The organism is Kitasatospora sp. NPDC057965 (assembly GCF_042887135.1).
In the GTDB taxonomy this organism is placed as follows: Bacteria; Actinomycetota; Actinomycetes; order Streptomycetales; family Streptomycetaceae; genus Kitasatospora.
The window spans coordinates 144,836-193,946 of the sequence record NZ_JBHVPZ010000019.1 but is presented as its reverse complement, the minus strand read 5'-3'; the positions used below and the strand labels follow the sequence as shown (position 1 = coordinate 193,946).

Genomic DNA, 49,111 nt, shown 5'->3' with positions numbered 1-49,111 from the left:
GACACCCCCGTCATCACCCTCGACGCCCGACGCCGCGACAGCGCCAAGAGCGCCCTCATCACCCTCGTCGAACACGCCCTCCTCGCCCGCCTGCGGTGAACCGGGGGCCGTGCCCGACGACGTACGGCCGCACGGCGCGGCCCGCGGACCCTCCGGTCCACGGGCCGCGCCGTCCTGCCTCCGCCCACCGCCAGGGTGGCCTCAGCCGGCCTCAGGCGGCGTCCGGCTCCAGGCCGGCCCGCAGCAGGCCGTGGGTGTAGGCGTCCTCCAGCGCCAGCCAGGAGGCGGCCACCACGTTGTCGGCCACCCCGACCGTGGACCAGGTGGAGGTGCCGTCGGCGGTGTCGATGAGCACCCGGGTCTTGGAACCGGTGCCGTGCTGGCCCTCCAGGATGCGGACCTTGTAGTCCACCAGCTCCAGCGCGGCCAGCTGCGGGTAGATCCGCTCCAGGGCGGTGCGCAGCGCCCGGTCCAGCGCGTCGACCGGGCCGTTGCCCTCGCCGGTGGCGATCATCCGCTCGCCCTTGGCCCAGAGCTTGACGGTCGCCTCGTTGCCCGTGGTGCCGCCCGGGCCCTGCTCGCTGATCGTCCGCCAGGACTCCAGCGTGAAGAAGCGCTCCCGGCGGCCGCGCACCTCGTCGCGGAGCAGCAGCTCGAAGGAGGCGTCGGCGGACTCGTAGGTGTAGCCGAGGCTCTCCTGCTGCTTGACCTTGGCGACCACCCGGCCGGCGAGGTCCCGGTCGGTGGAGAGGTCGTAGCCGAGCTCCTTGCCCTTGAGCTCGACGGAGGCGCGGCCGGCCATGTCGGAGACCAGCATCCGCATGGTGTTGCCGACCGTCTCCGGGTCGATGTGCTGGTAGAGGTCCGGGTCGACCTTGATCGCCGAGGCGTGCAGACCCGCCTTGTGGGCGAAGGCGGAGAAGCCGACGTAGGGCTGGTGGGTGGAGGGGGTCAGATTGACCAGCTCGGCGATCGCGTGCGAGATCCGGGTCATCTCGGCGAGGCTGCCGGGCGGCAGCACCCGGCGGTCGTACTTGAGCTCCAGCGCGCCGACCACCGGGAAGAGGTTGGCGTTGCCGACCCGCTCGCCGTAGCCGTTGGCGGTGCACTGGACGTGGATGGCGCCGGCGTCGACCGCGGCCAGGGTGTTGGCGACGGCGCAGCCGGTGTCGTCCTGGGCGTGGATGCCGAGCCGGGCGCCGGTCTGCGCCAGGACGTCGGCGACGATCTCGCGCACGCCGGAGGGCAGCATCCCCCCGTTGGTGTCGCAGAGCACCACCACGTCGGCGCCGGCCTCGTGGGCGGTGCGGACCACGGAGAGCGCGTACTCCCGGTTGGCCCGGTAGCCGTCGAAGAAGTGCTCGCAGTCGATGAAGACCCGGCGGCCCTGGGCGCGCAGATGGGCGACGCTGTCCCGGACCATCTCCAGGTTCTCGTCGAGGGTGGTGCGCAGCGCCAGTTCGACGTGCCGGTCGTGCGACTTGGCGACCAGGGTGATCACGGGCGCGCCGGAGTTCACCAGCGCGGCCAGCTGCGGGTCGTCGGCGGCGCGGCCGCCGGCCCGGCGGGTGGCGCCGAAGGCGACCAGCTGGGCGTGCCGGAGGTCCAGCTCCTGGGCGGCGCGGGCGAAGAACTCGGTGTCCCGGGGGTTGGCACCGGGCCAGCCGCCCTCGATGAAGCCCACGCCGAACTCGTCCAGGTGCCGGGCGATGGCCAGCTTGTCGGCCACCGTGAGGTTGATGCCCTCGCGCTGGGCGCCGTCGCGCAGGGTGGTGTCGAAGACGTGGAACGCGTCGTCGAGGAGGTTGCTCGCCTGGGTCATGACCCTGGGTTCTCCGTTCCGGGAGGTCGGTTACTGCTCTGCCGGTTCTTGTCCGGCTCCACTGTCCAGCATCCCGCGCGCACCCGGTGTCCCTCGGCCCCTTGTGGGGGCTCCGGCCGGTCCGGGGGAAACAAAAAGACCCCTCGCGGGTGCGAGAGGTCTGCGCGCGGGTCTGGACGCTGGTGGTCGCCCCGCATCGGGTGGTGCGGTGGCGGTCACTGCGGACCGGCGCGCCTGCTGCTAATAATCAGCGAAAGCGAGGACACGCCCGCAGTCTAGGCACATCCTCCGGACCGCGGCCCATCCGTCTCGCCATCCGGAACACCTACTCGACGAGCTCGGCGGTGTCGAGGGTGAAGTCGAACGGCTCCGGCAGATCGAGCGGATCGCCGAGGGGGACGGTGGTCACGGTGGTGTAGTCGCCGCGTGAGGGCTCGCTGTGCAGCACGACCACGTTCCGGTCACGGTCGACCAGCAGGTAGAGCGGGATGCCCGCAGCCGCGTATCCCTTGCGCTTGTCGTGCCGGTCCGCGTCGGGCCTGCTCGACGTCACCTCGGAAACCATGAGAACGCCCTCGGGCTCGGACCAGGATCCGTGGCCCAGCATCGCGCCGCGGACCGTGAACGTGCCGTCCGGAATGAACCTCCCGGTCGGGACGATCAGCCCCTTCCCACCGCCGAAGTCCATGTCTTTGGCACTCCGGCGGGCCACTTGCCAGCTGAGCCTGCCAACCACCGTCTCGTGTTCGCCGTCCTGCGGTGGGGTCACGACGATCTTCCCCTCGATGAGCTCGGCCTTGAACCCCTTGGGGGTGTCGAGGGCCAGAAAGGCTTCGAGGAGGTCATGGTCCGGAGCGCACGACGTCTCGGCGTATCCGTGCGGCAGAGCGGTCACGGTCCCTCCCTCTGCTTCGCCGGGCTCAACGACCTGAGCAGTTCGAGGTTACGGCTCCGGGTGCCCCGGTGTCCCGGGGCACCCGGGGATCGTCAGACGATCTTGTGCAGCCAGCCGTGGGTGTCGGGGGTCTGGCCGCCCTGGATGGCGAGGAGGGCGCGGCGCAGCTCCATGGTGACCGGGCCGGGCTCGCCGGCGCCGACGGTCCAGTCGCCACCGCGGGACTTCACCGAGCCGACCGGGGTGATGACGGCGGCGGTGCCGCAGGCGAAGACCTCGGTGAGGGTGCCGTCGGCGTTGCCCTGCTTCCACTCGTCGGTGGAGATCCGGCGCTCCTCGACCGCGTAGCCGAGGTCGGAGGCGAGCTGCAGCAGCGAGTCGCGGGTGATGCCGGGCAGCAGGGCGCCGGACAGCTCGGGGGTGACGATCCGGGCGTTCTCGCCCTCGCCGAAGACGAAGTAGAGGTTCATGCCGCCCATCTCCTCGATCCACCGGTGCTCGGCGGCGTCGAGCCAGACCACCTGGTCGCAGCCCTTGGCGGCGGCCTCGGCCTGGGCGACCAGCGAGGCGGCGTAGTTGCCGGCGCACTTGGCGGCACCGGTGCCGCCCGGGGCGGCGCGGACGTAGTCCTCGGAGAGCCAGACCGAGACCGGCTTGACGCCGCCGGGGAAGTAGGCGCCGGCCGGCGAGGCGATGATCATGAAGAGGTAGGAGTTGGCCGGGCGCACGCCCAGGCCGACCTCGGTGGCGAACATGAACGGGCGCAGGTAGAGGCTCTGCTCCGGCTCGTTCGGGACCCAGGCCTGCTCCTGCTGGACGAGCAGCTCGACCGCCTCGACGAAGGCCTCGACCGGCAGCTCGGGCATCGCCAGCCGACGGGCGGAGGCCTGGAAGCGGGCGGCGTTGGCCTCCGGGCGGAAGGTCGCGATCGAGCCGTCGGCCTGGCGGTAGGCCTTGAGTCCCTCGAAGATCGCCTGGCCGTAGTGGAGGGTCATGTTGGCCGGGTCCATCTCGATCGGCGCGTAGGGCGCCAGCTGGGCGTCGTGCCAGCCCACGCCCTCCGTCCAGCGGATGGTGACCATGTGGTCGGTGAACACGCGCCCGAAGCCCGGGTTGGTCAGCCGGGCCTCGCGCTCCGCCGGGGAGAGCGGGTGCGCGGAGGGCTTGAGGTCGAACGTGATGGGCGCCTGGGTGGGCGTGCTCATGACTGTGTGTCCTTCACCGTGGGGTTGGTCCGGGCCGCCCGCCGGTGGCGTCCCGCCCTTGCCGGGCAGAACGGACGCACGACGACACGGCCCACTGTCGATACTCGCATCCAGAGGGCCGTGCCGAACAGTCGCGGACTCCTTGGATGTCCGCAAGCTGCCGTTATGGGGTCCGGCCCGGTGGGGGCCGGAACACCGTCTGTCGGGTTCCGGCCTCCTAGGCGGATACTCGGGCGGCGAGCGCGTCGCCGACCTGGGCGGTGGTACGGGTCCCGGTGCGCTCGGTGAGGTCCGCGGCGACCGCGTCCTCGATCCGGGCGGCCTCGGCGGGGTACCCGAGGTGGTCGAGCAGCATGGCGACCGACAGCACGGTGGCGGTCGGGTCGGCCTTGCCCTGGCCGGCGATGTCCGGCGCCGAGCCGTGCACGGGCTCGAACATCGACGGGAAGGCGCCGCTCGGGTTGATGTTGCCGCTGGCGGCCAGGCCGATGCCACCGGTGACGGCGGCGGCCAGGTCGGTCAGGATGTCGCCGAACAGGTTGTCGGTCACGATGACGTCGAACCGCTCGGGCTGGGTGACGAAGAAGATGGTCGCCGCGTCGACGTGCAGGTAGTCGGTGGTGACCTCGGGGAACTCCCGGCCGACCTGCTCGAAGATCCGGGTCCACAGGTGGCCGGCGTGCACCAGCACGTTGTTCTTGTGCACCAGGGTCAGCTTCTTGCGCGGACGCGCCTGGGCCCGGCGGTAGGCGTCGCGCACCACGCGCTCGATGCCGAAGGCGGTGTTGAGGCTGACCTCGGTGGCCACCTCGTGCTCGGTCCCGGTGCGCAGCGTGCCGCCGTTGCCGACGTACGGGCCCTCGGTGCCCTCGCGGACGACCACGAAGTCGATCTCCGGGTCGCCGGCCAGCGGGGACTTCACCCCGGGGAAGAGCCGGCCCGGACGGAGGTTGATGTGGTGGTCGAAGGCGAACCGCAGCTTGAGCAGCAGCCCGCGCTCCAGCACGCCGGAAGGCACGCTCGGGTCGCCGATGGCGCCGAGCAGGATCGCGTCGTGGGCCTTCAGTTCGGCGAGGACGCTGTCCGGAAGGGTCTCACCGGTGCGGTGGTAGCGCCGGGCCCCGAGGTCGAACTCGGTGGTCTCCAGCTTCACATCGGCGGGAAGCACCGCACCCAGCACCTTGAGGCCCTCGGCCACCACTTCCTGGCCGATACCGTCACCGGGGACGACTGCGAGACGAATCGTGCGAGACATGTTCGGAGGCTACTCCGGTGTCCCACAGCCTGACATCCGGCGTCCACCATCCGGACAATCCACCGCCCGGGAAGGCTCAGGTCAGATCGATGTCGACCGGGAACGGACGGTCCAGCTTCAGCTGCTTGTGGTGGATGCCGGTCAGCCCGTAGAGCCGGGTCGCCGGGTCGAGCTCGTGGGTGTGGACCACCGCTTGCTCGTGCTCCCCCATCTCCACGCGCCAGAAGTGCGCGATTCCGGCGGTGGCGTACTTGCGCGGCTTGACCTCGCGGTCGCGCTCCCGGGACTCCTCCGACACGATCCCGATGGCGAGCAGGACGTCCTTCGCATCGCAGTACGTCGGACCGATCCCCCCGGGGCTTCATCCTTTCGAGGGGCGTGCACGGATCCGTGCACGCCCCTCGGCCGTTCCTAGGGCAGGGTCAGGATCTGGCTGCGGTGGGCCTCCGGGTCGAGGTGGTGGAGGAGGAGGATCCGGGACCGGTCGCCGGGGGTGCGGCGGATGTCGAGGACGGTGGCGGGGCGGACGGGGGCCGCGATCGCGGCGGCGGCGCCGGGGGCGGTGCGGATGTCGACGGCGGGCTGCAGGACGTCGACGGCGAGGGTGGGCCGGGCGCCCTCCAGGCCGATCGCGGAGAAGGCCTCGGCCGGGTCCGGGGTGCCGGAGCCGGTGAGGCCGGACCACAGGGCGTAGTGGACGGTGCTGTGGCCGGCCCCGATGCCCGGCAGGGCGGCCAGGCGGACCGGCAGGACCACCGCGTCGGAGTCCAGCAGGGCGGTGTCGGTGTCGCCCCAGCGGGCGTTCAGCGGCTGGACGTCCAGTTCGGCGCCGGTCCGGGCGTCCAGCGAACGGGCCACCAGGACGTCGCTGCCGCGCAGCCGGTCGGCCTTGACGATCACGTCGGTGACGCCGTCCCCGTCGGTGTCCAGCGAGGCCCGGACGGCGAACAGCCCGACCGGGGTGGCGGCCGGCGCCCACACCCGGGCGCCGAGGTAGAGCCGGCCCTCGGTGAGCGGGTCCCCGGCGACGGCGGGCGCGTCGGTGGCGGCACCGACCGCGCGCAGGTTGGCCGCCCGATCGCCGGGGCGCTCGACGCAGAGGTCCTGGAGGTGCCCGGCCTGCCCGGTGCCGTCCTCCTCCGGGACGAAGCCCGCGCCGGGGCCGACCGCCGCCCCGCTGTCCGGCGGGCAGTCGGGCCAGCGCCCGCCCTCCCCGCCGAGCGCGAAGGCGCTGACCAGGCCGGGTCCGCCGCCGGGGGCGCCGGTGCCGGTGAGCGGGACCAGCACGCCGCCGTGGGCGGCCCGGAGGGGGGTGGTGGCGACCAGGTCGGAGGCGGCCCGCGGGGCGGCGAACAGCGGCACCCGCAGCCCCGGGGCGGCCGGGTCCTCCGGGGTGAGCAGCAGCCGGCCGGAGAGCTCGCCGCGGTAGCTGCGGGCCCGGCCGCCCTGGAGGGTGGCGGTCGTCGGGTCGGGGGCGCGGCCGAGCGCGCCGGGCACCCGGAGGGTGACCCGCACCCGCGCGGTACCACCGGACGGGACCTCGACCCGGGCGGGCGCGAGCTCGAAGCGGGCACCGGGAGCGTCGGTGGCGGCCGCGTAGCCGGTCCGGTAGGCGACCGGGGCGGCGGAGAGGTTGCGCACCTCGACCTCGCGGACCGGGGCGAGCGGCCCGGTGGTCTCGACCGGGCCGAAGGAGACGCCGACGGCGCCCTCGACCGCCCCCTCCCCCGCCGCGTAGGCGACGGCCGGGGTGCGCACGGCGCGGTCCACGGCGGCCCGGCCGGCGCCGGTGCGCTCGGGCCCGTAGACCGGGCCGGTGCCGCCGTCGCCGAGCCAGGTGTCCCCGGCGGTGTTCATCAGCGCGGCCTTGACCTGCTCGGCGGTCCAGTCCGGATGGACGGCGCGGACCAGCGCGGCCAGCCCGGCGACATGCGGGGTGGCCATCGAGGTGCCGTCCTCGCGCTGGCCGCCGGTACCGCTGCCGACCAGGGCGGACCAGATGGTCTCGCCGGGTGCGGCGAGGTCGGGTTTGACGACGCCGGGCACGCCGATGCCGCGCGAGGTGAAGTCGGTGAGGGTGTCGAGCCGCTGCGGTTGGTCCTGGGCGACGGCGCCGTGCAGCGGGTCGCCGGGCGCGGCGAGGCGGACCCGGACCGTCCCGGCGGCGGCGCCCGCGCGCAGCCGTTCGCCGTCGGCGCGGCCGAGCAGGGCGAGCGGCGCCCGGTCGTTGCCGGAGATCTCGGCGAGGTGGTCGTCGTCGGCGGCCAGCAGGGCGCCGATCGCGCCCGCGTCGGCGACGTGGTCGGCGCGCGGGCCGGAGCCGCAGGCGCGCTCGGACTCGCGGGTGCTCCAGGCGAGCACCGCGATCCGCCCGGCGAGCCGCTGCCGGTCGGCCTCGGAGAAGGCCGCGCAGCCGTCCGTCTGCTCGGCGGGCAGGGCGAGTTCGCCGGTCACGTCGGCGGTGGACCAGTCCCGGTAGCGGGCGCTCCAGTGGGCCGGGACGACACCGGCGAGCGACGGCGGGTCGAGCACGGTGATGCCGTCGGCGTCGCCGTGCGGGTCGACGGAGGCGGCCACGGCGACGGCCCGGGCGGCGGTGCCGGGGCTGCCGCCGATGCCGTAGACGTCGCCCTCGTTGCCGGCGGCGGCGACCACCACGGTGCCGAGGGCGACGAGCCGGTCGACGGCGAGGGCGTCGGCGTCGTCGGTGGAGCCGAAGCGGCTGCCGAGCGAGAGGTTGAGGACGTCGAGGCGGTCGCTCGGGTCGCCGTCGCCGTCCGGGTCGGCGGCCAGGTCGAGGGCCTGGCCGAGCTGGTCGGTGGAGCCGTCGCAGCCGAAGACCCGGATCGCGTACAGCTGGGCGCCGGGGGCGGCGCCGGGGCCGACCTTGAAGCCGGCCGGGTCCAGGCCGGGCCGGTAGGGGCCGCGGTAGGTCCGTCCGTCGGCGGTGACGCCGAGGCCGGCGGCGGTGCCGGCCACATGGGTGCCGTGCCCGTTGCGGTCGCAGTCGATCGGGTTGTCGTCGGGGTGCGGGTCGGGCTGGTAGTGCGGGGCGCCCGGGTCGGGCTGGTAGTCGTCGCCGACCAGGTCGCGGCCGCCGATCACCTTGGCGTTGGGGAACAGCCCGGCGGGCGCGGGCCCGGCGCCGTCGACGGACCGGAACGCCTCCTCGGTGCCGGGGCCGCCGAAGTCGGCGTGGGTGTAGTCGATGCCGCTGTCGGCGACGCCGATCCGCACGCCCTGCCCGGTACTGCCGGACGCCCCTTCCTCGGGCGCCCCGCCCGCGACCGGGCCGCCCGCCCAGACCTCGGGCGCGCCGGTGACCGGCACCGAGTGGGCGTTGTCGCGCCCCTTGCGGACGATCGGGTGCACGGCCGTGACCCCGGGCAGGGTGCGCAGCGCGGGCAGCCGGCCGGCCGGCGCGCTCACCGCGAGGCCGGCGACCAGGGTGCGGGTGCGGTAGAGCTCCCGGGCGGCGGGCACCGCCCCGTGGACGGCCCCGGCCAGCCGGTCGAGCGCGGTGGAGACGCGGGCCCGCTGCTCGGCGCCGGCCCGGGCCGCCTCCCGGCGGACGGCGTCCGGGGAGCGCCGCCGGCTCCGGGCCTCGTCACCGGCCCGCCGCCAGGCGGGGGCGACTGGCTCGGTGGCGAGTTCCAGCAGGACGGACACGGGCCGGTCGGCGGTCCGGGCGGGCGGGGCCGTCGGCGGACTGCCGGCGGCCGGGGCGGCGCCGGTGAGCAGTGCCGGTCCGGCCAGCAGGGCCAGGGCGAGGCCGATCCGGGCGAGCGGTCGGCGGACGGTGGGACGACGCATGGGGTCCTCTCCCCCGGCCGGGGGAACTGATCCGCGTCCCGTACCGCTGACGCCCGCCCGCGCGGCCGTCGATCACCCTTCCGGGGGCCCCAAATTAGGAATATCGCGCCGGTCAGGGCGAGCAACCTCCCCCGAACGGTGGCAAGTTGAACCCCTTGGAGTGACATTCCGTCAGCCCGTTCGGCCCATTCGGCGGATGAACGCCACTCGGGCGCCCCCGGCGCGAAGGGCCGGCCGCAGATCGGCCGACGATCGGCGGCGGGTCAGTGGTGGCCGGTCACGCCGCCGTTGTCGCGGCGGTCCAGCGCGCGCTGGAGCGCGGCGGCGGCGAAGGGGTTCGGCTCGGCGGCCCGGCGGCGGCGCGGAGCGCGGGTCTGCGGGGCGGCGGGGGCGGAAGCGGCGTGACGGTCGGCGGTCGGGGGCATACCGGGCTCCTTGGTTCGATACGCGCCGTGGGGACGGACGCGGCGGTGGGGAGGAGGGGGGTACACCGGGCGGGGATCACCTGCCCATGGGGCGTACGCGCACGCACGGGCCGCACACCCTGGCTGCAGGGGCGGCGCACCGTACGGCTTCCACCACGGTAAGGCCCGGGACCTGCGGTGTCTGCACGAATACTTGGATTTCCTACTATCTGAGACGACCGTCACCCGGAGGAACGCGCCAGGGCCCGGACCGCCGTGCGTACGGCGGTCCGGGCCCTGGCGCGAGGTGCGGCGCGGGGCGGTCCGGGGCTCAGGCGCCCAGGTCGACCGAGCGCGCGAAGCGGGCGCCGATCTCGGCGGCGATGGCCGAGAGCACCTCCTGCGGGATCTCGCTGTCCACGGTGAGGGAGGCCAGCGCGCCGCTGCCGTCGCGGGCGACCTGCATGCCCGCGATGTTGATGCCGGCGTCGCCGAGGTGGCGGCCGAGCACGCCGACCACGCCCGGGCGGTCCTCGTACTTGAAGAAGGCCATGTGGTCGGTGAGCGCCACGTCCACGTCGAAGGCGTCCACGCCGACGATCTTCTGGATCTGCTTGGGACCGGCCAGCGTGCCGGAGATGGCGATCTCCTCGCCGTTCGCGAGGGTGCCGCGCACGGTGATGACGTTGCGGTGCTCGGGGCTCTCGCTGGAGGTGGTCAGCCGGACCTCGACGCCGCGCTCCTGGGCGAACAGCGGGGCGTTGACGTAGGACACCGTCTCCGCCACGACGTCCTCGAACACGCCCTTGAGGGCCGACAGTTCGAGCACCTTGACGTCGTGCTGGGTGATCTCGCCGCGCACCTCCACGTCGAGCCGCACCGCCACCTCGCCGGCCAGCGCGGTGAAGATCCGGCCGAGCTTCTCGGCCAGCGGCAGACCCGGGCGGACGTCCTCGGCGATCACGCCGCCCTGGACGTTGACCGCGTCCGGCACCAGCTCGCCGGCCAGCGCCAGGCGCACCGACCTGGCGACGGCGATGCCGGCCTTCTCCTGGGCCTCGTCGGTCGAGGCGCCCAGGTGCGGGGTGGCCACCACGTTGTCGAGGGCGAACAGCGGGGAGTCGGTGCACGGCTCCTTGGCGTAGACGTCCAGGCCGGCGCCGGCCACCCGGCCGTCGCGCAGGGCGCTGAGCAGCGCCTCCTCGTCGACGATGCCGCCGCGGGCGGCGTTGACGATCCGGACCGACGGCTTGACCTTGTGCAGCGCCTCGTCGCCGATCAGGCCGATGGTCTCCGGGGTCTTGGGGAGGTGGACGGTGATGAAGTCCGAGACCTCCAGCAGTTCCTCCAGCGAGACCAGCTTGACGCCCATCTGCGCGGCGCGGGCGGCCTGGATGTAGGGGTCGTACGCGACGATCTTCATGCCGAACGCGGACATCCGCTGGGCGACCAGAACGCCGATCCGGCCGAGGCCGACGACGCCGAGGGTCTTCTCGCTCAGCTCCACGCCGGTGTACTTGTTGCGCTTCCACTCGCCGCCCTTGAGCGCGGCGTTGGCCGGCGCGATGTTGCGGGCGACCGAGATCAGCAGGCCGCAGGCGAGCTCGGCGGCGGTGACGATGTTGGAGGTCGGGGCGTTCACGACCATGACGCCGGCCTTGGTGGCGGCGGAGACGTCCACGTTGTCGAGACCGACGCCGGCCCGGGCGACGACCTTGAGCTTGCGGGCGGCGGCCAGCGCCTCGGCGTCGACCTTGGTGGCGGAGCGGATCAGGACGGCGTCGACGTCCGCGATGGCGGTCAGCAGCTCGGTGCGGTCCGCGCCGTTGCAGTGACGGATCTCGAAGTCGGGGCCAAGGGCGTCGACCGTGGCGGGCGAGAGCTCTTCGGCGATCAGAACTACGGATTTGCTCACGACAGTGTGTCCTTAACTGTCCGGTTCCCCCGAGCACGAAGGTGGCGTGGAGGGCGGGGGAAGGTGGCATGCCGCGTAGGTAGACGCACGACGCTGTGGGCCTGACGCGCACTCGGAGTGTATCGGCGGGCTGGGTAGCGGGCTGCTCCCGTCCGGCGAAATCACCCGGACGGGAGCAGCCTAGTTGTACAAGGGCGTTACAAAATCGAGAGGGTCCGATTCAGTGCGCCCCCGGCGTCGCTCAGGCCTCTTCCTTGACCCAGCTCATCAGCTTGCGCAGCTTCTTGCCGGTGGTCTCCAGCAGGTGGTCCTCGTCGGCCTTCTTGTACTCGTTGTACTTGGGCAGACCGGCCTTGTACTCGGCGATCCAGGTGTTGGCGAAGGTGCCGTCCTGGATCTCGGCGAGGACCTTCTTCATCTCGGCCTTGGTGGCGTCGGTGATGATGCGCGGGCCGGTGACGTAGTCGCCCCACTCGGCGGTCTCGGAGACCGACCAGCGCATCTTCTCCAGGCCGCCCTCGTACATCAGGTCGACGATGAGCTTGAGCTCGTGCAGGCACTCGAAGTAGGCGATCTCCGGCTGGTAGCCGGCCTCGACCAGGGTCTCGAAACCGGCCTTGACCAGGGCGGCGGTGCCACCGCAGAGAACGGCCTGCTCGCCGAACAGGTCGGTCTCGGTCTCCTCGGTGAAGGTGGTCTTGATGACGCCGGCCTTGGTGGCGCCCAGGCCCTTGGCGTAGGACAGCGCCAGGTCGAAGGCCTTGCCGGAGGCGTCCTGCTCGACGGCGACGATCGCGGGGACGCCGCGGCCCTCCTCGTACTGGCGGCGGACCAGGTGGCCCGGGCCCTTCGGGGCGACCATGCAGACGTCGACGTCGGCCGGCGGCTTGATGAAGCCGAAGCGGATGTTCAGGCCGTGGCCGAAGAACAGGGCGTCGCCGGCCTTCAGGTGCGGGGCGATGTCCGCCTCGTAGACGTCGGCCTGGATCGGGTCCGGCACCAGGATCATGATGACGTCGGCCTCGGCCGCGGCCTCGGCGGGGGTGACCACGCGCAGGCCGGCCTCCTCGGCCTTCTGGCGGGACTTCGACTCCGGCTTCAGGCCGACGCGGACGTCCGCGCCCGAGTCGCGCAGGGACAGCGCGTGGGCGTGGCCCTGGCTGCCGTAGCCGATCACCGCGACCTTGCGGCCCTGGATGATGGACAGGTCGGCGTCGTCTTCGTAGAACAGCTCGGCCACGGGGGCACATCTCCTTGCGAGTGGTTTGCCTGGGTCTGCTTCGGTTCCTACCGTATGCGGACCCGGTGAAGGGGTGGGGCAGTAGTCAGGGTTTGAGATGGGGCGCGGGTCAGGCGCTGCGGTCGAGGGCACGCAGCGAGCGGTCCGTGATCGAACGGGCGCCGCGTCCGATGGCGACCAGGCCGGACTGGACCAACTCCTTGATGCCGTAAGGCTCCAGCATCCGGAGCATGGCCTCCAGCTTGTCCGAGCTGCCGGTGGCCTCGATGGTCACCGCGTCCGGGGACACGTCGACCGTCTTGGCGCGGAACAGCTGGACGATCTCGACGATCTGCGACCGGGTCTCGTTGTCGGCGCGGACCTTCACCAGGACCAGTTCCCGCTGGATCGCAGCGGACTGGTCGAGTTCGACGATCTTGATCACGTTGACGAGCTTGTTGAGCTGCTTGGTGACCTGCTCCAGCGGGAGGTCCTCGACGTTGACCACGATGGTCATCCGGGACACGTCCGGATGCTCGGTGGGGCCGACGGCGAGGGAGTCGATGTTGAAGCCCCGACGGGAGAACAGCGCGGCGATCCGGGCGAGCACGCCGGGCTTGTTCTCGACCAGGACGGAGAGGGTGTGCTTGGACATGGGTCGTGGGTTCCCTTGGTCGTTCCGGAAGGGGCTCAGTCGAGGTCGTCGCCGAAGTCGGGGCGCACCCCGCGGGCGAACTGGATCTCGTCGTTGCTGGTGCCGGCCGCGACCATCGGCCAGACCATGGCGTCCTGGTGGACGATGAAGTCGATGACCACCGGGCGGTCGTTGATCGCCATCGCCTGCTCGATGACCGCGTCGAGGTCCTCGGGGCGCTCGCAGCGCAGGCCGACGCAGCCCATCGCCTCGGAGAGCAGGACGAAGTCGGGGATCCGGGTGCCCTGGGCCGGCGGCTCGATGCCGTCGTGGCCGGGGCCGGAGTGCAGCACGGTGTTGGAGTAGCGCTGGTTGTAGAACAGCGTCTGCCACTGCCGGACCATGCCCAGGGAGCCGTTGTTGATGACCGCGACCTTGATCGGGATGTCGTTCAGGGCGCAGGTGACCAGCTCCTGGTTGGTCATCTGGAAGCAGCCGTCGCCGTCGATCGCCCAGACCGCGCTCTCCGGGCGGCCCGCCTTGGCGCCCATCGCGGCCGGCACGGCGTAGCCCATGGTCCCCGCGCCGCCGGAGTTGAGCCAGGTGCCCGGCTTCTCGAAGCGGATGAACTGCGAGCTCCACATCTGGTGCTGGCCGACGCCCGCGGCGTAGATGGCGTCCGGGCCGACCAGCCGGCCGATCCGCTCGATGACCTGCTGCGGGGAGAGCTGGCCGCCCGCCGCGGGCTCGTAGCCCAGCGGGTAGGTCCGCTTCCACTCGTCGAGCCGCTCCCACCATTCGCTGTAGTCGCCCTTGTGGCCGGCGTCGAACTCGGCCTGGACGGCGACGATCAGGTCGGCCAGCACCTCACGGGCGTCGCCGACGATCGGCACGTCGGCCGGGCGGTTCTTGCCGATCTCCGCCGGGTCGATGTCGGCGTGGACGACCTTGGCGTACGGCGCGAAGCTGTCCAGCTTGCCGGTGACCCGGTCGTCGAAGCGGGCGCCGAGGGTGAAGAGCAGGTCCGCCTTCTGCAGCGCGGTGACGGCCGGGACCGAGCCGTGCATGCCGGGCATGCCCAGGTGCTGCGGGTGGCTGTCCGGGAAGGCGCCGAGCGCCATCAGGGTGGTGACCACCGGGGCGCCGGTCAGCTCGGCGAGGATCCGCAGCTCGGCGGTGGCGCCGGCCTTGATGACGCCGCCGCCGACGTACAGGACCGGGCGCTTGGCGGTGACCAGCAGCTTCGCGGCCTCGCGGATCTGCTTGGCGTGCGGCTTGGTCACCGGGCGGTAGCCGGGCAGCGAGGTCTCGACCGGCCAGCGGAAGGTGGTGGTGGCCTGCAGGGCGTCCTTGGCGATGTCGACCAGGACCGGGCCGGGGCGGCCGGTGGCGGCGATGTGGAACGCCTCGGCGATCACCCGGGGGATCTCGGCCGGGTCGGTGACCAGGTAGTTGTGCTTGGTGATCGGCATGGTGATGCCGCAGATGTCCGCCTCCTGGAAGGCGTCCGTGCCGATCGCCTGGGAGGCCACCTGGCCGGTGATCGCGACGATCGGCACCGAGTCCATGTACGCGTCGGCGATCGGGGTGACCAGGTTGGTGGCACCCGGGCCGGAGGTCGCCATGCAGACGCCGACCCGGCCGGTGGCCTGCGCGTACCCGGTGGCGGCGTGACCGGCGCCCTGCTCGTGGCGGACGAGGATGTGACGCACCTTGGTGGAGTCCATCAGCGGGTCGTACGCGGGAAGGATGGCCCCGCCGGGGATGCCGAAGACGGTGTCCGCACCGACGGCCTCCAGCGAGCGGATGAGCGACTGGGCGCCGGTCATGGTCTCGACGACGTGCTGCGGAGCGGGAGCGTGGGCGGCCGGGGTGTCCCCGCGGCGGGGGGCTGCGGCGTGCTCAGTCATCTGCCTGTCTCTTCTCGGTTCTGGCCGGCCCGGTGGTTGCGGGCCCCGGGGGGTCGAGGGGTGGGGTCCCGCTTGCGGGCCGATCGCCGGCTCTGCCCCAATCGTCCCTTTCGCGGGGCCACGGGGCCAGGGGTCTTGCAGTGGTGGAACGGCGTCGGTGCAACAAAAAACCCCTCGTGCCCAAGGGCATGCGAGGGGTGGCGCGTCGGTCTGTCACGAGCGGGGCATGGCCCGCTCAGCCGACGCGCCCGCCAAGTACGAGAATTCGGGTGCGCATGGCAACGACCTTCCTCCCGTCAAGGCCCGACTGTCAAGCAGGTGGGATGACAGTCTCGCCATGCGGACCCGTTCCCGGGCCCGCCACGGCCGGATGTTCGGGCAGGTCGGAGGGGCTGCGGTGAGCTGCGACACGTCCCCTTCCGCCCTCCGCGCGCCCACTCGTCCGAGTGTCCGCGGTCAGGTACACCCGCCGGACCGGCGGCGGGCCGGGCGGCCTCGGCACCGGGTAGACGCGGCGGGCCAGCGCGCGCCGCAGCCGGGCCTCCTCCAGCGGTGCGGAGAAGGCCGAGCCCTGCACCTGGCGGCAGCCCAACTCCTGCAGCACCGCCACCTGGCGGGGCAGGTCGACGCCCTCGGCTCCGGTGACCAGTCCGAGGTCCCGGCCGAGCCGCAGGGCGTGCCCGGCGAGCGTGCGGGCGAGCACGGAGTCGCCCAGGTCGTGGACCAGCGAGCGGTCCAGCTTGAGGCCGTCGAAGGGCAGCCGGGCGAGCGCGCCGAGCGAGCCGCCGCCGGCCCCGAAGCCGGCCAGCGCGGTGGAGACGCCGAGCCGACGCAGCGCGGCGAGCCGGCGGCCGAGTTCGTCGGCCAGCTCGTCCGGGCCCATCCGGGCCACCTCGACGATCAGTTGGCCGCCCGGCAGCCCGCTGTCGCGCAGCGCGGCGGCCACCGTCTCGTACAGGCCGGGCGCGCAGAGCCGCTCGGCGGAGAGCCGGACCGAGACCGGGACCGGCGGCGGGTCCGGACGGCCGCGGGCGGGCAGGGCGCGGCGCAGCGCGGCGGCGGTGACCGCCTCGCGGACCAGCCAGCGGGAGAACCGGGCGGCGGCGTCGCGGTGTTCGGTGGAGCGCAGGAACTCGGCGGGGGTGAGCAGCAGCCCCTCGGCGGAGCGCCAGCGGGCCTGCGCCTCGACGGCGGTGACCGCTCCGCTCGCGAGGTCCACCACCGGCTGGTGGAGCAGGGCGAAGCCGCCCTCCCGGACGGCCGCCCGCAGCCGCTCGTCCAGTTCGGTGCGGCGCTCCAGGTCGGCGCGCATGGCCGGGCTGTAGAGCATCACCCGGCCCTTGCCCTCGGACTTGGCGCGGTACATCGCGAGGTCGGCGTTGCGCATCAGCTCGTCGGCGGCGGCGCGCGGATCGGCGGCCGGGCCGCGTTCGGGGCTGCCGAAGGCGATGCCGATGCTGGCGGCGACGCTGAGTTCGCTGCCGCCGATCCAGTACGGCTCGGAGAGCGCGGTGCGCAGCCGGTCGGCGAGTTCCTGGACCTGGAGACGGCCGAGCGGGCCGCAGACCAGCGCGGCGAACTCGTCGCCGCCGAACCGGGCGACGGTGTCGCCGCAGCGCACGGCGCCCTGGAGCCGGCGGGCGGCCTGGACGAGCAGTTCGTCGCCGACCTGGTGGCCGGCGGTGTCGTTGACCGCCTTGAAGCCGTCCAGGTCGAGGAAGAGCACGGCGACCCCGGCACCGGCCTCGTCCTGCGGACCGCGGATGGCCAGCGCGGTGCGCAGCCGCTGGGTGAACAGCGCCCGGTTGGGCAGGTCGGTGAGCGGGTCGTGGAACGCGTTGTGCTGCAACTGGGCCTGGAGCATGACGCGTTCGGTGACGTCGCGGCTGTTCAGGATGAGGCCGTCGCGGTACCGGTCGACGGTCGACTCGACGTGCAGCCACTCGCCGGCGCCGGAGCCGATCCGGCACTCCACCCGGGCTGCGGGCAGCGGCTCGCCGCCCGGGTCGCGATGGGCGGCGAGCCGGCCGCGGGCCAGGAAGCGGCGGACCTCCAGCAGCACCCGGTCGACGTCCTCGGGGTGGATGAGGTCGAGCAGGTTGCCGCCGACCAGCTCCTCCGGATCGCGCCCGTAGACGCCGAGCGCGGCCGGCGAGACGTAGGAGAGCACGCCGTTGGCACCGGCGATCATGATGACGTCGCTGGAGCCCTGCACCAGGGAGCGGAAGTGCGCCTCCTTGTGGGCGAGTTCCTGGGCCAGCGAGAGGTTGTCGAGCAGCATGATGCCCTGCCGCAGGATCAGCGCGAGGCCGACGGTGCAGGCGGCCGAGGCCACCACCCGGTCGAGCGAGCGCCCGCCGAGGGCGTTGTAGAGGATCCCGGCGGTGCAGACGGCGGCGGCCGCGTACGGGGTGAGCGCGCTGAAGGTGGTGGCCACCCGGCGGCGCGGCAGCCCGCCGACCGCGGGGTGCTCGCGCAGCGGGCGGCGCCAGCGCGGGGACCACGGCGCCCAGGCGAGCAGCAGACTGCCCGCGAACCAGCCGGCGTCCAGCAGTTCGCCGGAGTGGTAGCTGCTGCGCAGCTCGGGCGAGGTGAACAGGGCGTCGCAGAGCACCGTGACGGCGAGGCCGACCATGGCGGTGTGGACGGCGGCCCGGTTGCCGTCCCGGCCGCCGAAGCGCAGGCCGACGACCAGCGAGACGAGCAGGATGTCCAGCACCGGGTAGGCCAGGTTGAGCGCGAGCCGCAGCGGGGAGCCGGCCTCGCCGGCGGCGGTGCGGCCGAGCGCGAGGCTCCAGCTGAGGGTGAACAGCGAGCCGGCCACCAGCCAGCCGTCGAGCAGCAGGCAGAGCCAGCCCGCGGCGCTGCGCGGGCGCTGGGCGAGTACCAGGACGCCGGTGATGGCGAGCGGGGCGAAGAGCAGGAAGGCGTACTCGGCGAGCGAGTTCGGCGGCAGCGGGGTGCGTTCGACCAGCTCGTACCAGCCCCAGGTGCCGTTGCCGAACGCGACCATGAGCGAGGAGAGGCCGAACAGCAGCCAGGCCGGGCGGGCGTGGCCGCCGACCGTGCAGCCGTAGGCGAGGCAGGAGAGCGCGGCGGCGAGGGCGGCGGCGGCCAGGCCGAAGTCGCCCATGAAGACGGCGATCCGGCGCGATCCCCAGCCGAAGGCCGCGCCGAGCGTGTAGGCGAGGCAGAGCACGCCCAGCACGGCCCCGGGCAGCTTGCGGCTGTAGAGCGCCCGGCGCAGCGCCCCGGGTCTGCCGCGCCGGGCCGCCGGTGGGGCCGGTGCGTGGACGGCGTGCCGGGACGCGCCGCGCGGGGGCGGGCCCGACGGGAGCGGGACGCCGACGGGCGCACCGGTCACCGGCGGACCGCTCACGGGCGGCGGTCCGCCCACGAGCAGGTCGGTGTCCGGCGCCTCCGGCCGTCCGGCTCCGGGCAGCACCGCGTCGGTGGAGCTCACTCGGCCTCTCCCCCTCCGGCCCGGGACCTCGCGCCCCGGTCACGGACCACCGGCCGCGCGCCTGGTGGCCGTGCGCGGTGACCTGGCGCCCCGTCAGGGCGGTGGCCCAGGGGGCGGGGGGCCTGCCGGCCGTCCCGCCACACCGATGTTCCCGTTCGGGACCCTACACCACTTTGGTCACTCAATGACACGCACACTCAACTTAGAGTAATGGCCTCCGGGTGGGGAATTACGCCCGATTCCACCGGAACGGGCCGGTTGGCGGGGGCGCGCGGGCGGGGGCTCACGCGGCGCGCACGGGAGCACGGGGCGGCGCCCGGGCGGTACCGGCCGGGCCGGCGACGGGGCGGCCGGGGCCGCGACGGCGGACGGGCGGGCGCCGGGCGGCGGCGCTCAGCCGGCGGCCGGCGCCAGATCCTCCGGGAACAGCCGCAAACGGTGGGCCAGCGCGGCGGCTTCGACCCGGCCGCCCACCGCGAGCTTGCCGAGGATGTTGGAGACGTGCACGCTCGCCGTCTTCGGCGAGATGTACAGCTCCTCGGCGATCTGCCGGTTGGTGCGCCCCCGCGCGAGCAATCGGAGCACGTCCCGCTCACGGGGGGTGAGGCCGAAGGACCCCCCGGCCGGCGGCGCCGCGGACGGTGCGGGACGGCCCGCGACGAGCGTCAGGCCCGCCCGCTCGGCCAGCGCGTCGATCTCGGCCCGCAGCCCGGCGTCGCCCCGCGCGGAGGCCAGTTCCCGCGCCTCGCGCAGCAGTCCGGCCCCGGCCTCACGGCGCCCGGCCAGCACCTCGGCCTCGCCGGCCCGCAGCAGCGCGAGCGCCAGCGGGTGCGGCAGCCCGGTCCGGCGCAGCCACTCGATCGCGGCGGCCCAGTGCGCCGGGGTGTCCGCCCCCTCGGCCCGGGCCAGTTCGCCCTCCAGCAGCCGGGCCCAGCCGTGGTGCAGCGGCGCCGCCGGGTGCAGCCCGGCCGCCGCCCCGGCGATCCGGGCCAGCACCGCGGCCCGGCCCGGCCCGGCCTGCGGCAGGCCCCGGCTGTCGGCCTCGACGCCCGCGCCGTCGACCAGCAGCGGGTAGTAGTCGGCCAGGTAGCCGCGCGGGACCTCCTCCACGAGGGCGGCGAGCAGTTCGGCGCGGGCCTCCAGCGGGCGGCCCGCCAGGGCGGCGATCCGTACCGCGAGCCGGCTGATCGGCACCGAGTGCTGGATCTGGCCGACCCGGTTGGCGGCCCGGGCCCCGGCGAGCAGCGCGGTGGCGCCGGCCAGGTCGCCGCGGAGCAGGGCGAGGTCGCCGCGCAGCCGGTCCAGGAACTCGGCGTGGGTGCCGGTCGGGCTGGTCAGGTCCCCCTCGGCGAGCACCAGTTCGGCCTCGTCGATCCGCCCGAGGTCCAGCAGCGCCTCGGCGAGGTTGCCGGTCAGGATGGCGCCGATGTTGCGCTGCAGGCCGTTGCGGCGGGCCGAGTCCAGCCCCTCGCGGGCCAGCGCCACGGCCTCCTCCGGCCGGCCGAGGCCGCGCTGCACCGAGGCCAGGTTGTTGAGACCGCGCAGCAGCAGGTCCGTGGCGCCGAGCCGGCGGGTGGCTTCGACCGCCGCGGCCAGCTGGGCCACGCCGGCCTCCGGGTCGGTGTCCAGGTCGTTGCGCAGCCCGCCGAGCGTCATCAGGGCGTGCTGCTCGACCGTGTGCGCCCCCACCTCGCGGGCGATCCGGGCGGCCCGTTCGGCGAGCGCGATCAGCTCGGGGCGGGAGTTGGAGAGCATCCCGGCGCCGGCCCCGAGAGCGAACACCTCGGCCTGCACGGCGGACGGCGGCAACGGCTCGACCAGCCGGTGCGCGTAGGCGATCTCCGCCTCGTCGCCGGAGCGGCGCAGATGGCCGAGCATCCGGGCGCGGTTGATCCGGAACCAGGCGGCGCGGGCCGGGTGCTCGGTCTCGTCGACGAGCTGGAGCGCCCGCTTCGCCAGGCTCAGCCCGCGCTCCCGGTCCCCGCTGCGGCGGGCCGCGACCACCGCCTCGGCCAGCACGTCGATCAGGCAGAGCCGGTCGCAGTCCTCGTCGTGCCGGTCGTCGTCGCAGGAGCACGGCGGGTAGGTCTCGGCCCAGTCGTACGGGCGCAGGGTGCCGGCCAGCTGCTCGGCGGGGACCTCGTCCCACAGCTCCAGGGCCCGTTCCAGCATGCGCAGTTGCTCGGCGAAGGCGTTGCGGCGGCGGGCCGCCCGGGCGGCGTCCAGCGCGGTCGGCAGGGCCCGGACCGGGTCGTGCGCGTGGTACCAGTAGTTGGCCAGCCGGGCCGGGCGGGCGTCGGCGCCGACCAGCTGCGGCTCGGCCTCCAGGGCCTCGGCGAACCGGCGGTTGATCCGGTGCCGCTCGCCGGGCAGCAGGTCGTCCGAGACGGCCTCGCGGACCAGCGCGTGCCGGAACCGGTAGCCGTCACCGTCGGGGTCCGGGCGCAGGATGTTGGCGCCGACCGCGGCGCGCAGCGAGGCGATCAGCTGCTCCTCGTCCTCCAGGACGGCGGCGAGCAGGGCGTGTTCGACGCAGGACCCGCCCTCGGCGGCGATCCGTAGGACCCGCTGGGTCTCCTCGTCCAGCGCCTCGACCCGCACCAGCAGGATGTCCCGCAGGGAGTCGGTGAGCCCGGCCGAACCGCCCTCCCGCAGGGCGGTGGCCAGTTCCTCGACGAAGAACGGATTGCCCTCCGAGCGGCGGTGGACCCGCTCGACCAGCTGCCGGTCGGGCACGGCGGTGCCGAGGATGCCGGCCAGCTGCGCGGCCACCTCGCCGGGGCCGAACCGCTCCAGCTCCAGCCGGCGGACGGTGCGCAGCCGCTCCAGCTCGGCCAGGAAGGGCCGCAGCGGGTGGCGGCGGTGCAGGTCGTCGCTGCGGTAGGTGGCGACCAGCAGGACGCGGGCCCGGTGCAGGGTGCGGACCAGGTAGGCGAGCAGCTCCCGGGTGGAGCGGTCGGACCAGTGCAGATCCTCGACGGCGAGCACGAAAGTACGGTCCGTGCCGAGTCGTTCGAACAGCCTCGTGGTGTGCTCGAACAGCCGGGCCCGGCCGTACTCGTCGTTGGGTTCGCCGTCGGCCTCGCCGAAGTCGGGCAGCAGCCGGGCGAGATGGCCCTCCATCCCGGCGGCGGCGTGCTCCAGGTCGGTGCCCAGACAGCGGTGCAGCCGGCGCAGCGCGGTGGCCAGCGGCGCGTACGGCAGTCCTTCGGCGCCGATCTCCAGACAGCCGCCGTCGGTGGTGAGCACGCCCCGGTCGTCGGCGCGGCGGAGGAACTCCTCCAGCAGCCGGGTCTTGCCGACGCCCGCCTCGCCGCCGATCAGCACGGTCTGCGGCTCGCCGTGCCCGGCCCGGTGCAGCGCGTCCATCAGGTCGGTGAGCTCCGGATCGCGGCCGACGAAGACGGGACTCACCGAGGTCTGCTGCATGGAGGCGAGCATGCCACAGAGGCCCGGCCGGCTCCGAGGGGTTATCGCGCCCGGCGAACGCCCCGAGAGGCCCGGCGAACGCGCTGCGAGGCCCGGCAGAAGCCCGGAGGGGGAGGCGCACCCCCGTGCCGCCTCCCCCTCCGTTGCCCGCTCGGCACCCGGGTGCCGGTCCGTCAGCATTCGCCGGGACGCACGGCGCGCCGCCGGGTGCGCCGGCCGGCGCTCGGCCGCCGGCCCGCGCGCTCGGCGGTCCGCGCCGCCCGGACCAGCCGCTGGTGCTCGGCCTCGGCCCGGAGCTCCCGCCCCTGCTGCTTGATGAGCTCGTACTCGATCACGGTGGTTCCCCTCGTGGGTTCTTCGTCTCTTCCTTCTACTGAGGAGAGACTCCTCCCCCAGGGGGGTGGCCGGCATCGGCAGGCTTGCGGATCTTCCGGGGCGCGATCTCCTTAGGGACCCGGCCACGGGGACGACGAAGGCCCGGCCCCACCCCTGGCAGGGGGTAAGACCGGGCCTCGGACGGGCCTCTGACGACTAAGGGGGCCTTAGACCGCCTTAGACACCTTGGAAACTCAGGCGGAGACGCCCAGCTTCTCCAGGATCAGATCCTTCACGCGGGCCGCGTCGGCCTGACCGCGGGTGGCCTTCATGACCGCGCCGACCAGCGCGCCGACCGCGGCGACCTTGCCGTCACGGATCTTGGCGGCGATCGCCTCGTTCTCGGCGATGGCCTGGTCGACCGCGGCGCCCAGCGCGGAGTCGTCCGAGACGACGGCCAGGCCGCGCTTCTCGACGATCTCGTCCGGCTCGCCCTCGCCGGCCAGCACGCCCTCGATGACCTGGCGGGCCAGCTTGTCGTTCAGCTTGCCCTCGGCGACCAGCGCGGTGACCCGGGCGACCTGCGCCGGGGTGATCGGCTGCTCGGCCAGCTCGGTGCCGGTCTCGTTGGCCCGGCGGGCCAGCTCGCCCATCCACCACTTGCGGGCCTGGTCGGCCGGGGCGCCGGCGGCGATGGTCTCCTGGATCGGCTCGACGGCACCGGCGTTCAGCACCGACTGCATGTCCTTGTCCGACAGGCCCCACTCGGCCTGCAGCCGGGCCCGGCGCACCCGGGGCAGCTCGGGCAGCGCGGCACGCAGCTCCTCGACCCACGCGCGGGCCGGGGCGATCGGCACCAGGTCCGGCTCCGGGAAGTACCGGTAGTCCTCGGCGTTGTCCTTGATCCGGCCGGAGGTGGTGGAGCCGTCCTCCTCGTGGAAGTGCCGGGTCTCCTGGACGATCGTGCCGCCGTCGGTCAGCACCGTGGCGTGCCGCTGGATCTCGAACCGGGCGGCCCGCTCGACGCTGCGCAGCGAGTTGACGTTCTTGGTCTCCGAGCGGGTGCCGAAGGTCTCGGTGCCGTTCGGGCGCAGCGACAGGTTGACGTCGCAGCGCATCTGGCCCTTGTCCATCCGGGCCTCGGAGACGCCCAGCGAGCGGATCACCTCGCGCAGCTCGGCGACGTACGCGCGGGCGACCTCGGGGGCCCGCTCGCCGGCGCCGGTGATCGGCTTGGTGACGATCTCGATCAGCGGGATGCCGGCCCGGTTGTAGTCCAGCAGCGAGTGCGTGGCGCCGTGGATGCGGCCGGTCGCGCCGCCGACGTGGCTGGACTTGCCGGTGTCCTCCTCCATGTGGGCGCGCTCGATCTCCACGCGGAAGGTCGAGCCGTCCTCCAGCTGCACGTCGAGGTAGCCGTTGAAGGCGATCGGCTCGTCGTACTGCGAGGTCTGGAAGTTCTTCGGCATGTCCGGGTAGAAGTAGTTCTTCCGCGCGAACCGGCACCACTCGGCGATCTCGCAGTTCAGCGCCAGGCCGATCTTGACGGCCGACTCCACGCCCACCGCGTTGACCACCGGCAGCGAGCCCGGCAGCCCCAGGCAGGTCGGGCAGACCTGGCTGTTCGGCTCGGCACCCAGCTCGGTCGAACAACCGCAGAACATCTTGGTCTTGGTACCCAGCTCGACGTGGACCTCCAGGCCCATCACCGGGTCGTACGACGCGAGAGCGTCCTCGTAGGAGACCAGGTTCTTGACGCTCACAGCGTCCCCTTCACTCAAAAGTCTTCGGTGGTGCGGGCGCCCGGCCCGTACCCCTCCGTACGGCGGGTACGGGCCGGGGCCCCACGGCTGGGTCAGCCCAGCAGGACGTCGTCGTCGCCGAGGCGGCGCAGCTCGCGCACCAGCAGGGCGGTGCCGGTGACCAGGGCGGCGGCGCCGATCAGGGCGTTGACGAGCTTGAGGGTGTCGCTCTCGTCGCGGGCCTTGCGCACGTCCTTGACGATGGAGATCGCGCCGAACGTGCTGGTCCCGATGGACAGCCACAGCCCGGGCTTCGAGTGCTTGAAGCCCTTGGCCTTCTCGATCTTGCTCACAGTGCCGGTGCCTCCTCCAGCAGGGTGTGCCCCCACTTGTCGTTGAGTGCGGCCTCGACGGCGCCGCCCACGCGGTACAGGCGGTCGTCCGCCATCGCGGGTGCGATGATCTGCAGGCCGACCGGGAGATTGTCCTCCGGGGCCAGGCCGCAGGGCAGCGACATGGCCGCGTTGCCCGCCAGGTTGGACGGAATCGTGCAGAGGTCGGCCAGATACATCGCCATCGGGTCGTCGGCGCGCTCGCCGATCGGGAAGGCGGTGGTCGGGGTGGTCGGCGAGACCAGGACGTCCACGCCGGCGAAGGCCGCGTCGAAGTCGCGGGAGATCAGCGTGCGCACCTTCTGGGCCGAGCCGTAGTAGGCGTCGTAGTAGCCCGAGGAGAGCGCGTAGGTGCCGAGGATGATGCGGCGCTTGACCTCGGGGCCGAAGCCGGCCTCACGGGTCAGCGCGGTGACGTCCTCGGCGGAGCGGGTGCCGTCGTCGCCGACCCGCAGGCCGTAGCGCATCGCGTCGAACCGGGCCAGGTTGGACGAGGCCTCGCTGGGCGCGATCAGGTAGTACGCGGGCAGCGCCAGGGTGAACGACGGGCAGGAGACCTCGACGACCTCGGCGCCCAGCTCGCGCAGCAGCTCCACCGACTCGTTGAAGCGCTGCATGACGCCGGCCTGGTAGCCCTCGCCCGCGAACTCCTTCACCACGCCGATCCGCATGCCCCGGACATCGCGCATCCGCGCCGCCTCGACCACGGCCGGGACCGGCGCGTCGATCGAGGTGGAGTCCAGCGGGTCGTGGCCGGCGATGGCCTCGTGCAGCAGCGCCGCGTCCAGCACGGTGCGGGCGCACGGGCCGCCCTGGTCCAGGCTGCTGGAGAAGGCCACCAGGCCGTAGCGGGAGACCGAGCCGTAGGTCGGCTTCACGCCGACGGTGCCGGTGACGGCGCCGGGCTGGCGGATCGAGCCGCCCGTGTCGGTGCCGATCGCCAGCGGGGCCTCGAAGGCGGCCAGCGCGGCCGCCGAGCCGCCGCCGGAGCCGCCGGGGATCCGGGAGAGGTCCCACGGGTTGCCGGTGGTGCCGTAGGCGGAGTTCTCGGTGGAGGAGCCCATCGCGAACTCGTCCATGTTGGTCTTGCCGAGGATGACGACGCCGGCGTCCTTGAGCCGCGAGGTCAGGGTGGCGTCGTACGGCGGGATCCAGCCTTCGAGGATCTTCGAGCCGCAGGTGGTCGGCACGCCCTTGGTGGTGAAGACGTCCTTCAGCGCCAGCGGGACACCGGCCAGCGGGCCCAGCTCCTCGCCCTTGGCGCGCTTGTCGTCGACGGCCCGGGCCGCGCTCAGCGCGCCCTCGGTGTCGACGTGCAGGAAGGCGTTGACCTTCTGGTCGACGGCCTCGATGCGGTCCAGGTGCGCCTGCGCGACCTCGACGGCGGAGACCTCGCCCTTGGCGATGGCGGTGGCCGTCTCGGCGGCCGTGTAACGGATCAGGTCGGTCATCTCGGTCAGTCCTCCCCGAGGATCTGGGGAACGCGGAAACGCTGCTCCTCGGCGGCCGGGGCGCCGGCCAGCGCCTGCTCCGGGGTGAGCGACGGCCGGACCTCGTCCGCGCGCATGACGTTGGTCAGCGGCAGCGGGTGGGAGGTGGGCGGGACGTCCTGTCCGGCGACCTCGGAAACGCGGGCGACCGCGCCGATGATCACGTCGAGCTGCTCGGCGAAGTGGTCCAGCTCTTCGGCCTGCAACTCAAGACGCGACAGCCGAGCGAGGTGGGCGACCTCCTCGCGCGTGATGCCAGGCATGCAGCGATCCTCAGGGTGAGTTCTGGTGAGGCCCGGATCCGCCTTCCGGCGGCCCGGGCCCGGGCCGGGAGCGGCCGGTCCGGCGCTCCCGTCCTCGTGGTCTGTGGCCCCATCCTATGGGGCGCGGCCCGGCCACCGGCCAACGACCAGCGGCGGTCCGGGGTCACCCCCGCCGCACGGGGCCGCGCGCGGCCGCCCAGGGCGGCTCCACCGCCGGGTCACGGCCGCTCCACGGCCGCTCCGGTGCCGGTCCGATGCCGTTCTACTGCGGGCGGGTCGGCGCCCAGCTCTGCTGCTTGGGCACCTGGACCTCCACCGCGGCGGCCTGCACCGCCTGGACCACCGGCGGCAGCGCGGGCTTGGCCACCGGCGGCAGCCGGTCGGCGGAGGCGGCGGCGAACCGCTCCACCGGCGGGGCGCCGGTGCGGTGCACCCGCAGCCAGGCGGTGGCCTGCTCGGCCGGCAGCGCCGCGGAGACCAGCCAGCCCTGCACCGCGTCCACGCCCATGCAGTTCAGCCGCTCCCAGGTCTCGTCGTCCTCGACGCCCTCGGCGACCACGGTCAGGCCGAGCGAGTGGGCCAGCTCGACCGAGCAGCGGACCACCGCCGCGTCGTGGTCGTCGGCGACCATCCGGGAGACGAAGGAGCGGTCGATCTTCAGCTCGCCGACCGGCAGGCTGCGCAGCCGCACCAGCGAGGAGTGGCCGGTCCCGAAGTCGTCCAGGGACATCCCGACCCCGTAGCCGCGCAGTTCGGCGAGGGTGTCGGCGGCCCGCCGGGAGTCGTCCAGCAGCAGCCGCTCGGTGATCTCCAGCTGGAGCGCGTGGGCCGGCACCTGGTGGCGCACGAGGTGGCCGGCGACCCGCTGGGCGAAGCCGGGGTTGAGCACGTCGCGCGGTGAGACGTTCACCGCGACCTGCACCTGCAGGCCCTGCTCGCGCCAGTGGGCGAGCTGGCCGACGGCGGCCTCCAGCACGTAGTCGGTCAGCCGGGGCATCAGCCCGCTGGACTCGGCGAGGCCGACGAACTCGTCCGGCGAGACCCGGCCCTGGCCCGGGCGCTCCCAGCGCAGCAGCGCCTCCAGTCCGACCACCCGGCCGTCGAAGGCCACCTTGGGCTGGTAGTGCAGTTGCACCTCGCCGGTCTCCAGGGCCCGCCGCAGGTCGCCCAGCAGTCCGATCCGGTACGGGGTGTCGGCGTCCTGCGCCTCGTGGTACTGCTCGACCGAGGTGCGTCCGCGCTGTGCGTGGCCCATCGCGACGTCGGCGCGGCGCAGCAGCGACTCGGCGTCCTGGGCGTGCCGGGGGAAGACGCAGACGCCCGCGCTGGCCTCCAGGACGAGCAGCAGCCCGTCCAGCCGGATCGGCGCGGCCAGTTCGGCGATCAGCGCCTTGGCCACCTTCTCCAGCGAGTCCGGGCAGCCGATGCCGGGCAGCAGCACGGCGAACTCGTCGCCGCCCATCCGGGCCACCATCGGCCGGCCGCGGTAGTGCCGGGGCAGTCCGGCGAAGACGTCGTCGATGGACTCGCGGGTGGCGCTGCCGGCCGCCCCGCCGGAGCGCAGGGCCCGGTGCAGCCGGCGGGCGATGTGGACGAGCAGCCGGTCGCCGGCGGTGTGGCCGAGGGTGTCGTTGAGCGACCGGAAGCGGTCGAGGTCGAGCAGGATCAGCCCGACGCTGTACCCCTCGGAGTGCTCGGCGATGGCCTCCTGGGCGGCGAGGAGTAACGCCTGGCGGTTGGGCAGATCGGTCAGCGGATCGGTCAGCTGGTCGCGGGCCCGGTCGCGGGCGATCCGCCAGGCGGCGACCAGGACGGCCAGCGGCACCGCGAACAGCGGCAGCAGTTCGGCCTCGTAGCGGTAGACCAGCACGGCCAGCGGGATCAGCGGCGCCGCGCCGGCCAGCAGCACGCCGAGCAGCAGGACGGCCCCCGCCACCCCGTGCGGCGGGCGTGTGGGCGCGCCGCCGGTCGTACGATCCATAAGCCCTGTCCTCCGTCGGGCCCGCCCCGTCGGGCCGCCTAGCGGTGAGGCACCGTACCGGTACCGGCAGCCTGCCGGGCACGGAGCGACCCCGCGGAGTCCGGCTCAGCCGGTCCCCCCACCCCTGCTGACACTCTGTTGCGCTCCAGGGTATGCGTGGCTTCACCCGACGGGCAGACTTTCAGACAACCGGACATACGCCACCGTGCCCGGTGCCGCACAGTGTCACGATGCCCGCTAACACTGTGCGGCACCCGATGACGTTGCATCAGGACGATAACAAGCCGGATTCGGGGCTTCCGCGCGCGGGTCAGTCCCCGGCGGGCTCCTCCCCCGGCTCCTCGGCGGACGCTTCGACGGATGCCGCGGCGGGCGCCTCGGTGGGCTCCCCGGCCGGCGCCTCCGCCTCCGCCTTCGTGGCGGCCTTCTTCCTCGCGGGCGCCTTCTTCACCGGCGCCTCCTCCGGCTCCGGCGGCAGCCCCAGGTGGACCCGGGCGGCGGCCGACCCCTGCTCCAGCAGGATCGCGAAGCCCTGGTCGTCCAGGACCGGCAGCCCGAGCTGCACGGCCTTGTCGTACTTGGACCCGGGGTTGTCGCCGGCGACCACGAAGTGGGTCTTCTTCGACACCGAGCCGGTCACCTTCGCGCCCCGCGAGGTCAGCGCCTCCTTGGCGCCGTCCCGGGTGTGCCCGGCCAGAGTGCCGGTGACGACGACCGTCAGGCCCTCCAGCGGACGCTCGCCCTCCTCCTCCGCGGCCTCCTCGGTGAAGCGGACGCCGGCGGCGCGCCACTTCTCGACGATCTCCCGGTGCCAGTCCACCTGGTACCACTCGATGATCGAGCGTGCGGTGCCCGCGCCGACGCCCTCGGTGGCGGCCAGCCGCTCCTCGCTCGCCGCGAAGATCGCGTCCAGGTCGCGGAACTCCCGGGCGAGGTCCTGGGCGGCCACCGGGCCGACGTGCCGGATCGAGAGGCCGTTGAGGAAGCGCCAGAGCGGGCGGTCCTTGGCCTTCTCGATGTTCTCCAGCATCAGCCCGGTGTTCTTCTTCGGCGCACCGGCGGTGGTGGCGAAGAAGAACACCTCCTTCTCCTCGCCGGTCTCGTCGTCGAGCTTCGGCATGCCGGTCTTCTGGTCACGCACCAGCACCTTGATCGGGAGCAGCTGCTCGACCGTCAGGCCGAAGATGTCGCCCTCGTTGCCCACCGGCGCCTCGGCGGGCTGCAGCGGCTGGGTCAGCGCGGTGGCCGCGACGTAGCCGAGCCCCTCGATGTCCAGCGCCGAGCGCCCGCCGAGGAAGGCGATCCGCTCCCGGATCTGGGCCGGGCAGAACCGGGCGTTGGGGCAGCGCAGGTCGATGTCGCCCTCGGCCATCGGCCGCAGCTCGCTGTCGCACTCGGGGCAGTGCGAGGGCATCACGAAGGCCTGCTCGGTGCCGTCCCGCAGGTCGTACACCGGGCCGAGGATCTCCGGGATCACGTCGCCGGCCTTGCGCAGCACCACGGTGTCGCCGAGCAGGACGTCCTTGGCCTTGACGACCTCCTGGTTGTGCAGGGTCGCGTACTGCACCATCGAGCCGGCCACCTTCACCGGCTCGGCCAGCACCGCGTACGGGGTGGCCCGGCCGGTGCGGCCGATGCCGACCTTGATCGCGGCCAGCTTCCCGGTGACCTCCTCCGGCGGGTACTTCCAGGCGATCGCCCAGCGCGGGGACTTCGAGGTGGAGCCGAGCCGGCCCTGCAGGGCGATCTCGTCCACCTTGACGACCACGCCGTCGATCTCGTGCTCGACCGAGTGCCGCTGCTCGCCGAAGTTCTTGATGAACTCCCGCACCTCGGCCAGCGTGCCGACCACCCGGTTGTGCCGCGCGGTCGGCAGGCCCCACTCGCGCAGCAGGTCGTAGGCGTGCGACTGGCAGTCGATGTCGAAGCCGGAACGCGCCCCGATGCCGTGCACCACCATGTGCAGCGGACGGGAGGCGGTGACCAGCGGGTCCTTCTGCCGCAGCGAGCCGGCGGCGGCGTTGCGCGGGTTCATGAACAACCGGATCATCGCCCGGGGCCGCTTGCCCTCCTTGGCGCGCTCCTCGTTCTCCACCCGGCGGCGCTCGTTCTCCTCCGCGAAGGAGGCGTTGAGCGCCTCGAAGGCCTCGGTCGGGAAGTAGACCTCGCCGCGGATCTCCACCAGCTCCGGGACGTTGTCGCCCTGGAGCCGGTGCGGGATCTCCTTGATGGTGCGGACGTTGGCGGTGATGTCCTCGCCGACCCGGCCGTCGCCGCGGGTCGCCGCCTGCACCAACTGGCCGTTCTCGTAGGTGAGGTTGACGGCCAGACCGTCCACCTTGAGCTCGCACAGGTAGTGGTACTCGATGCCGGCCAGCTCGGTGGCGACCCGCTCGGCCCAGGCGGCGAGCTCCTCGTCGTCCATCGCGTTGTCCAGGCTGAGCAGCCGCTCCCGGTGCTCGACCGGGGCGAACAGCAGGGTCGGCGCGCCGCCCACCCGCTGCGTGGGCGACTCCGGGGTGACCAGCGCCGGGTGCTCCGCCTCCAGCCCCTCCAGCTCGCGCATCAGCGCGTCGAACTCGGCGTCGCTGACGACCGGCGCGTCCTGCTCGTAGTAGCGGGCCCGGTGGTCGGTGATCTCGGCCGCCAGCTCCGCGTGCCGCTTGCGCACCTCCGCCGGAACGTCCTCCCAGCCCTCGACAGCCACCACCGCAAGCCCTCCGTCAATCTCTCATTCCGGGTTGTCCACCAGGCTCTGGGCCGCCTTCACGCTGAGTGACAACGCAGTACGGGCGTAGGACGGGGAGGCCCCGGCCAGCCCGCAGGTGGGCGTCACCAGCACACGGCGGCCCAGCAGCTCCGGGGCGAACCCGAGCCTGCGCCACAACGTCCTGACACCCTGGACACTACCGGCCGGGTCCGACATCGCCCTTGATTGAGCAGGGGCCTGGTCGGTGGAGGGAACGACACCGGCGAGGAGCACGGTGCCGGCCTCGACCGCCTCGCCGAGGTCGTCGTCCTCACGCTCGGTCAGCAGCGAGAAGTCCAGCGAGACACCGGCCACCCCGGCCCGGCGCAGCAGCGGCAGCGGCACCCGGGGGGCGCAGCAGTGCACCACGACGGGTGCGTCCAGGGCGCCGATCAGGTCCCGCAGCGCCTCCTCGGCGAGCTGGCGGTCGACCGCGCGCAGCCGCTGGAAGCCGCTGGCGGTCTTCACCTCGCCGGCCAGCACGGCGGGCAGCGAGGGCTCGTCGAGCTGGAGCACCACCTGCGCGCCGGGCACCCGCCGGCGGACCTCGGCGAGGTGGCGGCGCAGGCCCTCGGCCAGCGAGCCGGCGATGTCCCGGCAGGCGCCGGGGTCGGCGAGGGCCTTCTCGCCGTGCTTGAGCTCGACGGAGGCGGCCAGCGTCCACGGGCCGACCGCCTGCACCTTGAGCGCGCCGGTGTACCCCTGGGTGAACTCCTCCAGCGCGTCGAGGTCCTCGCCGAGCCAGGAGTGGGCGCGCCGGGTGTCCCGGCCGGGGCGGTCGGCGAACCGCCAGCCGCTCGGCTCGGTCTGCGCGAACAGCTCCACCAGCAGACCGGCGGAGCGCCCGATCATGTCGGCGCCGGGCCCGCGGGCGGGCAGCTCCGGGAGGAACGGGAGGTGCTCCAGCGCGCCGGTGGAGGTCTTGGCGGCCTCCCGGGCGTCGGTGCCGGGCAGCGAGCCGACGCCGGTGGCGGCGCCGACCAGGTCGGGGAAGGGGTGTCCGTTGCTCACCCGCCCGAGCCTAGTGCGCCGCCACCGTGCCGTTAGCGCCCCGGGCGGACGGTGATGTCGGTGATCTCCGCGTCCCGGGAGGCGTCCAGCGCGGCCAGGACCGCCTTCGCCACCGACTCGGGCTCGATCCACTGCCCGGCGTCGTACTGCTTGCCCTCCTGCTGGTGCACCTTGGCCTGCATCGCCGTGGCGGTGCGGCCCGGGTACACCGAGGTGACCCGCACGCCGTTGCCGTGCTCCTCCAGCCGCAGCGCGTCCGCGAGCGCCTTCAGCCCGTGCTTGCTCGCCGCGTACGCCGACCACTCGGCGCTCGCGCGCAGCCCGGCGCCGGAGTTCACGAACACCACGTGCCCCTTCACCAGCCGCACCGAGGGCAGCAGCAGCCGGGTCAGCTCGGCGGGGGCGACCAGGTTGACGTTCAGGGTGTCCTGCCAGGCCTTGACCGGCAGATCGCCGACCGGGCCCAGCTCGACCATGCCCGCCACGTGCAGCAGCGAGTCCAGCTCGACCGGCAGCGCCTGGTGCCCGAAGGCCCAGGACAGCTTGGCCGGGTCGCCGAGGTCGCCGACCAGGGTCCTGGCGCCGGGGAAGCGCTCGCGCAGTTCGGCGGCCCGGCGCGCGTCGCGGGCCAGCAGCCAGAGCTCGTCACCGCGCTCGGCGAGACGTTCGGCGAGGACGGCGCCGATGCCGGAGCCGGCGCCGGTGATCAGATGAGTGGCCATGGTCCCGATCCTCTCAGGCCTTCAGCTGCTCGAAGACCTGGGCCGGGGTGTCGGCGAAGGTGATCAGCTCGGCCAGCGGGCGCGGCAGGAAGCCCTCCGTGTCCATCCGCTCCAGCTGGGTGCGCAGGCCCGCGTAGAAGCCCTCGGTGTCCAGCACGACCACCGGCTTGTCGTGCAGCGCGTGCTTCTTGAGCTCCAGCACCTCGGTCACCTCGTCCAGCGTGCCCAGCCCGCCGACGAGGACGACGACCGCGTCCGCACGCGACAGCAGCAGCGCCTTGCGCTCCGCGAGGTCGGCGGTGACGACCAGCTCGTCGGCGCCCTCGTACGACTTGTGCTTCAGGAACTCGACGGAGATCCCGACCAGCTGCCCGCCGGCCCCCTTCACCCCGTCCGCCAGCTCCCCCATCAGCCCGGTGTTCGAGCCACCCCAGACCAGGGTGTGCCCGCCCTCCCCGAGGAGCCGGGCGAACTCGGCGGCGGGGGCGGAGTAACGGTCGTCGAGCGAGGCAGCGGAGCAGAAAACGCAGATATTCATAGTGGAATCCGGTCTATCACGCCCCGCCGCTCTCCTTCACCACCTTTGTTCCTCAGCCCTTGTACGGCACGAGCGCCGTCAGGCTCAGCGTGAACCCGAAGGGCTCCGGGATGTGGATCTCGTCGCCGAACTTCCGGTCGCTGCGGGTGTGGTACCGGTCGTGGTCGGGCTCGGAGAACAGCGTCACGGTGTGCTGGCGCGGGTCCACGATCAGGTAGAGCGGGACGCGCATCACGGCGTAGTCGTGCAGCTTGTCCATCCAGTCGTTGCCCGGGTTCGACGGCGAGACGATCTCGACGGCGATCAGCGCCTCGGCCGCCGGCGCCCGGTTGCCGGGCTCGGAGAGCACCTCCACCGGCAGGTAGGTGAGGTCCGGCTCACGCCCCTTGGAGACGTCCGGGCTGACGATCCTGGTGCGTTCGCCGGGGAGGTGCCCATCGGGGGCATGCCGCTCGAACTGCCCGCGCAACAACGCAAGGTTGAGCTGGTGCACGTTCGGCGGCGACGCCTGCATGATCAGCACGTCCCCGGACCACTCGATCCGGACGCCTTCCGGTGCGATCCGCTCCAGCTCCTCGACGAAGTCGCCGTACCGCTCGTAGAAGCTCATGCCACGCGCCCTCCGGGCAGCTCGCGACCGTCAGCCAAGCACCTGCCGCCCGTCATGGGCTCGCACGCACGGTTCGGCGCTGTCCCGCAGCGCGTCCAGCACGCGCACCGCGTACACCTCGGCCATGCGGTCGGCGACCTCACCCGGCGTGAGCCAGTCGACGGCGGTCGACTCCTCCGAGAGCCGCTCGCTCCCGCTCTCCGGGCGGCAGCGGAACACCAGGGCGACGATCCCACGGCTCACGTTCTTGTAGACACCGGTCAGCCGCTCCACGCCGACCTTGATCCCGGTCTCCTCGAACACCTCGCGGCGCACGCCGTCCTCGACGGCCTCCGCCACCTCCAGCACCCCGCCCGGAGGCTCCCACGTCCCGTTGTCGGCCCGCCGGATCGCCAGCACCCGGCCGTCCTCCCGCACCACCACCCCTGCGACGGACACCGAGTGGAGCGGCGTTGACTCGGACTTCCCGGCGCTGTTACTCATGGGCAGGAGAATAGGAGCCTTGAAGGGCCGTTCACGTCGAACCGGCGATGATCCGGTGAAACCGTCGAACGATGCTCCCGTGCCCGGCCCGGGCTCAGACGGTCACGGCCGGGCGCCGGGTGGTGGCGATGGTGGCGGAGCCGACGACGCGGGTGCCGTCGTAGAGCACCACGGCCTGGCCGGGGGCGATGCCGCGGGCCGGGGTGTCGAGGGTGACGTGGAGGGTGTCGTCGACGACCGAGGCGTCCACCGGGACCTCCTCGCCGTGGGCGCGCAGCTGGGCGGTGTAGCGGCCGTCGGCCAGCGGCTCGGTGCCGCACCAGCGGGGGCGGACGGCGGTGAGGGCGGTGACGTCCAGGCCCTCGACCGGGCCGACCGTCACGGTGTTGTTCACCGGGGAGATGTCGAGCACGTACCGCGGCTTGCCGTCGGCGGCCGGACGGCCGATCCGCAGGCCCTTGCGCTGGCCGATGGTGAAGCCGTACGCGCCGTCGTGCTCGCCGAGCTTGGTGCCGTCGACGTCCAGGATGTCGCCGGTGGCGGTGCCGAGGTGCTGGGCCAGGAAGCCCTGGGTGTCGCCGTCCGCGATGAAGCAGATGTCGTGGCTGTCCGGCTTCTTGGCGACGGCCAGGCCGCGCCGCTCGGCCTCCTCGCGGATGACGTCCTTGGTGGTGTCGCCGAGCGGGAAGAGCGAGTGGGCGAGCTGCTCGGCGTCGAGCACACCGAGGACGTAGGACTGGTCCTTGGCGGCGTCGACGGCGCGGTGCAGCTCGCGCGAACCGTCCGGGAGGTCGACGATCCGGGCGTAGTGGCCGGTGCAGACGGCGTCGAAGCCCAGCGCGATCGCCTTGTCCAGCAGCGCGGCGAACTTGATCTTCTCGTTGCAGCGCAGGCACGGGTTGGGGGTGCGGCCGGCCGCGTACTCGGCGACGAAGTCGTCGATGACGTCCTCGCGGAAGCGCTCGGCGAGGTCCCAGACGTAGAACGGGATGCCGATCACGTCGGCGGCGCGGCGCGCGTCCCGGGAGTCCTCGATGGTGCAGCAGCCGCGCGCGCCGGTCCGGAAGGACTGCGGGTTGCTGGAGAGCGCCAGGTGCACGCCGGTCACCTCGTGGCCGGCCTCGACGGCGCGGGCGGCGGCGACGGCGGAGTCCACCCCGCCGGACATCGCCGCGAGCACACGCAGGCGGCCGGTGGCGGACGGAGCGGTCGGGGCACCCGGGAAGTCAGTCATGATGAGTCCAAGCGTACGTGGTGCCGCCCGGCATTCCACCGGGGTTTCCCCGGTGCCCGGACCCTAGCGCCGGACGGCCGCGAGACCCGCGTTGCGGGCGCGCTGGACGGCCGGCGCGATGGCGTCGGTGAGGGCGGTGACATCGGCCCGGGTGGAGGTGTGGCCCAGCGAGAAGCGCAGCGAGGCGCGGGCCAGCAGCGGGTCGACGCCCATCGCCAGCAGCACGTGGCTGGGCTGCGGGACGCCGGCCGAGCAGGCCGAGCCGGTGGAGCACTCGATGCCCTGGGCGTCGAGCAGCATCAGCAGGGCGTCGCCCTCGCAGCCGGGGAAGGAGAAGTGCGCGTTGGCGGGCAGCCGCCCCTCCGCCGCCGGGTCGCCGTTGAGCACCGCGTCCGGGACGGCGGCCAGCACCGCCTCGACCAGCTCGTCGCGCAGCGCGCCCAGCGTGACGGCGTGCTCCGCGCGCCGCTCGACGGCGACGGCCGCCGCGGCGGCGAAGCCGGCGGCGCCCGGCGCGTCCAGGGTGCCGGAGCGCACGTCGCGCTCCTGGCCGCCGCCGTGCAGCAGCGGGACCGGCGCCGCGCCGCGCGACAGCAGCAGGGCGCCGATGCCGAACGGGCCGCCGATCTTGTGACCGGTGACGGTGAGCGCGGTGAGCCCGGAGTCGGCGAAGGAGACCGGGACCTGGCCGAGCGCCTGCACCGCGTCGGCGTGCATCGGGATGCCGTACTCGGCCGCCACCGCGGCGAGTTCGGCGACCGGCTGGACCGTGCCGACCTCGTTGTTGGCCCACATCACGGTGACCAGCGCGACCGAGGCCGGGTCGCGCTCGATCGCCTCGCGCAGCGCCGTCGGGTGGACCCGGCCGAGCGCGTCCACCGGCAGGTAGTCGACGGTGGCGCCCTCGTGCTCGGCGAGCCAGTGCACCGCGTCCAGCACCGCGTGGTGCTCGACCGGGCTGCACAGCACCCGGGTACGGGCCGGGTCGGCGCCGCGGCGGGCCCAGAACAGGCCCTTGACCGCCAGGTTGTCGGACTCGGTGCCGCCACCGGTGAGGATGATCTCGCTGGGCCGGGCGCCGAGCGATTCGGCCAGCGACTCGCGGGCCTCCTCGACCACCCGGCGGGCCCGACGGCCGGCCGCGTGCAGGGAGGAAGCGTTGCCGACGACCCCCAGGTGCGCCGTCATCGCGGCGATCGCCTCGGGCAGCATCGGCGTGGTCGCCGCATGGTCCAGGTATGGCATAACCATCCGATTGTAGAGGTCCCCCGGCTCGCACCGGACCGATCAGGCCACCGGACACCGCGCACCGCGGCGCTGCCCGTCCGGGCAACCCGGTACGGGGCGCGGCCCACGAGCGGTTAGCCTGACGGCCACCACCACGCGGCCGGACCGGAACCAGGACTCAGGGGGCGGAATGTCGCAGTCGGTCGATCGCGCCCTGACCCTGCTCGGATCCCTCGGCGACGGCCCGGCCACCCTGGAACAGGCCGCCACCTCGATCGGCGTGCACAAGTCCACCGCGCTGCGCCTGCTGCGCACGCTGGAGGAGCACGGATTCGTCCACCGGCTGTCCGACCGGCGCTACCGGGTGGGTGGCCGGGTGCTGTCGCTGGCGCAGCGGGCGCTGCAGGAGATCGACGTCCGGCAGGTCGCCGCGCCGTACCTGGCCTCGCTGCACGAGCGCTTCGGCTGCACGGTGCAGTTGGCGGTGCTGCAGGACGACGAGGTGCTGTACCTCGACGAGCTGGCCGGGCGGTGGGGCGGCGCGGCGGGCCGGCCGACCCGGATCGGGCGGCGGGTGCCGGCCGCCGGGACGGCGATCGGCCGGGTGCTGCTGGCCGGGCTGCCGCAGGACGGCCGGGCGGAGGACGAGCTGTCGGCCGATCTGGCGGCGGTGCGCCGGCGGGGCTGGGCGGCGGAGTCGACCCAGCACCCGGAGGCGGGGACCTGCGTGGCGGCGCCGGTGGCGGGCAGCGACCGGCGGGCGGTCGCGGCCTGCGCGCTGTCGGCGCCGACCGACCGGGTGTCGCCGGCCGAGCTGGTGAAGCTGGTGCCCGAGCTGCTCTGCACGGCGGAGGCGATCTCGCTGGCGTACGGCGGCTCGCCTACTCCTCGCTGGTGCGAGAACCGTTGCGGCGCCAGGCCCGTGGTGCGCGCCAGCCGTACTTGAGGGCGAGCATCCGCAGACCGAACGCGGTGAGCGCGGCGGCGGTGCCGGTGACGGCCGTGAGGCCGTCGAGGGCGATCAGGACGGCGACCAGCGCGGCGCCGACCAGGGCGGGCACGGCGTAGATCTCGCGGTCCCAGCGCAGCAGCGAGGGGATCTCGCCGGCCAGGACGTCGCGCATGACGCCGCCGCCGGCCGCGGTCACCATGCCGAGGGCGACGGAGGGAACCGCGCCGAGGCCGAAGTCGTGGGCCTTGGCGGTGCCGGTGACGCAGAACAGGCCGAGGCCGAGCGCGTCGAGGGTCTGCACGGACCGGTTGATCCGTTCGACCTCGGGGTGCAGGAAGAAGACGACCACGGCGGCGATCAGCGGATCGACGAAGTAGCCCAGGTTGGTGAAGGCGGCGACCGGGGTGGCCCCGATGACGAGGTCGCGCATGACGCCGCCGCCGAGCGCGGTGACCTCGGCGAGCACACAGATGCCGAAGATGTCCATGTTCTTGCGGACGGCGAGCAGCCCCCCGGAGAGGGCGAAGACGAAGATGCCGACGAGGTCCAGCGACTGCTGCACGTCGGAGGGGAAGATCTGCGAGGTCACCGCACCAGTGTGACCCGGCCGAGCCTCCCCTCCGATCGGACGGTCACGCGGAGGCGAGCGCCTTGTCCTCGGAGACGGGGAAGTGGCAGGCCACCTGGTGCCCCGCGGTCGCCGCGGTGAGCGGCGGCTCCTGGCTCGCGCAGATCTCCTGGGCCTTCCAGCAGCGGGTGCGGAAGCGGCAGCCGCTGGGCGGGTTGATCGGCGAGGGCACGTCGCCCTTGAGCAGGATCCGCTCCCGCCCGGCGCGCTGCCGGCGGCGCGGGTCGGGCACCGGCACGGCGGACATCAGCGCGGTGGTGTACGGGTGCCTCGGGCTGCGGTAGAGCGAGTCCCGGTCGGCGATCTCGACGATCTTGCCGAGGTACATCACCGCGACCCGGTCGGAGACGTGCCGGACCACCGAGAGGTCGTGCGCGATGATCAGGTAGGTCAGCCCGAGCTCCCGCTGGAGGTCGTCGAGCAGGTTGACCACCTGGGCCTGGATGGAGACGTCCAGGGCGGAGACCGGCTCGTCCGCGACGATCATCTTGGGCCGCAGGGCGAGCGCCCGGGCGATGCCGATGCGCTGGCGCTGGCCGCCGGAGAACTCGTGCGGGTACCGGTTGTAGTGCTCGGGGCTGAGCCCGCACAGCTCCAGCAGCTCCTGGACGGCCTTCTTGATCCCGCCCTCGGGCGCGGCGTTCTGCAGCTTGAACGGCGCGCCGACGATGGTGCCGACGGTGTGCCGGGGGTTCAGCGAGGAGTACGGGTCCTGGAAGATCATCTGGATGTCGCGGCGCAGCGGCCGCATCGCCCCGACGCCCAGGTGGGTGATGTCGACGCCCTCGAACTCGACCGTGCCGCCGGTGGGCTCGTCGAGCCGGGTGACCAGCCGGCCCATCGTCGACTTGCCGCAGCCGGACTCGCCGACGACGCCCAGGGTCTCACCGGCGTGGACGGCGAAGTCGATGCCGTCGACCGCCCGGACGGCGCCGGTCTGCCGCCGCAGCAGGCCGCTGTGGATCGGGAAGTGCCGGGTCAGTCCGGTCACCTTGAGCAGCGGCCGCCGGTCCGCGGCGGGCGGCTGCGCAGGCACCTTCTTCAGGGGTTCGGGGCTCGCCGCCTGAGTGTCCGTCATCGGTTCTCTCCAGAAAGGTGGTACGAGGCCGGGCTCACAGCCGGGGCGCGATCTCTTCGGCGAAGATGCGGTGCCGCTCGGCGAGCGCGAGGTGACAGGCGGCGTGGTGTCCGGGCGCGACCTCGGTGAGCGTCGGGGTCTCCTCGGTGGAGCGCCCGCCGGTCAGCTCCGCGTAGGGGCAGCGCGGGTGGAAGGCGCAGCCGGACGGCACGTTGATCAGGCTGGGCGGGGTGCCCTTGACCGGGACGAGGCGGTCCTGCAGCTCGCGGTCCAGGCGCGGCATCGAGCCCAGCAGGCCCCAGGTGTAGGGGTGTTCGGGCGCGTCGAAGAGGGTCTCGGCCGGGCCGCGCTCGACGCACCGGCCGCCGTACATGACGAGGATGTCGTCGGCGAGCTCGGCGACCACCCCGAGGTCGTGGGTGATGATGATGACGGCCGAGCCGAACTCCTCCTGGAGGTCCCGGATGAGGTCCAGGATCTGCGCCTGGACGGTGACGTCCAGGGCGGTGGTGGGCTCGTCGGCGATCAGCAGCGAGGGGTCGTTGACCAGCGCCATGGCGATCATGGCGCGCTGGCGCATGCCGCCGGAGAACTGGTGCGGGTAGTCGTCGACCCGGCGGTCGGGCTGCGGGATGCCGACCCGGTCGAGCATCTCGACGGCCCGGGCGCGCGCCTGCCGCTTGCTCGCCTGCGGGTGGTGCACCCGGTAGGCCTCGACGATCTGCTGCCCCACCGTGTAGTAGGGGTGCATCGCGGTGAGCGGGTCCTGGAAGATCATCGCCATCTTCTTGCCCCGCAGCTCGCGGACCCGGTCGGGTCCGGCCGCGATGAGGTCCTCGCCGTCGAGCCGGATCTCGCCGGTGATCCGGGCCCGCTTGGAGCGGTGCAGGCCCATGATGCCCAGCGAGGTGACGGACTTGCCGGAGCCGGACTCGCCGACGATGCCGAGGGTGCGGCCCTTGGCGAGGTCGAAGCTCACCCCGTCGACGGAGCGGACCAGGCCGTCGTCGGTGTCGAAGTGGATCCGCAGGTCCCGCACCGAGAGGAAGGCCTCCTCGCCGCCCGGGGCGGCCGCGCGGGCCGGGGTCTTCTGGAGCTCGGTCACGACAGCCTCACCCGGGGGTCGACAGCGGCGTACAGGAGGTCAACCACGAGGTTGCAGAGGACGATGAAGAAGGCGGCCAGCAGGGTGACGCCGAGGATCTTCGGCAGGTCGTTGTCGGTGATCGCCTGGACCGCGAACTGGCCGACGCCCTGGAGCGAGAAGACCTGCTCGGTGATCAGCGCGCCGCCGAGCAGCAGGCCGAGGTCCATGCCGAAGATGGTGACGATCGGGGTGAGCGCGGCGCGCAGCCCGTGCCGGGTGACGACCTTGGACTCGACCAGGCCCTTGGCCCGGGCGGTGCGGATGTAGTCCTCGCTCATGGTCTCCAGCATTCCGGCGCGGGTGAGCCGGGCGTAGAGCGCGGAGTAGAGGAAGGCCAGCGAGATCCACGGGAGGATCAGGTTGCGGGCCCACATCAGCGGGTTGTCGGTGAAGTTGGTGTACTCGAGGTTGTCGAGGATCGGCCACTCGTAGCTGAACACCGTGAGCAGCAGCGCGCCGGTGAAGAAGACCGGCAGCGAGACGCCGGCGAGCGCGATGCCCATCGAGATCCGGTCGAAGATCGAGCGCGGCTTGAGCGCGGAGACGACGCCGGTGGCGACGCCGGAGACCAGCCAGAGCACCGCGGCGCCGATGGCCAGCGAGAGCGTGACCGGGATCCGCTTGGACAGCTCGGGCCAGACCTCCAGGTGGTTCTTGAAGGAGTAGCCGAAGCAGGGCACGTGGCAGGTGGCCGGTTCCGGACCGAACTTGTACTCGGCTCCGGTGACCAGCGCCTTGAGGAAGTTCCAGTACTGCGTGTACAGCGGCTGGTCGAGGCCGAGGTTCTGCTTGACCGCCTGGACCGCCTCGGGCGAGGGGTTCTTCCCGATGTACTGGGTGGCCAGCTGGTCGACCGTCTCGCCGGCGAGACGCGGGAGCAGGAAGAAGATCGCGAAGGTGACGGCGCTGACGACCAGCAGCAGCACCACGGCCGCGAAGATCCTGCGGATGATGTAGGCAAACACAGTTGGTCGGCTCCGGCCGCCCGCCGCCGTCCGGGATCCTCCGGACGGCGGCGGGCGCCGCTGCCTTCACCTGCCTTCAGGGATGCGGAGCCAGGCTCTTACTTGGTGCCGATGTTCAGGTAGTCGTACTCACCCGAGAAGGCCGGCGTGGACGCGAGGTTGGTGGCGTTGTCCGGGCGGTAGAGGAAGACCTTGAAGTAGGTCAGCGGGACGTAGACCGCCTGGTCCATGACCTTCTTGTCGATGTCGCCGTAGATCTTCTCGCGGGCCGCCTTGTCCGGGTTGGTCGCGGCGTCGTCGAGCAGCTTGTTGACCGCGGCGTCGTTCAGCGAGGCCAGGTTGCTGTTGCCGGAGGCCTTGATCGCGCGGCCGTCGACGATCTGCTGCAGGAAGCCGTAGCCGGTCGGCCAGTCAGCGCCCCACTGCATCATCATCAGGCCGATGTTGTGCTCCTTGGCGAACGCCGGGGCGCCCGCGCTGTCGGCCAGGTACTTGCCCTGCGGGTACTGCTGGATCTCGGCGCTGATGCCGACCTTCTTCAGCGCGGCCTGGATCGAGGTCGCGGCGGCGACCTCGGTGGCGCGCTCGGTGCGGGCGGAGAGCACGGTGCTGAAGCCGCCGTCCTTGCCGCAGGCCTTCAGGGCCTCCTTGGCCTTGCCCTCGTCGCCCTTGTTGTCCTTGGTCTCCCAGGCGTTGAAGTCCTGGTGGCCCGGGATGTCCGGCGGGAGCACGGTGTTGGCGACCTGGCCGCGGATCGGGCCACCGAGCGAGGTCTGCACCGAGACCTTGTCGACCGCGTACTGCACGGCCTTGCGGCACTCGATGTTGTCGAACGGCGCGACGTCGGTGTTGATCGCCATGTAGACCAGGCGGCCGCCGTAGGCGTTGTCGGTGTTCGCCTTGAGCTTCGGGTTCTGCAGGATCTGCGCCTGGGTCTGCGGGTCGACGCCGCCGCCCACCAGGTCGACCTGGGCGTTGCCGGCCAGCAGGTCCTTGTCGATGGTGGACTGGTCGATGTTCATCTTGAGCACGATCTTGTCCGGCAGCTGCTTCCGGATCGGGTCGGTGCTCTGGTCCCAGTTGGTGTTCGGGACCAGGACGGCCTGCTTGCCGTCCTCGTAGGACTCGAACTTGAAGGAGCCCGAGGAGACGATCTTCTTGACGTAGTCGGCGCCGGTGTCCTTGGCCTGCGGGACCGGGACCGTCTGCGGGGCGCTGACCAGGTAGTCGAAGTCGGCGAAGGCGTGCTTCAGGTGGAAGACGATCGTGGTGTCGTCCGGCGTCTCGATCGACTTGAGGTCGCCGGTCTTGTCCTTGTACGGACCCGCGTACGGCGTGCCCTCGTTGTCGACCAGCAGCTCCTTGAAGTACGTCGGACCGTTGGAGTTCACGTCCGGCGCGAAGTTGGAGCGCTCGACGGCGTACTTGACGTCCTTCGAGGTGATCGGGGTGCCGTCGTCGTACTTCAGGCCCTTGCGCAGCTTGTACGTCCAGGTGAGGCCGTCCGCGCTGACCTGGCCGAGCGACTCGGCGAGGTCCGGGACGAGCTTGTTGCCCGCCTCGCCGGCGCCCGGCTGGAAGGTGGTGAGCGGGCGCCCGTACAGACGCGAGAAGTTGTAGATGTAGGCGTAGTACGTGTTGCCCGGGTCGAGCGAGTCCGGGGTGCCCTTCATCTCGAAGGTGACCGTCCCGCCCTTCTTGTCCGAGGCGTTGACGATGTTCTTGGTGGCCGCGTTGGCCCCGGAGCCGCCGGCGGCCTCGGAACCGGTGGCGGCGGAGGTGGACTTGGTGTCGTCGCTCTTCTTGCTCGACGAGCAGCCGGTGACGACCAGGACCGCGGCGGCGGCCATGGCGGTCAGCGCGACGGTGCGGGACCTACGCATGGGTGAGATCAACCCCTTGAGGAAGTGATGGCTGAACGAGGGATCCTGACGTGTGGTCAGTTGCTCTTGGGATCGAGGGCGTCACGCAGCCCGTCGCCGAGCAGGTTGAAGGCGAGCACGGTGATGAAGATCGCCAGACCGGGGACCACCATGTACTGGGGGTCCACCTGGTAGTACCGGATCGCGTCCTGGAGCATCCCGCCCCAGGAGGCCTGCGGAGGCTGGATGCCGACGCCGAGGAAGCTCAGACCGGCCTCGAAGAGGATGTTGGTCGGGATCAACAGGGTCGCGTAGACCAGGATCTGGCCGACCAGGTTGGGCAGCAGCTCCTTGAACAGGATGAACGGGCCCCGGGCGCCCAGGCTGCGGGCCGCGTGGACGAACTCGCGCTCGCGCAGCGAGAGGGTCTGTGCGCGCACGATGCGCCCGATGTAGGGCCAGTTGAAGAAGCCGATCACGAAGATCAGCACCACGATGTGCAGCGGCAGGCCGTGCAGACCGAACGCGCCGCCCTGCAGCGAGGTGGAGATCGCGATGGCGAAGAGCAGCAGCGGGAAGGCGAGGAAGACGTCCATCACTCGGCTGATCACGGCGTCCACCCAGCCGCCGTAGTAGCCGGCCATGATGCCGAGCACGGTGCCGATGGTGTTGGACAGCACGGTCGCCCCGAAGGCGACCAGCAGGGAGACCCAGGAGCCCTCGATCACGCGGGTCAGCAGGTCACGGCCCTGCAGCGGGTCGACGCCGAGCGGGTGGTCCCAGCTCATGCCGCCCCAGTCGCCCAGCGGGAGGCCGCCGAGGTCGGCGTCCAGCAGGTCCTGGTTGAGGGCGTCGGGGTCCAGGCCGAAGATCGACTCGATCGGCTTGGCGAGCACGGCGAGCAGGATCAGCAGGATCACCACGACACCGCCGGCGACGGCGGCCTTGTCCCGCTTGAAGCGGGTCCAGGCGATCCGGCCGAGCGAGCGGCCCTCGATCTTCTTGGCCGGGCTCGCGGCGGCGTCTGCCTCCGGTGCGTTGCCGGCGGTCTTGATGGGTGCGGTCATGGTCAGTTCGGTCCCCTCGCCGACGGTGGCCGGCCCACGGGTGCCGGACGCCGGGATCGGCGGCTCGGCTGGTGCGGACGTGCTTGGGTGCGGACGTGCGGAGGTGCGGAGGTACGGGAGTACGGGTGGGGTGCTTCCCCAGCGGTACGACGTGCTCAGTGCTGCGGCCACGCGGGATGGGCGTCACGTGGATCATGCGGTCCGCCAGCGCGTTCGCCTTTGTGGGACGCCAACCACGCGCTGTGGGCTGTTGCAGAACTCTCTGCCATCCGAACTGGCTTGCGCCAGCCCTGCCAACCGACAGATGCCCAACTGTGATCTGTGCGCATGCACCTCCCCGATCTTCGGCATAGCCCTCTTCACACAGCTGTAACAGCCATGTCAAGATGTCTGCCACCCACTTCACCGGGAACGTCCGGAAAAGCACCGAGACCGGCCTGACATCGTGTCAAGCCGGCCTCAGGGACGGGTGTTGAGCGCGCCCGGGACGGTTCGGGAAGGGCGGAGGAGGGTCAGCGACCGGGGTAGCCGGGCCACGGCTGCTGCGGCGGTGGCTGCTGCCCCGGCCAGCCCTGCGCCGGCGGATGCGTGCCGTAGCCGAAGCCGTGCCCCTGGGCCGGCCCCTGCTGCGCGGTGTACGGCGGCGGCACCGGCGGGTACGGCCCCGTCGCCGGCCGGCCCTGCCCGGCGGCCTCCCGGTCGTAGAACGGGCGCGCGTTGGCCCGCATCCACAGCGCCACCGGGTCGTACTCGTCCGCCATCGCGACCGTCGAGACCGCCAGTCCCTCCGGCGCGACCGCGATCGCCCGCTGCATCAGCGCCCGCACCGCCTCCACCGTGGGCGGCGAACTCTCGTACAGGTCCAGGCCGATCGCCAGGTACGGTTCGCCCACCGACGGCCGCACCCAGGCCCGGCGCAGCGCCTTCACCGCGCGCACCTCGACCGCCTGGCGCTCCAGCAGCGCGAAGAACTGCTGCGCCGGCACCTGCGGCTCGCTCAGCTTCAGCGGACCGGCCGGCAGCCGGTCCAGGCCCGCGGCGACCCGGCGCAGGTCCGCCCACGGCACGCCCACCCCGCCGCCCGGGGCGTGCGGGTTCAGCCACAGGCCCCACCGGGTCCGGTACAGCGAGGCCGCGATCTCCCGGCCGGAGATCACCTCGTGCGCCCGCGCCCAGCCGGACGCCGCCAGCTGCTCGGGCGAGGTCACGGCCGGCGCGTAGCCGTGGCCGCTGATCTCCATGTTCCCGTACTGGGCGTCCGCGCTGCCCGGCGTGCCGTGCCAGAGCAGCATCCAGACCCGGCCCTCGGCGAGCGCGTGCAGCATCGTCTCGTAGGCCTCGTAGCGCTCCGGCGCCACCTCGCGCAGAGCGCGCTCCAGCGCGCCCGGATCCGGGCGTCCGGTGGGCGCCTGGCCCCAGGGCCCCGGTGCACCGCCAGCTACCGATCCCGCACTCATGCGCCCACCTCGCTGCGCTTCTTCGTTCCTCGTCCGTCACCGGCGGCCCGGCGGCCGTCAGCACGCACCCTATGGGGCGGCCACCGACCGCCGCCACGCCGACGTGCCACGGTCCGCACCGCCTCCCCGCCCGCGCCCCGTCCGACGGCTGCCGGACGGACGGCCGGGGCCGGGTCAGCCCCGCACGTAGAACGGCGCGACCCGGGTCACCAACCAGTCGACCACCGGATCGTCCGCGAGGTCGAGCAGTACGAGGTGGACGCCTCCGGGAAGCGGTGCGGTTCCCAGGGCGCGGCCCAATCCCTCGTTCACCGCAGCCGGGTCGGCGGGGGCCCCCGGATCCAGCTGGACGCCCACGAACATCACGGTCGGTTCGCCCTCGACGCTCGCCAGCGCCCGCCGGGCGGTCAGCACTCCCGGCAGCGCCGCGAGTTCCGCGCGGCAGGCGGCCAGGAACGCCTCCGGGTCCTCCCCCGGCACCGGCTCGCGCAGCGCCACCCGGCCGCCGTCCGGAGCCCGCACGGCGTCCGGGGCGTCGGCCCAGCGGTCCTCGCGCGGCCCGCGGCGCAGCTCCGCCACGCCCTCCGGCGGCACCGGGATGCCCACCGCCGCCTCGGGGTTGACGGCGATTCCCACGCCCAGCGGCAGACCGCGGGCGAACTCCCACACCGGCGCGACCGCGAACGCCATCCCGGGCGCCTGCTGGACGAACACCTCCTGCGAGGAGAACACCGGGACATAGGGGTCGCCGGCCAGTTCGATCGTCGGCAGGTCCAGCGACCGCCCCTGCGGGTCGCCGCCCGCCGGCAGCGGGATCCACACCTGGCTGCGCGCCAGCACCTCGATCACCCGGGGGGTCGCACCGGGGTCGCCGAGCGCGGCGGTGAGCACCTGCTCCAGCTCGTTGGCCGGCCACGCGCCTCCCGGCGGCGCCGACTCGGCCCCGCCCCACCCCTGCTGCTCCACCGGGTACCCCATGCGCCGCCGTACCGTCCTCTGCTCGCCGATGCCCGCAGCCTAGCGTTCCGGCACCCCGCCCCGGGCCGTCAGGCCCGACGTGACGCAGCCCCCTCTCCCCTTGTCCCGGCGGACGTGCCATGATGTGCGCGTCTGCGGTGGCATCCACCCAGGCCCCGCCAACTCCATACCGGCCGCTCGAACCCGCGCGGGAGAGTCCGGAGTGCCCCCGTCCAGGCGGCACAGCCGGCGCCGAAGGAGCAAGTCCTCCCCGGAATCTCTCAGGCACCCCTACCGCACGGGTTAGGCACATCTGGAAAGCGGCGTACGGCCCTGCCGTCCGCCCACCCACGGTGCAAGCCGCCATGCTGTCCCCTACAGGGCAGTGGACGGTGAAGCTCTCAGGTACGACGACAGATGGGGAGACCCAGCCGCCGCATGCCCGCGCGCAGGGTCCGCCGCCCCCGAGACGGGGCCGGTCCCGGCGCGCGCACCCCTGAGTGCCCCGACCGAGGAGTTCCTGGCCATGTCGTCCCTCCGCCTCACCGCGCTCGACGCGCTGCACCGCGCCCTCGGCGCCACCATGACCGACTTCGCCGGCTGGGACATGCCGCTGCGCTACGGCAGCGAGCGCGAGGAGCACCTCGCCGTCCGCACCAAGGCCGGTCTGTTCGACCTCTCCCACATGGGCGAGATCACCGTCACCGGCCCGCAGGCCGGCGAGATGCTGGACCACGCCCTGGTCGGCTTCGTCTCCGCACTCGGCGTGCTGCGCGCCCGCTACACCATGATCTGTGCCGAGGACGGCGGCATCCTGGACGACCTGATCGTCTACCGCCTGCGTGAGGACGCCTTCCTGGTCGTCGCCAACGCCTCCAACGCCCAGCTGGTCCTGGACGAGCTGATCGCCCGCGCCAAGGGCTACAACGCCGTCGTCTCCGACGACCGCGACGCCTACGCGCTGATCGCCGTGCAGGGCCCGGAGTCCACCGCGATCCTGGCCGACACCACCGAGGCCGACCTGCCCGGCCTGAAGTACTACGCGATCCTCCCGGCCCAGGTGGCCGGCCGCGACGTGCTGCTCGCCCGCACCGGTTACACCGGCGAGGACGGCTTCGAGATCTTCTGCAACCCGGGCGACGCCGAGCACATCTGGCAGGCCCTGACCGAGGCCGGCGCCGGGCGCGGTCTGATCCCCTGCGGCCTGTCCTGCCGCGACACGCTGCGCCTGGAGGCCGGCATGCCGCTGTACGGCCACGAGCTGTCCACCGACCTGACCCCGTTCGACGCGGGCCTGGGCCGGGTCGTCCGCTTCGACAAGACCACCAACGAGGGCGCCTTCGTCGGTCGCAAGGCCCTGGAGCGGGCCGCCGCCGAGGCCGAGGCCAAGGCGCCACGGGTGCTGGTCGGCCTGGTCTCCGAGGGCAAGCGCGTGCCGCGCGCCGAGTACACCGTGGTCTCCACCGACGGCGAGCCGATCGGCCGGATCACCTCCGGCGCGCCCTCCCCGACGCTGGAGAAGCCGATCGCGATGGCCTACGTGGACGCGGCCCACGCCGCCCCCGGCACCACCGTCGCGGTGGACGTGCGCGGCAAGCACGAGCCGGTCCAGGTCGTGGCGCTGCCGTTCTACAAGCGCGCCCGCTGACGCCCCTCCCCCACCGGTTTCCCCGCTGTTTCCCACGCGAGGCAGGTCCGCGCGCCGGGCCGCTTCGTCGTACCCGCTTCCCATCCTGGAGAATGACGCCATGAGCAACCCCCAGCACCTGCAGTACACCGACGAGCACGAGTGGCTGACCACCTCCGAGGCCGGTGAGGTCGCCACGATCGGCATCACCAAGCACGCCGCCGACGCCCTCGGCGACATCGTGTACGTGCAGCTCCCCGAGGTCGGCGACACCGTGACCGCCGGCGAGACCTGTGGCGAGCTGGAGTCGACCAAGTCGGTCAGCGACCTGTTCTCGCCGGTCACCGGTGAGGTCACCGAGGTCAACGAGGCCGTCTCCGACGACAACAGCCTGGTCAACAGCGAGCCGTTCGAGGGTGGCTGGCTGTTCAAGGTCCGCGTCGAGTCGACCGGCAAGCTGCTGACCGCCGACGAGTACACCGCGCTCACCAACCCCTCGGCCTGAGCCACCGCCGGGGCGGCCGTCGCACCGCGGCCGCCCCGCTGCCGGCCCCCCTCTGCCCCGCCTCCTCCCGGGAAGACCCCACCATGACGGTTCTGAACCAGTCCCTGCACGCCCTCGACCCGGAGATCGCCGCCGCGGTCGACGC

At 73.0% G+C, this 49,111-nt stretch carries 38 protein-coding genes, 2 pseudogenes and 1 riboswitch (1 of these 41 only partly in view); of the genes and pseudogenes, 5 read left to right on the top strand and 35 right to left on the bottom strand.

Going from position 1 to position 49,111, the window contains the following annotated elements:
* Positions 1–99: pseudogene (locus ACFVVU_RS25005) on the top strand (ATP-binding protein); the annotation flags it as partial.
* A 112-nt stretch (positions 100–211) separates the two neighbouring features.
* On the opposite strand, the gene cimA reads toward ACFVVU_RS25005, so the two are convergent.
* The 27 genes and pseudogenes from cimA to ACFVVU_RS24870 form a co-directional block, all read right to left on the bottom strand.
* Positions 212–1,822: a citramalate synthase gene (gene cimA / locus ACFVVU_RS25000; protein WP_387792294.1), complete on the bottom strand. Its 1,611-nt coding sequence runs from the start codon at positions 1,820–1,822 to the stop codon at positions 212–214.
* A gap of 325 nt (positions 1,823–2,147) precedes the next feature.
* Positions 2,148–2,717 (bottom strand): Uma2 family endonuclease, encoded by a 570-nt coding sequence (locus ACFVVU_RS24995; RefSeq protein WP_387792292.1) that lies wholly within the window; start codon positions 2,715–2,717, stop codon positions 2,148–2,150.
* Positions 2,718–2,809: 92 nt separating this feature from the next.
* Positions 2,810–3,922, bottom strand: coding sequence for a branched-chain amino acid aminotransferase (locus tag ACFVVU_RS24990; RefSeq protein ID WP_380689707.1), 1,113 nt, complete (start codon positions 3,920–3,922; stop codon positions 2,810–2,812).
* A gap of 217 nt (positions 3,923–4,139) precedes the next feature.
* Complete coding sequence (locus ACFVVU_RS24985; protein WP_380689709.1) at positions 4,140–5,177, bottom strand: 3-isopropylmalate dehydrogenase; 1,038 nt, start codon at positions 5,175–5,177, stop codon at positions 4,140–4,142.
* Between the two features lie 76 nt (positions 5,178–5,253).
* A complete protein-coding gene (locus ACFVVU_RS24980) occupies positions 5,254–5,475 on the bottom strand; it encodes a hypothetical protein (protein WP_380689711.1) in 222 nt (73 codons plus the stop codon).
* A 113-nt stretch (positions 5,476–5,588) separates the two neighbouring features.
* The gene (locus ACFVVU_RS24975) at positions 5,589–8,990 is read right to left on the bottom strand and encodes a S8 family serine peptidase (protein ID WP_387792289.1); all 3,402 of its coding nucleotides are present in this window, start codon (positions 8,988–8,990) and stop codon (positions 5,589–5,591) included.
* Between the two features lie 263 nt (positions 8,991–9,253).
* Positions 9,254–9,415: a hypothetical protein gene (locus ACFVVU_RS24970; protein WP_380689089.1), complete on the bottom strand. Its 162-nt coding sequence runs from the start codon at positions 9,413–9,415 to the stop codon at positions 9,254–9,256.
* Between the two features lie 310 nt (positions 9,416–9,725).
* Positions 9,726–11,309, bottom strand: a complete 1,584-nt coding sequence (serA, locus tag ACFVVU_RS24965; protein ID WP_380687100.1) for a phosphoglycerate dehydrogenase — start codon at positions 11,307–11,309, stop codon at positions 9,726–9,728.
* Positions 11,310–11,550: 241 nt separating this feature from the next.
* Positions 11,551–12,549 (bottom strand): ketol-acid reductoisomerase, encoded by a 999-nt coding sequence (gene ilvC, locus ACFVVU_RS24960; RefSeq protein WP_350550163.1) that lies wholly within the window; start codon positions 12,547–12,549, stop codon positions 11,551–11,553.
* 109 nt (positions 12,550–12,658) lie between these two features.
* Positions 12,659–13,183 carry an acetolactate synthase small subunit gene (gene ilvN, locus ACFVVU_RS24955; protein WP_030302941.1) on the bottom strand — a complete coding sequence of 175 codons (525 nt, stop codon included), beginning with the start codon at positions 13,181–13,183 and terminating at the stop codon, positions 12,659–12,661.
* Between the two features lie 35 nt (positions 13,184–13,218).
* On the bottom strand, positions 13,219–15,072 hold the full coding sequence (locus ACFVVU_RS24950) for an acetolactate synthase large subunit (protein WP_380687102.1): 1,854 nt from the start codon (positions 15,070–15,072) through the stop codon (positions 13,219–13,221).
* Between the two features lie 310 nt (positions 15,073–15,382).
* A complete protein-coding gene (locus ACFVVU_RS24945; protein ID WP_387792300.1) occupies positions 15,383–18,319 on the bottom strand; it encodes a putative bifunctional diguanylate cyclase/phosphodiesterase in 2,937 nt (978 codons plus the stop codon).
* Between the two features lie 609 nt (positions 18,320–18,928).
* Positions 18,929–21,964, bottom strand: coding sequence for an AAA family ATPase (locus ACFVVU_RS24940; protein ID WP_387792287.1), 3,036 nt, complete (start codon positions 21,962–21,964; stop codon positions 18,929–18,931).
* 173 nt (positions 21,965–22,137) lie between these two features.
* Positions 22,138–22,299, bottom strand: a complete 162-nt coding sequence (locus ACFVVU_RS24935; RefSeq protein WP_380682972.1) for a hypothetical protein — start codon at positions 22,297–22,299, stop codon at positions 22,138–22,140.
* Positions 22,300–22,533: 234 nt separating this feature from the next.
* A complete protein-coding gene (gene gatB / locus ACFVVU_RS24930) occupies positions 22,534–24,042 on the bottom strand; it encodes an Asp-tRNA(Asn)/Glu-tRNA(Gln) amidotransferase subunit GatB (RefSeq protein ID WP_380682970.1) in 1,509 nt (502 codons plus the stop codon).
* A 92-nt stretch (positions 24,043–24,134) separates the two neighbouring features.
* Positions 24,135–24,374: a hypothetical protein gene (locus ACFVVU_RS24925; RefSeq protein WP_355374523.1), complete on the bottom strand. Its 240-nt coding sequence runs from the start codon at positions 24,372–24,374 to the stop codon at positions 24,135–24,137.
* Complete coding sequence (gene gatA / locus ACFVVU_RS24920) at positions 24,371–25,864, bottom strand: Asp-tRNA(Asn)/Glu-tRNA(Gln) amidotransferase subunit GatA (RefSeq protein ID WP_380682969.1); 1,494 nt, start codon at positions 25,862–25,864, stop codon at positions 24,371–24,373. The genes ACFVVU_RS24925 and gatA overlap by 4 nt, the downstream gene beginning before the upstream one ends.
* Positions 25,865–25,869: 5 nt before the next feature.
* The gene (gatC, locus tag ACFVVU_RS24915; protein ID WP_035845952.1) at positions 25,870–26,166 is read right to left on the bottom strand and encodes an Asp-tRNA(Asn)/Glu-tRNA(Gln) amidotransferase subunit GatC; all 297 of its coding nucleotides are present in this window, start codon (positions 26,164–26,166) and stop codon (positions 25,870–25,872) included.
* A 262-nt stretch (positions 26,167–26,428) separates the two neighbouring features.
* A pseudogene (locus tag ACFVVU_RS24910) lies at positions 26,429–28,084 on the bottom strand (putative bifunctional diguanylate cyclase/phosphodiesterase); the annotation flags it as partial.
* Between the two features lie 373 nt (positions 28,085–28,457).
* Positions 28,458–30,854, bottom strand: a complete 2,397-nt coding sequence (gene ligA / locus ACFVVU_RS24905; RefSeq protein ID WP_387792298.1) for an NAD-dependent DNA ligase LigA — start codon at positions 30,852–30,854, stop codon at positions 28,458–28,460.
* A 24-nt stretch (positions 30,855–30,878) separates the two neighbouring features.
* The gene (locus ACFVVU_RS24900; RefSeq protein ID WP_380682968.1) at positions 30,879–31,907 is read right to left on the bottom strand and encodes a methionine synthase; all 1,029 of its coding nucleotides are present in this window, start codon (positions 31,905–31,907) and stop codon (positions 30,879–30,881) included.
* Between the two features lie 32 nt (positions 31,908–31,939).
* On the bottom strand, positions 31,940–32,629 hold the full coding sequence (locus tag ACFVVU_RS24895) for an SDR family oxidoreductase (RefSeq protein WP_380682967.1): 690 nt from the start codon (positions 32,627–32,629) through the stop codon (positions 31,940–31,942).
* 13 nt (positions 32,630–32,642) lie between these two features.
* The gene (locus ACFVVU_RS24890) at positions 32,643–33,167 is read right to left on the bottom strand and encodes a TIGR00730 family Rossman fold protein (RefSeq protein WP_380682966.1); all 525 of its coding nucleotides are present in this window, start codon (positions 33,165–33,167) and stop codon (positions 32,643–32,645) included.
* Positions 33,168–33,219: 52 nt separating this feature from the next.
* A complete protein-coding gene (locus ACFVVU_RS24885; RefSeq protein ID WP_387792283.1) occupies positions 33,220–33,777 on the bottom strand; it encodes a Uma2 family endonuclease in 558 nt (185 codons plus the stop codon).
* A 30-nt stretch (positions 33,778–33,807) separates the two neighbouring features.
* A complete protein-coding gene (locus tag ACFVVU_RS24880; RefSeq protein WP_387792297.1) occupies positions 33,808–34,272 on the bottom strand; it encodes an NUDIX hydrolase in 465 nt (154 codons plus the stop codon).
* Positions 34,273–34,354: 82 nt separating this feature from the next.
* The gene (gene mnmA, locus ACFVVU_RS24875; RefSeq protein ID WP_387792282.1) at positions 34,355–35,494 is read right to left on the bottom strand and encodes a tRNA 2-thiouridine(34) synthase MnmA; all 1,140 of its coding nucleotides are present in this window, start codon (positions 35,492–35,494) and stop codon (positions 34,355–34,357) included.
* 63 nt (positions 35,495–35,557) lie between these two features.
* Positions 35,558–36,739, bottom strand: a complete 1,182-nt coding sequence (locus ACFVVU_RS24870; RefSeq protein ID WP_380682974.1) for a cysteine desulfurase family protein — start codon at positions 36,737–36,739, stop codon at positions 35,558–35,560.
* 172 nt (positions 36,740–36,911) lie between these two features.
* Between ACFVVU_RS24870 and ACFVVU_RS24865 the strand changes: the two genes are divergently transcribed.
* Entirely contained in the window at positions 36,912–37,667 is a 756-nt protein-coding gene (locus ACFVVU_RS24865) for an IclR family transcriptional regulator (protein WP_380682962.1), read from the top strand.
* On the opposite strand, the gene ACFVVU_RS24860 is transcribed toward ACFVVU_RS24865, so the two are convergent.
* From ACFVVU_RS24860 to ACFVVU_RS24825, 8 genes are all read right to left on the bottom strand, one after another.
* Positions 37,603–38,262, bottom strand: a complete 660-nt coding sequence (locus ACFVVU_RS24860) for a trimeric intracellular cation channel family protein (protein WP_380682960.1) — start codon at positions 38,260–38,262, stop codon at positions 37,603–37,605. The genes ACFVVU_RS24865 and ACFVVU_RS24860 overlap by 65 nt on opposite strands.
* A gap of 43 nt (positions 38,263–38,305) precedes the next feature.
* Entirely contained in the window at positions 38,306–39,379 is a 1,074-nt protein-coding gene (locus ACFVVU_RS24855; protein ID WP_380682958.1) for an ABC transporter ATP-binding protein, read from the bottom strand.
* A 34-nt stretch (positions 39,380–39,413) separates the two neighbouring features.
* Positions 39,414–40,484: an ABC transporter ATP-binding protein gene (locus tag ACFVVU_RS24850; protein WP_380682956.1), complete on the bottom strand. Its 1,071-nt coding sequence runs from the start codon at positions 40,482–40,484 to the stop codon at positions 39,414–39,416.
* Complete coding sequence (locus tag ACFVVU_RS24845) at positions 40,481–41,491, bottom strand: ABC transporter permease (protein ID WP_380682973.1); 1,011 nt, start codon at positions 41,489–41,491, stop codon at positions 40,481–40,483. Before ACFVVU_RS24845 ends, ACFVVU_RS24850 begins: the two co-directional genes overlap by 4 nt.
* A gap of 98 nt (positions 41,492–41,589) precedes the next feature.
* Positions 41,590–43,374, bottom strand: a complete 1,785-nt coding sequence (locus tag ACFVVU_RS24840; RefSeq protein ID WP_380685231.1) for an ABC transporter substrate-binding protein — start codon at positions 43,372–43,374, stop codon at positions 41,590–41,592.
* Between the two features lie 56 nt (positions 43,375–43,430).
* Positions 43,431–44,420 (bottom strand): ABC transporter permease, encoded by a 990-nt coding sequence (locus tag ACFVVU_RS24835; RefSeq protein ID WP_380685233.1) that lies wholly within the window; start codon positions 44,418–44,420, stop codon positions 43,431–43,433.
* Between the two features lie 512 nt (positions 44,421–44,932).
* Positions 44,933–45,877, bottom strand: a complete 945-nt coding sequence (locus ACFVVU_RS24830) for an enhanced serine sensitivity protein SseB C-terminal domain-containing protein (protein ID WP_387792276.1) — start codon at positions 45,875–45,877, stop codon at positions 44,933–44,935.
* 174 nt (positions 45,878–46,051) lie between these two features.
* Positions 46,052–46,855, bottom strand: a complete 804-nt coding sequence (locus ACFVVU_RS24825) for an enhanced serine sensitivity protein SseB (RefSeq protein WP_380685237.1) — start codon at positions 46,853–46,855, stop codon at positions 46,052–46,054.
* Between the two features lie 178 nt (positions 46,856–47,033).
* A riboswitch (glycine riboswitch) is annotated at positions 47,034–47,141 on the top strand.
* A gap of 219 nt (positions 47,142–47,360) precedes the next feature.
* Between ACFVVU_RS24825 and gcvT the strand changes: the two genes are divergently transcribed.
* The 3 genes from gcvT to glyA all read left to right on the top strand — a co-directional run.
* Positions 47,361–48,482: a glycine cleavage system aminomethyltransferase GcvT gene (gene gcvT / locus ACFVVU_RS24820; RefSeq protein ID WP_380685239.1), complete on the top strand. Its 1,122-nt coding sequence runs from the start codon at positions 47,361–47,363 to the stop codon at positions 48,480–48,482.
* Positions 48,483–48,582: 100 nt separating this feature from the next.
* Positions 48,583–48,966, top strand: coding sequence for a glycine cleavage system protein GcvH (gcvH, locus tag ACFVVU_RS24815; RefSeq protein ID WP_380685241.1), 384 nt, complete (start codon positions 48,583–48,585; stop codon positions 48,964–48,966).
* A gap of 83 nt (positions 48,967–49,049) precedes the next feature.
* Positions 49,050–49,111: the 5' end (the start) of a serine hydroxymethyltransferase gene (gene glyA / locus ACFVVU_RS24810; RefSeq protein WP_387792273.1), read on the top strand. 1,207 nt of this gene lie beyond the right edge of the window; 62 of the gene's 1,269 nt are visible here — the first part of the coding sequence; its start codon is at positions 49,050–49,052; its stop codon lies off the right edge, out of view.

What these genes read in the sequence shown, in the direction of transcription:
- ACFVVU_RS24870 (WP_380682974.1), bottom strand. Translation starts at nt 36,739, where the DNA reads ATGCCATACCTGGACCATGCGGCGACCACGCCGATGCTGCCCGAGGCG.
- ilvN (WP_030302941.1), bottom strand. Translation starts at nt 13,183, where the DNA reads ATGTCCAAGCACACCCTCTCCGTCCTGGTCGAGAACAAGCCCGGCGTG.
- ACFVVU_RS24830 (WP_387792276.1), bottom strand. Translation starts at nt 45,877, where the DNA reads ATGAGTGCGGGATCGGTAGCTGGCGGTGCACCGGGGCCCTGGGGCCAG.
- ACFVVU_RS24835 (WP_380685233.1), bottom strand. Translation starts at nt 44,420, where the DNA reads ATGACCGCACCCATCAAGACCGCCGGCAACGCACCGGAGGCAGACGCC.
- ACFVVU_RS24990 (WP_380689707.1), bottom strand. Translation starts at nt 3,922, where the DNA reads ATGAGCACGCCCACCCAGGCGCCCATCACGTTCGACCTCAAGCCCTCC.
- ACFVVU_RS24865 (WP_380682962.1), top strand. Translation starts at nt 36,912, where the DNA reads ATGTCGCAGTCGGTCGATCGCGCCCTGACCCTGCTCGGATCCCTCGGC.
- mnmA (WP_387792282.1), bottom strand. Translation starts at nt 35,494, where the DNA reads ATGACTGACTTCCCGGGTGCCCCGACCGCTCCGTCCGCCACCGGCCGC.
- ACFVVU_RS24975 (WP_387792289.1), bottom strand. Translation starts at nt 8,990, where the DNA reads ATGCGTCGTCCCACCGTCCGCCGACCGCTCGCCCGGATCGGCCTCGCC.
- ACFVVU_RS24985 (WP_380689709.1), bottom strand. Translation starts at nt 5,177, where the DNA reads ATGTCTCGCACGATTCGTCTCGCAGTCGTCCCCGGTGACGGTATCGGC.
- ACFVVU_RS24970 (WP_380689089.1), bottom strand. Translation starts at nt 9,415, where the DNA reads ATGCCCCCGACCGCCGACCGTCACGCCGCTTCCGCCCCCGCCGCCCCG.
- ACFVVU_RS24825 (WP_380685237.1), bottom strand. Translation starts at nt 46,855, where the DNA reads ATGGGGTACCCGGTGGAGCAGCAGGGGTGGGGCGGGGCCGAGTCGGCG.
- ACFVVU_RS24890 (WP_380682966.1), bottom strand. Translation starts at nt 33,167, where the DNA reads ATGAATATCTGCGTTTTCTGCTCCGCTGCCTCGCTCGACGACCGTTAC.
- gcvH (WP_380685241.1), top strand. Translation starts at nt 48,583, where the DNA reads ATGAGCAACCCCCAGCACCTGCAGTACACCGACGAGCACGAGTGGCTG.
- gatC (WP_035845952.1), bottom strand. Translation starts at nt 26,166, where the DNA reads ATGCCTGGCATCACGCGCGAGGAGGTCGCCCACCTCGCTCGGCTGTCG.
- cimA (WP_387792294.1), bottom strand. Translation starts at nt 1,822, where the DNA reads ATGACCCAGGCGAGCAACCTCCTCGACGACGCGTTCCACGTCTTCGAC.
- ACFVVU_RS24840 (WP_380685231.1), bottom strand. Translation starts at nt 43,374, where the DNA reads ATGCGTAGGTCCCGCACCGTCGCGCTGACCGCCATGGCCGCCGCCGCG.
- ACFVVU_RS24855 (WP_380682958.1), bottom strand. Translation starts at nt 39,379, where the DNA reads ATGACGGACACTCAGGCGGCGAGCCCCGAACCCCTGAAGAAGGTGCCT.
- ACFVVU_RS24940 (WP_387792287.1), bottom strand. Translation starts at nt 21,964, where the DNA reads ATGCAGCAGACCTCGGTGAGTCCCGTCTTCGTCGGCCGCGATCCGGAG.
- gatA (WP_380682969.1), bottom strand. Translation starts at nt 25,864, where the DNA reads ATGACCGACCTGATCCGTTACACGGCCGCCGAGACGGCCACCGCCATC.
- ACFVVU_RS24950 (WP_380687102.1), bottom strand. Translation starts at nt 15,072, where the DNA reads ATGACTGAGCACGCCGCAGCCCCCCGCCGCGGGGACACCCCGGCCGCC.
- gcvT (WP_380685239.1), top strand. Translation starts at nt 47,361, where the DNA reads ATGTCGTCCCTCCGCCTCACCGCGCTCGACGCGCTGCACCGCGCCCTC.
- ACFVVU_RS24885 (WP_387792283.1), bottom strand. Translation starts at nt 33,777, where the DNA reads ATGAGCTTCTACGAGCGGTACGGCGACTTCGTCGAGGAGCTGGAGCGG.
- ACFVVU_RS24895 (WP_380682967.1), bottom strand. Translation starts at nt 32,629, where the DNA reads ATGGCCACTCATCTGATCACCGGCGCCGGCTCCGGCATCGGCGCCGTC.